We start from the raw sequence: 57,671 nt of genomic DNA, 5'->3' as shown, positions 1-57,671 counted from the left end.
TTTGACACCCTTCCCTGTGATTGATTGAAAGTGATCAACTGAAAGGGAGAGATCGGCCCCCATTTGTTCAGCTTTTCGTACAATCGCTGATGCTAGTGGATGTTGTGATCCTTTTTCAATTACAGCAGCAATGGAAAGCATCTCGCCCTCACTATGTTCTCCAAAAACAGTAATATCCGTTACCTCCGGGAATCCTTTAGTAAGGGTACCTGTTTTATCAAATGCAACAGCCGAAATGCGCCCAGCTTCTTCAAGATGGATGCCCCCTTTAATCAATACACCGTTTTTCGCTGCATTCCCAATAGCAGTAACAATAGAAATTGGTGTAGATATAACCAATGCACAAGGACACCCTACTACCAGCAAGGACAACCCACGATATATCCAATCTCCCCAGTCCCCACCCAACAAAGGCGGAATAATCGCAATGCCCAAAGCCAGCACCATAATTGCAGGCGTGTAGTATTTAGCAAACCGGTCCACAAAAGCTTGAGATGGTGCCCGTTCAGCTTGTGCCTCTTCCACGAGATGAATGATTTTGGAGATTGTTGTATCTTCAACATGCTTAGTAACTCTGACTTCAAGCAACCCTTCCTCGTTTAGTGTTCCGGCAAACACTTCATCGTCAACAGTTTTAGCAACAGGAACAGACTCTCCCGTGATTGCTGCCTGATTTAACGTCGACGTTCCTTTTATTACAACTCCATCCATAGCCAGTTTTTGTCCTGGCTTGACGATCATAACGTCTCCAACTTGGATATCATCAACACTTATGGTCATTTCAGCAGAATCACGTCGAATCAGAGCTTCTTTAGGGGCAATGTCCATAAGTGAACGGATCGACTGACGTGCCTTTTGCATTGAATACCGTTCTAAGGCTTCGCTAATGGCAAAGAGTAACACAACAACAGCACCTTCGCCCCACTCTCCGATGGCAGCGGCTCCAATGATGGCAACAGTCATCAGCGTGTTCATATCAAATTGCAGCTGAAATAAGTTCTTGATCCCTTTTTTAAACAGTTCATATCCGCCAATAATTATGGCCGCTCCAAATGCCAATACAGGAACCAAGGCTTCTTCTCCATAGTACGAGGCCAAGTAATAACCTGCCGCCATCAATAAAAGGGACAAAAGCACATTCCAATTCTCTTTCCAAAAAGGCTCTTTCTTTTCTATAACCCGTTGTTTCTCAGGCGTTATCTTTAGGTTTTCAAAAGCACCTGCCTTTTCTAACTCTTCGACAGTTGCATTTCCCATAACGGTTATTTTGGCTGCCCCAAAATTAACCTGTGCGTCTGTGACACCAGGAAGACTTTTTACGTTATTTTCAAATTTACCGGCACAGTTTGTACAGGTAAACCCTTGTACACGATAGACCTCTTTGTTACTTATTTCTTCCTCATGTTGTTGCATGCGTCATCAACTCCTTGCTATGTGTTGAAGCTAAATGAACTAATTGGCGTACGTAATCATCTTCCAGTGAATAAAACGCCAACTTTCCTTCTTTCCTGTATTTAGCTACTCCAAGCTGTTTTAGCGACCGCAAATGGTGAGATGCGGTAGCAAGTGATGATCCCGTAATATTGGCCACGTCACATACACAAAGTTCGTCTTCTTCACATAAAGCAAACGCGATCTTCATTCGAGTTTCATCAGCCAACAACTTAAACATCTTGGCCATGCCCTTTATATCTTGCTGTTCTAATGCCTTTTGAACTTTACGAACTTTAGGCTCGTCATAACAGTAAATTTCACAACTATCCTTCATAAATATATCCTCCAGTCAATCAAATATGTGTTTGATTATTGTTACACTACCATATTTTAATTATTCAATCAAACGTAAGTTTGATTGATACTAAACAGGCTAATCTATATTAACTCAATTGAAAGAGGATAACTATGTTCGATGTGTTAGTTATTGGTGCTGGACAAGCAGGATTGGCCGCTAAAACAAACTGGTTTAAACTTTATCATTCTGGACGCTGCATCATCAATAGGCGATTCTTGGCGACGCCGCTACGAATCACTCCATCTCTTTACGCCTCGTATGTACGACGGGTTATCTGGCATGCCGATAGAAGGTGATCAGAATGGACTGCCAAGTAAAGATGAGATTGCAAACTATCTTGACTCATATGCAAAGAAAATGGATCTACCCGTAAAACTGGAATGTCTTATTAAACGGCTTTGGAAGGATGGTAACTTTAAAGCAGAGACAACTGAAGGTATATTTGAGGCTCGTAACATCATCGTTGCAACAGGCCCTTACCATGTGAAAATACTCCGTCCTTTTCCAATTCATTGTCGGAGAATGTTACCCAGTTACACTCTTCAGAGTACTTAAACCCAGATCAATTGAGCCCAGGGAATACAGTAGTGGTTGGTGGCGGAAATTCGGGTGCTCAAACACAGGTAGCAAACTCTAAAATTGTAACTACGTTTATCTCAAACTGCTGTCGATAATTTTATTGCACCTGCCAGTATATTACCGAAGGAATCTTCTAGTACAGCTATTCCTAATTAAGGATGGTTAGCTGACGGACTTCAGATACCGTTATTAGGTGATGTTATTGATACGGCTTTCTTTTTCCTAACTGAGGAGTATCGGATTCATTCTCAAAATATGGATTCCGATGTAAGTGTTGTGAGCAAAGTGTTACATTAGTCTTGAGAAAGGATTCTCTCACTTTTTCCATCAAGGGGAACGTTATCCAAGCGCAAATATTTATAAGTCATACACCAAGAGAGTTAATGAGCAGGAACGACAAGAGATCCACCGAGTAGGTCGCATTATTCTTCGAACTTATTTAGAAGGGCAGTAAAAATTAAGATAGGTATATGATGTATTGAGCTGCATTAAAGATAGTCCCAGATTTCATACTTACGTATTTAGAAGCAGGATTTAAGCCAGTATAATTTATTGACTCTTCATGGATTGCCCAAGTTCCGGATTGATCATTGATCACACTTTACCTAGCTGAATTCCAGATGAAGGACCAAAGCTCTAAGGATCAACAATGGGAAGAGTTTATAAAAGAGTAGTACGAAGCATTTGACAAAGAGAATGTTAATAGATGTTAATCAATGTACCGTTCCCCTAGCTTTTACCCTAAAGAAAAGGAATGTCCTCCTAAATAAATAAAATGGATCAATATGTGGATCTTCACAATATCTTCAATGTTTTTGGGTAAAATGTTAAAGTGACTCGATTTACACCCACCCATAAGACAAAAATAAAAGTAAAGGTGTGTGATAACAGTGAAGAAAATACTGATTTTACTTAGCTTGGCAGTTTTATTGGTATTGAGTGCATGTGGGAACAAGGAGAACAACAACAACAATTCCAATACGACTACAGAAAGCGAGCACTCGAATATGGGTGAGATGGATCATTCAGGATCGGGTGAGGTTCCTGAGGGCATAAAAGAAGCCGAGAATCCGACTTATAAAGTTGGAGACGAAGTCGTCATCCATGCTGATCACATGGAAGGCATGAACGGAGCAAAGGCAAAAGTAGTAGGCGCATATGATACTGTAGCGTACACAGTAACTTTTACTCCAACTACTGGAGGAGACCCAATACCGGATCATAAGTGGGTTGTTCAAGAAGAAATCAAAGATGCAGGCAGTGAGCCTTTAAAACCAGGGGCCAAGGGTATGCTTGAAACTGATCATATGGCAGGGATGATGGGTGCTGAGGCCACTATTGACTCAGCTGAGAGAACAACGGTTTATATGGTCGATTATACACCAGCAACCGGTGGAAACCCAGTTAAAAATCACCAATGGTTAGTGGAGAGTGAGCTTTCTACAAAATAGATCTCTTATGATGAATGACGTCAAAAATGACGTCATTCATTCTTATACTGCAATATGTAGCAAAGTTAAACTACATACTAATTTTCTTCCCGCCGTTCTTCGAAGTCTGTTGGCAAGTCATCATCCGGATTCCGGTACCGGTTCGCTCCGGCAACCCATATTTCCTCTGCAACGATGCTTTTCTCGTAAAGCTTGCAGGACGCTTATCTCACGATTAATTCGCTCTTGGCCTTTCTCGTCCTTCTTTACAATGATTTCTTTATTAACACTCCGGATTACACCATATATCGGGATTTCTTCAGACATTGACAAATAATGATGGCCAGTATCTGGAAATTTCTTAAACAGCTCCAATGCACGAATCACTGGCCGATGCACTTCATTGTTTGATCGAAAATCCAGGATGCCTAATATATCGGGAACCATACGGCGGTAGTGACTCCCATAGGAAGCCCGAATAATGGTATGAATTTTCGGTAAGCCGGTCCGGTGTGTTTAAATTCTTTTATCAAATCCCGTAATGTTTGCTCATTCGACCGGGAAAATGACATCACGAATTACTCCGTCTGGATTACTGACGGCAGACTGTGCCATGTTGAATAAAATTCCATATTATTGCTTACCTTGCGTAAGTCATTTTTCAGAATTACCTTTTCGACTTAGCGTTCTACCCTTACTCCTATCTGATGGACGATTTGAATAAGCAGCTCGATCAAATTTTCCGTTATCTCCATACTCATAAGCCAGAAGAAGGCGGCCAACAGTGTGTAACGGATCGGATCAGGTGGCGGCGAAGTTCCCGGAGATCCTCTGTTGCAGTCCGTTGCCGGTACTTGGTCAATACTTTAAGAGGGATATCACGAAACAGATCATCCGGAAGTTCCAGATTTCGAATCGTTCGCAGCTTGCTTACTTCTCTTAACACACTTTCGACACCTGGTTTGCCCGGATCCGCCTTTAGCTCTTGAAAAGAAAGAAGACCCTCGACGCTGCTCGTCCTGTTCTTCATCCAGAAATGCGATGCTATCTAAAAGTGAATCCAATATAGACAAAGACGCCGTAGGCAGCATTTCCAGTGTGGCTTGAAAAAATTGTTCCTCATATGTACGGATTGCGGTTCTGATAAGTCGCTCAATACGATCAGTCGTAGGTGGTACAACTTTCATCTCCCGAAATCGCCGATATACGGTATCAACCAAATGTTCGAATTCGTGATCCTGGAATGCCACACTTTTGCATAGCCAATCGATTACCTCTTCGGCATCTTGGATGGTATTCCTCACGGAAGCCGAAAAACTCTCTTATTTGTGTTCGGTAATAGGTAATGGATCGGCCAGCCCAATCATATTGTGCTAACAGCTCTGCCGTGTTTCGATCTGCTCCGCAATTTATTGAATGACCGGTTTGAGCACTTCGAATTTTTGTATGGGAAACCGCGCCTCGTATTGGAAAAACTTAAACAGTACCACAAACCCTAAACGAGTCTCCCCAGATTTGGTTCCCGACTTGCTGCATTTCGTTTGGAAGAAATGTAAAATGCTCGATTAACTCATCCAGCTCCCAATTCCTACAATGGTCAGAATCGGAACTATGGTATTAAATTTAGTTTATATTCCCTATCAAAAATAGGCAATAATCTAGTAAAACACTTTAAAGTTTAAATGCCAAAATTTATTTCGGAACTTTGAGGAAATAAATAAAAATGACTTGACTATGTATCATAGTACAGGGTTTACAGTTATGAGGGAGGTGGAATCATGAGGTATCGTTCAGGAGACATATCCAAATTATGTAATGTGAATAAAGAAACGCTTAGATACTATGAACGAAAAGGTCTGATTGCCGAACCTGTAAGGTCAGATGCAGGCTACAGGCTTTATCCGGAAGATACGGTAAAACGAATCATGTTCATTAAACGTATACAAGAGCTTGGTTTTACGTTATCCGAAATTAATAAATTGCTTGGTGTCGTTGATAAAGACGATGTGAGATGTGCAGATATGCACGATTTTGTTGTTCAAAAACTCGAAGATGTTCGGTTAAAAATCAGAGACCTTGAGCGAATCGAATGTATGCTAAAAGATTTAAAAGACCGCTGTCCGGATGAAAAGGCCATACATGAATGCCCGATCATTGAATCGTTAATCGACCATGAGGACAAGGAGGAAATTCAGTGAAAGAAAATGCAAAAAAATTCGGATGGGGAGTTTTAGCTCTGCTTACCTGTCCTTGTCATATCGTTTTGATACTTCCTTTGCTTGCTGGCACAACGCTTGGTGCGTATTTTGTTGCTCATCAAACAACCGTTAGCATGATTTTGGGGATCGTATTTGTGATTTCCATTTTAATGATCTTAATAAAAGCGAATAAACAAGGAAAAAACGATGCAACACACGATTGCTGCTAGGTTCCAGGGAGAAAACGAGGTGAATGATTTGAGAGAAAAACTAACGAGTTGGGGAGCAGTATTATCCGCTTTTATGATGTCCAGCTGCTGCCTAGGACCCTTAATTCTCATTCCTCTTGGATTATCCGGTTTGGCAGGCACACTAGCGACAATTATTGCAAATCAATCCACAACATTTACGGTTACGGGACTCGAATGCTGCCCGCCTTCTGTTATTGTGGATTTGATTTCAAAGGTTACCGGTGTCAGCAAAGTAGACATTGAATCTTTGGGAAACAAAGGGAAAGTGACGGTTTCGTTTGATGATCAAAAAAACCGATGTAAAGCAAATCCAATCTTCGGTTACAAAATATGGGTTTGTGTGATTGGAGGATAAAAAATGAAAAAATACCGCATCCATGTTCAGGGTATGACGTGCAGCGTCTGCGAAGAGCATGTTGCAACTGCACTTGAAAACATTGGAGCAGTCAATATCGAAGCAAGCTTTCGCCGCAATGAAGCCACGTTCGAATTGCTGGATGATGCTAGAATCGAAACCGCCCAAAAAGCGATCAACGAGGCAAAATATCAGTCCGGAGATACACAAGTAATCGAATCTCACGATGCACCGGTTCTCTGTGATGAAGGCGACTACGACTATGATTTACTCATCATCGGTTCCGGCGGAGCAGCATTTGCCGCCGCGATACAAGCGGTGGAACATGGTGCAAAAGTTGCGATCATCGAACGGGGAACGGTGGGCGGCACCTGCGTAAACATTGGCTGCGTGCCATCGAAAACGCTGCTTCGTGCCGGTGAAATCAATCATGTAGCTAAAAGCAACCCTTTTTTGGGGCTTGCCACGTCTGCCGCTGCTGTGGATTTAGCGAAGTTGGTTGAACAAAAAAATGAATTGGTAGCTAACATGCGTGAACAAAAGTACGAACATTTAATTGGTGAGTACGGATTTGAACTCATTCGCGGAGAAGCGAAATTCATTAATGAGAAAACCCTCGCGGTGGGTGGTCGAAAGCTTACTGCAAAGCGGTTTTTAATCGCGACAGGTGCTTCTCCTTCGATTCCGGATATTCCAGGATTAAAAGATGTAAAATACTTAACAAGCACGTCCCTGCTTGAGCTTAAACAATTGCCTAAAAAACTTGCCGTCATTGGCTCCGGATATATTGCACTGGAATTGGGTCAGCTGTTTCACAATTTAGGCTCTGAAGTTATGCTGCTGCAAAGAAGTCCTCGCATCTTAAAAGAATATGATCCTGAAATTTCCGAAGTGGTGACGAAGGCAATAACGGAGCAAGGGATCAATCTTATTACCGGTGTCACGTACGATCGAATCAAAGCAAAGGGGGATTTGAAACAAATTCATATTACCGTAAACGGCGAAAAGAAAGTCATCGAAGCCGAGCAACTGCTTATTGCAACCGGCAGAAAACCAAATACCGGAGCTTTGAATCTCTCTGCAGCAAGCGTCAATACGGGTGTCAAAGGCGAAATCGTCGTCGATGATTTTTTAAAAACATCAAACCCGAGGATTTATGCCGCAGGCGATGTGACAATGGGTCCGCAATTCGTGTATGTAGCAGCTTATGAAGGACGGATCGCGGCGGATAATGCCATTGGCGGCTTAGAGAAAAAAGTGAACCTTGAAGCTGTTCCGGGCGTTACGTTCACTTCTCCTTCTGTTGCTACCGTAGGGCTTACGGAAGAACAAGCCAAAGCTAAGGGGTATGAAGTGAAAACATCCGTCTTACCTTTGGATTCAGTGCCTAGAGCACTTGTAAATCGCGAAACAACCGGCGTTTTTAAATTAGTCGCTGATTCCAAGTCGTTAAAGGTGCTCGGTGTTCATATTGTCGCTGAAAATGCTGGAGATGTGATTTATGCTGCGACACTTGCAGTCAAATTCGGTTTAACGGTTGAGGATCTACGCGATAGCCTAGCACCATATTTAACGATGTCTGAAGGATTAAAACTTGTAGCTCTTACGATCAATAAAGATGTATCCAAATTATCGTGTTGTGCTGGATAAAAATAAACGGGTGATTAAGCCCATACCGGCCCCTTACTCGTGAGCAAAACCGAGTCAACCGCGTTCGGCTTTTTTATAGGCTAAATAGCCTTTCCATTAGGCGCATATCCCAGTCCTAATTCATACATTGGAATGGTGGAATTAAATTAGCCAATGGCGGTTGCTAAATCAGTTTGTAAGTACACATGAATTATAGGGAAAGATAAAGATGAATCACTATGGATATTATGTGGAGCGAATATTGGCACATTGGATTGGCGAACCAAAAGAAGGAGCCTACAAAACGATTAGAAAGTACGGACTACCTAATGTAGCAACTTTAAGCGAGCTTAAGTGGTACAATAACAGGGCATGGAAACGCATACTTGTGTTCCGAGAACCTGTGCAGCATAACTTTCCGACTCCTCATGTTGATTTCATGGAGCAGATCGTTGATAACCGGGTTCCTGTGGACATGTTCGATGAAATCGCCAAGTTCGATGGAAGTGCGTATTTAGATCGTACTCAAGGAAAAGCTACGGCTAAATGCCACACGGAAGAAATGAACTTTTTGACTTTGAATTTACTACACGATATCGTTACAGGGAAACGGGATGTAAAAAATGCCAGGATGTTCTATGCTGATATAGCAGCGTTACTGTACCCGACGCAAACGAATACGTCAGATCCTGATATGGCCTTTTTTAATACAATGGATTAATGATGATGCAAGACCGAGTAGCAAGAATTGCCGTATGGGGGCCCCGGTGGAAGCAATACGAAATATTAAGTCTATCAGACTAATACTTACATTTAATTACATCTACTTTGCTGGTGGTTTCATCTTCGCTGGTACTACCCGAATGTGTACGAAACGAAAGATGGTGGGGTACAGTGGCAAAAAGTCGAAAGTGTACCTAAAGGGGGTTATTCGATTTCTATATTTACTTCGGCTACAGAAACCATTTTGGCTGCAACGGAAACAAGGCTGGTTCGCTTCAAGGGCAGAGATATGGAACAAATTCAGATAATAAACGAGCGGCATATGGTCAAGACCCCATTTAGTAGACATTATAAAAAGACCCTAGGCGGCAAACTGGCGTCGGTACTCTACCGGCGTCGGTTTTTTCAGTTTCCGTTGTGGCCGTTTTCGGTTGTAAAAACGGATATATTTTTCGATTTTGTTTTGTGCTTCGGTAATTGTTCGGATATGATAAGGATAGAGTCCTTCCGTTTTGAGATGCGAGAAGAAACTCTCCATAGAGGCATTGTCATAACAATTTCCTCGGCGAGACATGCTGATTCGGGCGCCAACCTTTGGCAGCATGCTTTGTAAGCATGAGACGTGTACTGGAACCCCTGGTCGCTGTGAACGACCAGTCCGGTCATGTCTTTTTGCTTTGCAAACGCTTTGCTGAATGTGCGGAGCACGAGTTCATTGTCGTTGCGTTCGCCCATTTCGTAAGCCACAATTTCGTTATTAAACAGATCCTTTATGGCTGAAAGATATACCCAGCGCTCTCCACTCGATAATGCGTAATATCGGTTACCCATTTCTGATTCGGTTTTTCCGCACTGAAGTGTCGCTTCAAGCGGTTCTCTGCTACACGCTCAGCAGGTGCATACGAGCTGCTAGAGCGTCGTTTACGACGAATTCGAGATTGAATACCGAGCATTTGCATCAGGCGGAGCACCTTTTTGTGATTCATCCAAATCCCTTGATCTTGCCAAAGGAACAACTGGAGCTGTCGATAACCATATTTGCCTTCATATCGTTGATACGTTTGAAGCACCTGTTTCTTCGCCTTTGCATCGCGATCGATTCGTTTAAGTTTTACATAGGCATAAAACACACTCCGGTACACGCCAAACACATGGCAGAGTTTCTGGATATCACCGTATGCTGCTACCTTTTCCATGATCTGAAATTTCTCTTGTTTGCTTCCATCTTCCAGGCTACCAAGCACTTTTTTAGCAACACATTCTCCCGTTTCAGGTTTTGCACATAGCGGTCTTGATCCATGTATTCTTTTCGGCGACCTCGCCGATCCATCAGTCCGAACTCGCCTTGTTCCCGGTATTATCGCATCCATCTCTTCATTCGCCCTGAGTCATGAATCCCCAAATGTTCATTAATCTTTCGGTAAGTCCATCCCTCAACAGTATGTAGACGAATGGCCTCTTTTTTAATCTTCTCCGAATAGGTTTTAAACTTTTGTCCCTTTATCGCCATAAAAAATGCACCCCCTAGAATTTCATCGGTTAAACTCAGGGGTTTTTCCAATGTCTATTCTAAGGGGTGCACTTCAATACGGAGTACTGTCTTTGTCATATGGAGGAACGATTACCATGACAGAAAGTGGATTTATAAAATCTACTGATATGCAAATATAGTCTGACCTCGACCTAGACCTAGACTTAAATGGTGAGATGCCTTTGGGGATCAAAAGTTCAAAACAAGATCAAATTGGATCATCATTTTGACAGATCAGTATTCAGTCTATGAAAACAATGATAGTGGAGAGAAATGGTCTTTAAAGGAATCGCGAAAGAATAACTCCCTTATTATGGACAAAAAAAGTTAAGTAGGTACTGTTACGCAACATGAAAGGGTAGAGTAACTTAAATCATATTTTATAAAGAAAAGCTTGAAAATTATACAATAGGGGGGTATTCTAAAGATACCAACTGCGAAATCTTCTATCAGTGCAATGAGATACCATTACGGTGAACCTAAATAAAGAGTTGCATTGATACAGTCATATGATATACATGAAGAGGACTTTAAATTTTATAACAGTTAAAGGAGAAAAAGAAGTGAACAATGAAAGGTTGATGATTGCGGTTTCCCCACCAGTTCAAGTAGGAGGAAGCTTGTTTACTGCAGTGCAACTTTCAGCTATCAGTAAACTTTTGGGTCCAGAGCAAAAGACCGAGATGACTCCGTTTAAACAATTTTATATTGAGGTATCTGCTGAAATGGAAGGAATCGTAACTGACAATCTTCGAAGTATTGGACTTGAGGTAAACCCTGCAGGTTATTCAACTAAGGCCCTGATCGCTTGCAATTTCTGCAGAGGAGCAGAGGATGCTGGACTAGACATTGCTCAAAAATTAAATCAAGCTATAGCGGGTATACTGACACCGACACCTCTTAAGGTCGGATATGCTGGCTGCGCACTTGGGACTAGTGAACCCCTCTTGAGAGATATAGGCATCGTTAAAATGAAAGAGAAATTCGATATTTATGTTGGTGGAGATCCAAAGGGAATCAAAGCTTCTTTAGCGGAACTTTTTTTAACTGGTTTATCGGAAGTGGAAGTGATACAAACTGTAATGAACATAATTGATTACTACAAAGTACACGCAAAATGTAAAGAAAAATTCAGTAAGTTTTTGAAGAGAATCTCTGTTGAAGAATTAAAGGGTGTCGTTTCGAATTCATAGAAAGGGCAAAATCAAAATAGACACTGACTGGGGAAGATACGTTTTAATATCTAAACTTTAACGCATTGTTCTTAAAGTGAAAAAATAATCTCGTCCTTTCCGAGAAGAAAATTTATGAAGTCGCCATTTTGGCGACTGTTTTGTTTTCTTAATAACGATAAAAAAGGTGATGCATTTGACATGGAATAAAATTCATTTGAAACTGAGCTTTACCATTTTTAGTTTGTTTATTGGAATTTTAATATTGCTAAATATTGTACTTAACCTCATATTTACGAATTTTTTATCATCTAAAGTGCACGATGAAGCCAATGAGTTAGCAGCACATTTGTCCTCTATGCTTGAGAAGCAAGGTAACAGTGTAGAACAAATGGCCGATTTTACAGGGGTTCAGATGTATATTTTGAACTCAAAAGGTACCTTCATTGAATCAAAGGCTTCAGGCATCCCTACTCTCCCTGAATATATCTGGGAGAATGATAAATTGTTAGAGGGAAAGAAGGTGGAAAGGGAATTCACTTTTAATAACGAACTGTACCTGCTTCATGGTATACCCGTGACCACTAATCCAACTGTCAAAGGGATTTATGTGATTAGTTCTCTAGAAAATATGAAAGAATCGATACAAACGATCAGAAATTTACTGTTTATCACTGGATTTGGATCACTATTGTTGGCAATGGGATGCATCTTTTTTCTATCTAAAAGATTATCTAATCCATTGTTGAAAATTGAAAAGGCAACTCGTCTGATTGCCAAAGGAGAACTAAATTTAAAAATTCCTGTGGAAACTAAAGATGAGATTGGTTCATTGTCACAAGCCATAAACGACCTTTCTAGAGAGTTAAAACAATATCGAGATAATCGTTCCGAGTTCTTTGCAAACGTCTCCCATGAATTGAGAACACCCATTACTTACTTGGAAGGGTATGCGGATATACTGGCTAAAGATCTTGTGGAAAATGAAGAAGAAAAGAAAAAATATCTACAAATTATATCAGAGGAAGCACAACGTTTAAATGTTATCATAAATGATCTCTTCGAACTGTCTAAAATGGAGGAAGGTAAAATTGACTTGAAGCTAATGTCAGTCGAACCCACTTCGATCATCCAGAGGTCTATAGATAAGGTTCAATTAAAAGCCCAAGAGAAAGGTCTTACTATTCAAAGTAAGTTGAGTTCCGTACCCCATATTTTTGTGGACCCCAATCGGTTGGAACAGATCATTTTAAACCTATTGGATAATGCAATTCGTTACACAGCTGAGGGGAATATCCAAGTTTCACTAACTTCCGAAGGAGGTGGAGTAGCGATTAGCATTAACGATTCCGGACCAGGGATTTCAGCTGAAGAACTTCCATTTATATTTGAACGATTTTATAGAGTTGAAAAATCCAGGTCTCGGGAATATGGAGGAACAGGACTTGGGCTGTCTATTGTTCAAAGTCTTGTGTTACAACAAGGAGGAACAATACATGTAAAGAGTAAGATTGGAGAGGGCACATCATTTAAAGTATTATTCCCGCTCATCGCATCTTCATTGAAACCACATAGCTCTAAATTATAATATGAATCAAATGAGCTAATAATATTGAAAGCCACGGTAGGGAGAAAAATTTCATGATATTTTGATATAAGCCATGTGGCTACAGATTTTTATTGGGTGGTGTTGACTGTATGAATAATAAATTGAAAGCGTTAGTTATTGATGACGAATGGAATATGAGAAATCTCTTGCGTATATATTTAACTAAACAAGGTTTTGATATTACCGAAGCTCATAATGGAACAGAAGGACTGGCCTATCTTCAGAAAAATTCGTATCATGTCATTTTATTAGACGTTATGATGCCTGATATGGATGGTTGGCATCTTTGTAAAAAAATCAGAGCATTTAGTGAAACACCTATATTGATGCTTACAGCCCGAGGGGATGTGAAGGATAAGGTACATGGATTAGGTGTGGGGGCTGATGATTATATGGTGAAACCTGTAAATTCAGATGAACTCATCGCTCGCCTGTTTGCACTTATTCGACGTTCTTCACAGTCTTCGAGCCTAAAAGAAGTCGGTAGAAAAATCGTGTATTCAGACATGATTATTTATCCAGATCGAAGACAAGTTTTGGTATTAGACACAAATCTGGATTTAACCCAAAAGGAACTTGATATCTTGCTTATGTTGGCTGAGCATCCACAAAGAGTTTTCTCTAGAGATGAAATCATTGAACGTCTGTGGGGAAGTGACTTTTTTGGGGATAACCGAGTCGTGGACACCCACGTCAAAAATATCCGCGAGAAGTTACAGTTGGCTGGATTAGAACAGAATCCCATTCAAACAGTTTGGGGCATAGGGTATAAGTGGTTGTATAGTGTAGAAGAGCCTTGAGCTTATAAGTAGAAGCTGGTAAAAAAAAATTTGTACTAAAAAGCGATCGTTCCCTGAATTTAACTGGGGACGGTCTTTTCATTTTTTGTAGAGTAAGATATATGAGAATTCTACATAAAATCCACACATTTTAACAATATAATACTCTATAGGTTACAAACATTTAACTATTTTTGCCGAATTTCGTATTGAAAACGGGGGAACCATTTGTTGGGTGAATTATTCTTGCAAGAAAAGAATATAGGGAGCCTTTAACCGAATCCTTAAGCTAACTCCGTAGGCATCTAAGGGAGGAACAAAAGTTTGAAAAAGGTCATTTTGTCGGTGCTTGGAGCAGCAGTTTTATTTACCTCCACAGCAACGGGAGCATTTGCTAGTCAGGCAAAACTAACTGAAGAAATAAAAGAAGTGGTTGGAACGCCCTACCTTTATGGTGGGACCACAACATCAGGTTTTGATTGTTCCGGTTTTATCCTTTATGTTTTTAATGCATTTAAACTAGATTTGCCGCGCACCTCTAGTATGCAAGCAACAAAGGGAGCGTTTGTAGAAAAAGAAGAACTACGCCCAGGAGATCTCGTTTTCTTCAATACAAATGGTCGCAGCATTTCCCATGCGGGAATTTATGTAGGTAACAATCAATTTGCACATTCATCAAGCAGTAAAGGTGTTCGAATTAGTAGCTTATCTGAAAGTTATTATAAATCCAGATATGTTACAGCTCGCCGAGTGGTTAGCGAGCAGAACTATCTTAAAATGATTGACGACAGTCATTAAAAATATGGACAAGCCCGTGAGGAGACGGGTTTGTCCATTTTGTTTAACAACTTGCCTCGAACATATAGAATCACTCCATTGAACAAATCCAGTAAATATATAGATAACTTAAAAGAACGTGATTTATGATATAGACAGTATTCTTACACAGATTCCACATACATGAAGGCTAAACTAATCTTATATCGATTAGAGGAGATTAGCCCAATGTGTGGATTTGTAAGTTTATATAACAAATATCGTATGCCAGTAGATGCAAACATTCTGCAACAGATGACAGACTCCATAGCTCATCGTGGCCCAGATGATGAAGGGATGTATATCCATGATCATATCGGTCTGGGTTTCAGGAGACTAAGTATACTAGATATCGAGCACGGGGCACAACCCATGACCAATAAGACCAGAGATATTTGGCTGGTATTCAATGGGGAGATTTATAATTATAAAGAGTTGAAGGATTGGTTGAGTCAAAAAGGGTATACATTTTATACAGATTCGGATACCGAAGTATTACTGAGGCTTTATGAGGACGTTGGAATTAAATGTGTCAACTATTTAAGGGGCATGTTTGGTTTCACCATATGGGATAGAAGAAGTGATCTTTTATATGCGGCACGGGACCATTTCGGGATAAAGCCTGTATATTACAGTGAAACCGCCTCCGGATACATGATTGGCTCTGAAATTAAAACGTTACTGGCTTCAGGTAGGATTGATCGGGAAGTCGATGAAAATGCTCTTTATCAGTATCTCACATTTCAATATGTACCTGAACCCTCAACCCTGTTCAAAGGAATCCATAAACTGAAAGCTGGCCACTATTTGCTTGTACAGAATAATGGAATGACCATCAAACCGTATTACGAAGTGAAGTTTGAGCCCCATGAAAACAGGTCCTATTCCGATTTAGTAGAGGAGACGCGATCAGTAATAACTGAATCTGTTCGTATTCACAAGAACTCAGATGTCCCTAGGGGAGCATTCTTATCGGGTGGTATTGATTCAAGCAGTTTAGTTGGTTTACTTCATCGATTGGAACCAACCCAAACATTCAGCGTTGGATTTGATATGCCGGGGTATAGTGAATTGGATGATGCCAGAAAGACAGCAGCCTATTTAGGGACTGAGCACCATGAAATTCGGATTAATGCCCGCGACTATATAGATATACTGCCTTCTTTAATATGGCATATGGATGAGCCAGTAGCAGACCCCTCAGCCGTGGGTCTCTACTTTGTATCGAAGTTGGCTAGTCAGCATGTTAAGATGGCATTCTCAGGTGAGGGTGCAGATGAATTTTTTGGTGGCTACAACATTTATCAGGAACCCTATGCTCTCCGCATGTTTCAGGGTCTCCCAGGGCCATGGAGATGTCTTGCAGGACATCTGGGACGATTAATGCCTACCGGCATGAAAGGAAAAGGATTCTTGGAAAGAGGGAGTCTCATTCTGCAAGAACGATACTTTGGAAATGCGAAGATTTTTATGGATCATGAAAAAAGTAAGGTATTAGCACCATGGTTATTGGAGCAGGGAGTATGTAAACCGACCCTTCAGGTGACTAAGCCTCTTTATGAGCAAGCGAAGTTATATGATGAAGTCACACAGATGCAGTATATTGATATTCATACGTGGCTACGTGGGAACATCCTAATGAAAGCAGACAAAATGTCGATGGCAAATTCCTTGGAACTTCGCGTTCCCTTTGTAGACACTAAAGTATTTGAATTAGCTGCTACCATCCCTACAAAGTATAAAGTTACGCCCACAGCAACTAAACTATTGCTCCGTGATGCTATGAAAGATGTGGTTCCGCCTGATGTACAGCAGCGAAAAAAATTAGGTTTTCCTGTCCCAACCAGAGTATGGTTAAAAAATGAATGGTATGCATGGGCTAGGAATCTGATTATGACAGCAGACGTAGATCAATGGATCAATAAAACGTATGTCTTGCAGCTACTTCAGATCCATAAAGAAGGAAAATTGGATGCAAGCCGTAAATTGTGGACCATCCTTGTATTTATCTTATGGCATCAAATATATATTGAAGATCGTGCGTATTCCTTTTCCGTTCCATCTTCAAAAAGAATGATATTGTAATAGTAAAATCAATAACGCCCCCAATATAGCTCTGATGTATCGTCCCCTCGGAATAGAGATCATGTTATAATGAGCTCATTATACCGGGGGGGATTTTGGTATGTCAGCTAATAGAAGCATGGATATGCATAAAAGCGGTGGTTCATCATCGTCAGTACCGCTTGTTTTACGATCAAGGTGTTCCCAAACAAATGCGGCAATCAATCCTCGGATACATTCCGGGAAAAGATCGCCGCATCATGAATTCTTCGGTTTTTAATATCTTATTAACAAGTATTTTTAGCAGATCTTAATAGAGTGAAAATCAATGCTTCTCATTCATAATCCTTATTCAGCAACATTCTCTACACTTGGATCAGGTGTATAGTTACTTTCATAATCTGTATACATGACTTCCGTTACCATTCCAGCGGAAGCATGATGCAAATCATGGCAATGGAACATCCAATTTCCTGGGTTATCGGCTTCAAAAGCAACAACATAGGTTTCCCCTGGTTTAACATTTAGTGTATCTTTTATGATCGTTGACCCCTGATAGGGCTGACCATTTTTACTTAGTACTTGAAAAAACTGACCATGGAGATGCATAGGATGGTCATCCGTTTTGGATTGATTCACAAAAGTAACTTTCACCTTGTCACCCTTCTTGACTTTTATGACATCTGTATCCGGAAATACCTTTCCGTTAATGGTGTAAACCATTTCTCCGTCTTTCATTTCCGTATTTAAATTCATTGTCACGTTCTGATTAAATATCTGATTCAACGAAAATAAAGGATCTGCCATGTTACCGTACTTTTCGATGTCAAACACAGGAAGCGTGGTAGAGGCATTGGAATTGTCATTTTGAACTTTTGAACCTTCATATTGGATAACGGCTTTCATATTTTGTATCGGCGACTCAATTCCATGTTCTTCAAGGAGCCAGGAGCCTGGATTGTCCGCTGTAAATTCAATATCATAACGTTCCCCAGGAGCAATAGAAAGTAATTGATCTTCAATCATGTCGGGTTCATTCAGGGGCTGTCCATCCGAAGCAATAACTTTAAAATTGTGGCCATGTAAGTGCATTTGATGACTGATGTATCCTGCATTAATTAAGCGAATTCTAACTTTATCGCCTTCTTTAACCGTGAGCTTCTCAATGGCAGTGCCTGATTTCCCGTTTATCGTGTATAGGTCATACATGCTCATATCATGTCCGCCCATACTCGTAGTGTCCTCGCCCATGTTCATATCCGATCCGGACATATTCATTTCATTATGATTCATGCCTCTCATACCCATGCTGTCGGAATCACCCGTATTTATGTCACCGGAACTCATCCATTCATCTAACATGAGAGTATAGTCCCGGTCATAGTCATTTTTTAGTTCCTCAACAACAAGGGAACCGTACAAGCCTTTATCCACCTGGGTTACACTGTCTTGATGAGAATGATACCAATAGGTACCTGGTACATTGGCTTTGAACATATACGTAAATGTTTTACCTGGTTCAACGGCATCTTGTGTAACACCAGGAATGCCATCCATATTATTTGGAACTGGATAGCCGTGCCAATGAATGGAGACAGGCTGATTCAATTCATTTTTTAGAATAATTTTTACGTTGTCTCCAACTTTTACACGGATTTGGGGTCCGGGTACAGAATTGTTGAATGTCCAAACAGGTAAAATCTTGCCTTTGGAAACTTCAAGATTGCTCTCTTTCGCGGTGATCGTGAATTCTTTGCCGTTTACCACTGGAGTAGCAGATGTGAATTTCACTGTTTTAGGATTAGAATTAGCTGTTGTAGGATTATTCATGTTGGAATGATCCATACTTTCCATTGCATTATTTTTAATCGCATTAGCACATCCCGTAGCGAGAATAGCAAAGGAACTAATTACGATAATCCTCTTTAAGAGCATCAATTTCATATTTCTTTCCTCCATTGTTTTGTATTTGATTGGTAATAACAACAATAGTATAGAAAAAATATGTAGAAATAGTGTAGTTGATTTTCATTTTGTATAGTATAGGGGGGCTATAGTATAATATAAGATATAAGAAAAAGGAGTGACGAAAAATGGGGGACCTAATTCAAGAGCAGGAGTCTTGCAGTACGGAAGAACGTAAAAGCCATCATTCTGAGAAAACAAAGAATAATTTGATTAACCGACTTAACAAAATTGAAGGACAAGTTAGAGGGCTAAAAGGATTAATTGAAAAAGACACCTATTGTGATAATGTGCTGAATCAAATCTCTTCAGTCCAGGCGGCTTTAAACGGTGTTGGTAAACTTTTGTTAGAGCATCACATGAAAAGCTGTGTAATGGAACGCATTCAGGATGGTGAAAACGAAGTTATTGATGAATTATTAGTGACCATAAATAAATTAATCAAATAGTGCTAAACAAAAGAGGGTTCGAAAGAACTCTTTTTTTGTTTTACAGCAAAATACTTTGACAAATATAGTATGGGGGGGTATGGTTTAGAGCAGGAGGTGATATACATTAAAAGCCACTCATTTGGACAATATAGGATTAAGTTATTGATGACAATCGGAAAAGTTAATTATTGAACAACTGACTTACTACTGCTATTCGCTGCTGTCCACTTAGTGTCAGCAAGGTTTTAAGAGGCATAATCCGTATCAACAAATGAATTAGAAACAGTTAATGCCTCAATGAAATAACATATATTAAAATCTCAATTTAAGGGAGAGTATTGAAAATGGAAAATGTTACGCTAAAAGTAAAAGGTATGTCATGTGGACATTGTGTAAATTCAATTGAAAGTGCTTTAAGTCAAATAGGCGTAGAAGGAAAAGTAATTCTTGCCGAGGGTAAGGTTGAAGTGAAATTTGACGAAACCAAACTTAAGTTCTCGGATATTAAAGAAACAATTGAAAATCAAGGCTACGACGTAGTTGAATAACAGTTAAAGCTTCAATTGTATACATCACGTAGAAGAAGGTGAAGCGTATGGTCGAAGTATATACAACGCCAACTTGTGAAGATTGCAAAAATTTCAAAAAATTCTTAAATGATCATCAAATACCCTATACAGAGTTTAGTATAGCGGATCATCCGGAAAATGCAGTTCTTCTGCGCGAACGAACAGGTAAAAATCTGGTACCTACAATTTTCATTGCAGGTGAAGTTTATTTCGGATTTGTCTTCAATCGTCAAGAAATTGAACAAAAACTTCTTGGTTAAGACCCTAAATAAAGTCCATTGATTGAAATTTGGACATTAAAGGAGTACGGAAGCATCCTCTTTCACACTCTAAAGTAGTAGGTTATCTTCTGAAATATACCGCCATGAATAGAATATTTCTATATGGGGTATATATAGAATAGGGGACTACCCTAAACTTACTACTATAGCTATGAGAGGAGAATTATTATGTCACATCAAAAGTACAAAGAGTGTATTGAAGAGTGTTTAAAATGTATGGTTGCATGTAATCACTGTTATGTTTCTTGTTTAGATGAGGAGCATATTGGAATGCTGAAGGAATGTATTCGCTTGGATCGTGAATGTGCGGATATCTGTGAATTTGCCGCTCATGCCATGTCGATCAATAGCAAATATGTTAAAGCGATATGTCTTGCTTGCGCAGACGCTTGTGAAGCTTGCGGGAACGAATGTAAAAAACATGATCATGCACATTGTCAGCAATGTGCCGAAGCGTGCTTTGCTTGTGCAAAAATGTGTCGTGAAATGGCCGCTTAATAAAAGAAATGTAACACGGAAGGAGTTTTCTCAGAATAAGTTCTCAAATTCTGAGAAAACTCCTTTTAATGAATTCCAACAGAAATTTGGTAAGTTTAATATGAGATGATGAAATATCCGCAAAATATCGCTTGACGAAATATAGGGTAGGGGGGTATTGTATAAAGTATAAATGAAAAATACTATTAAAAGGAGAATGCATGATGTGAAAGGCATGTCTTGTTGACATTGTGTCAATTCGATCGAAGGGGGTTCTAAATTCGCTCGGAATTCAAGGGGATGTTAATGTTAATCTTGATCATGGCACTGTTACCGTAGTATATGATGATAGTAAGGTAAGTCAAAAGAGTATTAAAGAGGATATTGAAGAACAAGGATATGAAGTCTAAAAGGTGAGGTGAATATGTAGTGTCAACAATTGAAGAGAAAAAATCACAAACATCACTTCAACTCTCAGGTATGACTTGTGCAGCTTGTGCTCTAAAAATTGAGAAAGTTCTGAACAAGCTGGAAGGTGTATCAGAAGCTAACGTAAACTTTGCGATGGAAAAGGCGACAGTAACGTATGACCCGAGTAAAGCCGACATCGGTAAGATGGAAGCAAGCATTGAGAAGCTTGGCTACAGTACAGTTAAGGAAGCTGTTGATTTGGAACTTGTCGGTATGACTTGTGCGGCTTGTGCCTTGAAAATCGAGAAGACTCTGAAAAAGTTACCCGGCGTAAGCACGGCCACCGTTAATTTCGCCATGGAAGTTGCTCATGTCGAATATAATCCGGCAGATGTTTCTGTGACTGATATGCAAAAGAGAGTTGAGAAACTCGGATATCAAGCTGTACCCAAACAGGAACAAAGCGACCCGGTGGAACGTCGACAAAAAGAATTATCAAAACAAAAACGAAAACTTCTAATTTCTACTATTTTATCATTTCCCCTGCTCTGGGCGATGGTAAGTCACTTTTCATTCACATCGTGGGTATGGCTGCCAGATCTCTTTATGAATCCATGGTTCCAATTGATTTTAGCAACTCCTGTTCAATTTTATATCGGAAGACCCTTCTATATTGGTGCATATAAAGCATTACGTAATGGTAGTGCGAACATGGACGTTCTCGTTTCATTAGGGACCTCAGCAGCCTATTTTTACAGTCTATATCTAACCGTTGTGTGGGCGTTTGAAGGCGGTAGCGTACATCATGGCCCAGCGATGTACTATGAAACAAGTGCCGTGTTGATTACATTAGTGGTAATGGGGAAACTGTTTGAATCCCTGGCAAAAGGACGTACGTCTGAAGCCATTAAATCACTAATGGGACTTCAAGCCAAGACAGCAATAGTTGTCCGAGAAGGTCAAGAATTGACCATTCCCGTGGAAGAAGTGATTGCAGGTGATGTTGTAATTGTTCGCCCAGGTAGTAAAGTGCCTGTGGATGGGGAAGTTCTGGAAGGCCTCTCGTCTGTGGATGAATCGATGCTTACAGGCGAAAGCCTCCCTGTTGAAAAAAAAGCTGGGGATGCTGTTATTGGAGCCACCATTAACAAAAACGGTGTGCTTCGAATTAAAGCAACAAAAGTAGGTAAAGAAACTGCTCTTGCACAAATTATTAAAGTGGTCGAGGAAGCGCAAGGTTCAAAAGCTCCTATTCAACGGGTAGCCGACGTCATCTCCGGGATCTTTGTACCTATTGTTGTAGGTATCGCTGTAGTGGCATTCTTGGTATGGTACTTTATAGTTACACCTGGTGACTTTGCAGGTTCTTTAGAAAAAGCAATTGCAATTCTGGTTATTGCTTGTCCTTGTGCTCTAGGGCTTGCTACACCAACCTCCATTATGGCTGGTTCTGGGCGCGCAGCTGAACTTGGAATCTTATTTAAAGGTGGAGAACATCTGGAACAGACCCATAAAATTGATGCGATCATTCTCGATAAAACAGGTACAGTAACAAAAGGTAAACCTGAACTTACCGATGTTTTGGTCGATGGAGATGAAACAGAATTCCTTAAACTTGTGGGGGCAGCTGAGAAAAATTCAGAACATCCATTAGCCGAGGCTATAGTTGCGGGTATTATGGAAAGAAATATTGAACTGCCCGGGACAGAATCCTTTGAAGCCATTCCAGGTTTTGGAATCAAGGCTACTGTTAATGGGAAAGAATTATTAATTGGTACCCGTCGCCTCATGGATAAATTCGGTGTAGAAGCAAAACAAGCTTACACTACGATGTCTATTTTAGAGGAATCTGGGAAAACGGCTATGCTTGTCGCCATCGATAAAGAGTATGCGGGTATGGTTGCTGTGGCAGATACTATCAAAGAAACCTCACAAGCTGCTGTCAGCCGTTTAAAAGAAATGGGTATCCAGGTCATTATGATTACAGGGGACAATGAAAGGACGGCAAAAGCGATAGCGGCTCAAGTGGGAATTGATCACGTCCTCGCTGAAGTCCTTCCTGAAGGAAAAGCGGATGAAGTTAAAAAGTTGCAAGCTCAAGGTAAAAAGGTAGCGATGGTAGGAGATGGTATCAACGATGCTCCGGCCCTTGCTATGGCAGACATCGGGATGGCTATTGGCACGGGGACGGACGTGGCTATGGAAGCTGCTGATGTAACTTTGATGCGTGGCGATCTATCAAGTATCCCAGATGCCATCTATATGAGTCGTAAAACGATGGCTAACATTAAACAAAATCTATTCTGGGCACTCGGTTACAATACGGTGGGTATTCCGATAGCCGCAATCGGCCTCTTGGCCCCATGGGTAGCAGGTGCTGCGATGGCATTGAGTTCAGTATCCGTTGTTCTTAATGCACTTCGGCTACAACGTGTGAAAATACGTAATTCATAGAGGCGATGTGATTAAAGCCAATAAATGTATAAAATATATTTTGTTATAGATTCTATTGTTGTTATATTATATAAAAGCACCCACGCAGGGATACGGGGTATCCCCTGCGTGGGTGCTTTAGTGAAGAAAAGGCACACATAAATTAGAAATCCGTTCAGGAGAATGTTAGGTTGAAAAAATGGATTATATTCGGTGCTAACCTGATTATGTTTATTCTCATTTTTAGTAAGCGAGATTCATTGTATGCATGGATTGCTGGGGAGAATACGCCTAGTTTTCCTCTGATGTTTCTCGTTGTGACTATGCTTGCTATATTTCCTGTGGTCCCATTCGGCATTGTAGGTGGAGTGATAGGCGCTAAATATGGTGTAGTATGGGGCAGTGTTTTGAACGTGGCCACCTCCACTTTAGCGGCAATCATTGTCTATGTATTGGCAAAGTCCTCTCTTCATTCTTGGGGAAGCAGGATCATTCGGAGATTTACCTTCCTAAACGAACTGCATACGACGAGCAGCCAGCGCCTGTTTTGGACGATTCTTTTTGCTCGCATCATACCCTTTTTCCCAGCTGCTGCAATCAATATTTACGCGGGGGTATTCCATTTAAATTTTTGGATTTTCATACTTGCAACCTGTATAGGTAAAATTCCTGCTATGATTGCCTTTGCGTATATAGGGCATGAATTTTGGAATAATGGAACACGCTTGGTACAAGTCAGTCTGGTCTATGCTTCATTTTTATTATTGGTTTTTATTGGGAATAGAATATTTCTTCGTAACAAAGAATAATTACAATTCCATAAGGGGAATTAAAAAAGCACTACGTTCTTCGTAGTGCTTTTTTGCTTTTGAATTCGTTCGTTCATTTGAAATTTTATTGTATTGATATAACAAAATCCACACTTACTTCAAATTTAAACTTTACACTATTTCTTAAGAACAAACCAAGAGGAGTAGTATCAGATGAACAATCATCACGATGTAGAAGAAGCCAACCAAAAGAGTTCCAATTTACGGATTAACTTTTTCTTTTTTTTATCCTTTGTCATTTTTTCAATTATTATCATTCGTCTTGCTGTTATACAATTTGTAGAAGGCCCCGAACTTGCCCGTTTACAAAATGAAAGTGTCACCAGATCGAGTCCTATGCTACCCGTCCGAGGTACCATCTATGATTCATCAGGTAAAGTGAAACTGGCATATTCTGAACCTATTCAGTCGCTATATATCACTTTATATAAAAATTATAGTCAACAGGAAGGTGGTCCTGAAAACCCAAATCGTGAGGAATCTAAACAATTTGCAGAGAAACTATATGGAGTGTTTCAGGAATTTAAAGATCCTGGAAGCAAAGAATTGTCGGTAGAAGATATATTAAATGCGATGGACCTGCAATATCGACAGACTCAAGGTTATTCTCCGAGATTGATCAAGAGTGAATTATCCGATAGAGAAGTCGCTTATTTTCTTCAAAACAAAAATATCATTCCTGGATTGAGTGTAGTGGAGGAAAGTAAACGTAAATATGATGAAGATAGTGTGGCTGTTCAAGCTATTGGTTACATGAAAACATTTAAAACATCAAAGACTTTAGAGAAATACAAAGAAATTGATAATCTAAATCAAACTCAAACTAATCCCGGACTTGTATATTCTGAGCTGGAAAGTGTTGGTGTTGATGGTCTTGAACTTCATTATCAGGATGTGCTACGAGGACAAAGTAGTTATAAAGAGATCCCAATTAATGCATTGAATTTGCCTGAAGAAGGCGGGAACATGCTCCCTCCAAAAAAAGGGTTCGATATCATCTCGACCATCAACAAAAACGTACAAGTTCAAACAGAACAAGCTATTAAAGAACAGTTGGATTGGCTACAGCGAACTCCTGTTTCAGGAAAGCTTCACTCCAATGCAACAACAGCATTTGCTGTCGCTATGGAAGTGGATACCGGTAATGTCGTGGCTATGGCAAGTATGCCAGATTATGATCCGAATGCGGAATGGGATTATGAAAAGATAAAATACATCTATAGAAATGGAACAGTTGAATCTTTCCCCCCAAACGATACCGGAAAGCACCCAGAGTCAACCGTATTATTGGGGTCAACAATTAAACCGTTGAGTGTTTTAATTGGCCTAAATGAAGGTTTTTTTGCTCCAAATTCAACATATCAGGATCGAGGATACGCAGAATTTGGGAAAGACCGTACCAGAGTCAGGAACTCCTCAAGTAGCGTTTATGGGCTATTAAATCCGGAAACAGCAATTACGAAATCATCCAATGCTTTTATGGTGGACATGATCGGTGAGAAGCTTTGGACAAAGTATAATGTTGAAGGAATTAAAGTATGGGACAAATATATGAAAGAATTTGGCTTAGGTGTTGACACCGGAGTGGACTTACCCAAAGAATTTAGAGGCAGAATTGAATATAACCAGGAGAACCAATCTGCACTCACAGGCTTGGCTTTTGCTTCATTTGGACAACAGGGGAAGTATACCACGATGCAGCTTGCACAATATACCGTGATGTTAGCCAATAAAGGAAAACGTCTAGAACCACACCTGGTAAAAGAAATACGTGACTCGGAAGGAAATATAGTTAAAAAAGTTAAACCTAAAATACTGAATACAGCAAATTATGATGACAGATACTGGCGCACTATTCAACGTGGAATGTCTACCAATGTAGATGTCGCGTTCAGTGGGTTTCCATATGATTTCGCGAGAAAGACAGGCACCTCCCAACAAACCATTTATATAAATGGTCAGTCAATTAATGTTGAGAACGGGGTATTCATCGCCTTTGCACCTCGTGAGAATCCAAAACTGGCAGTAGCCGTGGTTGTACCTGAAGGGGGGTATGGATCAAGTAGCGCAGCACCCATTGCTCGTAAAATATTTGATGCTTATGATATGGAATATGGTCTCGAACCCAATTCAGCAAAGTGATCCTAAGATTAAATGTCGAGAGACAAGAACATTGTCCCAAGATGGAAAAGTTGAGTGTAGAAGCACCCTTGTCAAGTAAACTAAAAAGACTCTTTCAACCAGTAGCCGTTCTCAGTGTTCAACTGAGAATGGCTATTTGATTTTCTTTGATAGCTTAAAAGTTTGTGACATAAGAAAGGAAAGAGAGGGATATGAAGACCGAAGTAAGAGTATTCTAATTCTCATTAAACTTAAAGCGTTAGTTGAAAAGACTACCCATAAGTTGTTGCCGATCGGCAACGGCTCCATTAATTTTAAAAATAACGGGAGGATAGTGACAAACGTGAGGGACTAGGCTTCAATTACGAAAGAAACCTACCATTGAATATTTAGAAAATAAAAGTTTCCTAAGGGAATACATTATAATATTTTCATTGACATACCCATGGGGGGTATAGTAAATTTATTGTGTAAGGTGTCGTTATGGATCAGCCAAAAGACATACTGAGTGATAATATTAACCATGATAGTTGTTCGCTAAATAGTACTCGCAAAAGCTATCACTCAGATAAGGTCAAAATAATTTAGTTTCCCGTTTAATTCGGATTGAAGGCCAGATTCGCGGTGTTAAAGGTATGATTGAAATGGATACTTATTGCGATGATGTGCTAAATCAAATAGCATCAATTCAGTCGGCGTTATATGGTGTAGGTAAACTACTACTAGAAGGTCATATGAAAAGCTGCGTAGTGGATCGAATTCAAGCGGGAGAACGTGAGGTGATTGATGAATTATTAATCACAGTGAATACATTAATGAAGGAGCGCATCTTCAATTCAACTGCTTCCTGTCCGAAAAATAAAAATTTGTTTTTAAATAAAAGGCCAAACACTCCAAGTTGACCTTCAGGAGTTTCTGCTAGCGGTGTTCCCTCTTCAACCGTAGGAGTAGTAATTTGCACTTCAGCTACTGAAGACGATTCATAATTTGTGGTTGGTTGCTCGTCCAAGTTTGAAGCGAATGCTTGGTTATAAGCAAAACCAGCACCACCCAGTAGAGTAACCGCAGCAAGCGCTGCAACAATCGTATTCTTCTTTTTCATTATTAATGCTCCTCTCATTTTTCAATATAATAGTTTGATTCTATTCAGAAAAACGGGCATATAATCAGCCCGAGTTTTTTATAAAAATACTTCATTCATTTTGGTCCTAAAAGGTATACAGAAAAGGATCGTCAGCATTTTTGCAACGATCCCTATTGTCAGTCCCGCAAGTCGAAATCAGTGGATAGAACAGGTTATGTTTCAGTATTCAGTTGCAAAGCTAATTATTCGTATACTTCCTTTGGTGAATCGGCGTACCTTTAGTGACTTCACCTGTCGCTGTATTGATTTCTAGGGGTTCTACTAAAACCTTCCACCTATTGTCGCTTTTAAAAACTTTATAAGGGAGTGGTGGTGACTGTTCGTAGCCTTGTCCTGCATATTTTTCAATCACTGAAATCTCAACTTCATTTCTATTGATCTGTTTGCTTCCCACAATTTCATACCCAGTAGTAGGATTGGTTTTAAAATCCTTTACATACCCTTCTTCACGACTTTTCTCATCCAAATAGTTTATATCTTTTGAATAGAACATCATTCCCTCGGCATCCCTAGCAATGTAAGCATCATAGTACTCAGTTGCTGCCTCCATCGGAGTTTGGGCAATAACTCTTTCCGCAGTTGTATTCGTCGCTACTAAAATAGAACCAGCAACAATTCCAGCAAGTAAAAGCGGTAATAATTTTTTTCCCTTCATGGATTGAAGACTCCTTTTTCTGTTATATTCCTAAATAACGGAAAATCTCCTTTAGGTTTACTAAGTATAACGTGTTCAATTATCGGAAGGTTGTAAGATTTCTGAGAAATATTATTTTCAAAAGGGGAAACAACTACGGTGGATAAATTTTGAGTTGTTGTTACAGTACTGCTCGTATTAATTACTGTCTTGCTGAATCTTATCTATTTCGAGTTGAGACATAGCAACAAGGTACAAGAAGGTATTCATAGAGTTTTGTATAATGCAAATTAAAGCACATAACAAGGCTAGCGGTAAAAACTTTGATCGACCGGAATATCAGTTATTGAAGCGAGTCATGCGTGAGGGAGATACGCTCTTTGTAAAATCAATTAATCGTTTTGGCCGCAACAAACAAGAGATATTGAGAGAGTGGCAATGGATGATCGATGCAACAATTCATGTTGTGGTGATCGACATTCCAATTCTCGATACTCGGAAGTACCAGGAGTTGGAGGGGATCGGGCAGCTTATTTATGGATCTTGTGCTTCAGATACTTAGCTGGCTTGCTGAAGAGGAACGTAATGGCATTAGGTCAGCACAGGCTGAAGGTATTGCTGAAGCCAAGAAAAAAGGGAAGCACCTAGGGCGGCCACAAATAAATTTGAATACTCTTACACCGGCGCAAAGGAACACCCTGGATACTGACTATCCTCTATGGAAGAATAATGAGCTTTCGGCTGTAGAATTTATGAAAAGATTGGATCTGAAGAAGAACACCTTTTACAAGGTTATGAAGGAGTTTGAAACTCATTAGAAAGACTATGCAAGATAATGTTCGTCTTTTAAAGCAATTTGGATCCCAGGAAAGCTCCTAAACCAAGGAAAAGGCTATGCTTCATTAGCAATGAAGTTTTTACCTTTGTTCGTTCTAAATCTTTTTCCACAAATAGATGAGATAATACTAACTGTAAACAAGGATAATTTACCAGCAAAACGTTTGTATGAAAAATCCGGGTTCGTATATAAAGGGAAGACTAAACTTGGGAGGAGCGGAGTTGAATTTGTTCTGCACTATTTAACCAGAAATGCGGAACGATTAAACTAGGGAAACTTTAGATGAAAAAAATAAAATTGGACCATACATCTTAGACATATCTAATATGTGTGATCCTTTTAATTTCAACAGTTTAACTTACTTAACCTAAATATAACATTGGTTATATCCATATATGCACGATGCTGATATGGACGGTATGGTAGGTGAGTAAGATTAAGTAAGAGCAGTTTGCCGTCGCGGCTACTGCTTCTTCTCATTCAGCTATCGGGCAGGCTGGTTCCAAAAAAAATAGTAAAATAATGATATATTTGAGGTTAGGTGTGAGGTACCCGTGAAAGATCATAGGGGAATGAACTTGAGCATAATTCGGATCTCATATATTCTGGGGACAATTTCATTCTTGTCGATGTTTTTATTTACTGTAATTAGCATTACATTTTCAATATTATCATAATTTCAAGTTTTATAGCAGTTGCTTATTACAAGAATTGAAGATCAGTTAATGTGCTAATCTTTAATGTAGTAGTGTTTTCTGTAATCATTTTAGTGCTGTATTTTTTTAGTTCGAATTTTGTCATTTTGGAATAGAAATTTTTAAATGGACTAAGCTAACGGGAAACGTTAGTTTTCAATAATACAAAGAAAGCAGTTGATCAAAGTGATCATCTGCTTTTGTTGAACAAACGGGCACATAAGTTCCAATTTGTGGTATATCTCATTTAATGACATTTACTAAGCGGATGTGCTTATGAATCCTGCAGACCTATATCCAATCAATGGCCGGTCGGGACGTGACTGTCATCGGCGCTGGTGTCAATAACGCACCATTGATCCGAATGCTGAGCTCGACCTGGCGTGCGTCACAGTGCGCGATCGTAACCAGGTCCTTTTCCGAAAGGAGTGAGATGACTTTGGGGAGGATTGCCTGGATCACGTTGGGGAGACACAGTTAATTTCCAAAGTATTTTGCTTTATTAGTTGCATGAATTACTACTAAAAATACGTTTTTTAGCAAAGGTTAACTTCGTTAATACAGAAATTAAAGCAATTGTTGCAAATAAAATTCCACTAAATAAAAGACTTCCAATCCCAAATTGAGAAATGAACCATCCGCCTATTGCAGATCCAAGTGTTATTCCTAAATTAGCGAACGATAAATATAAACTATTCCCGAATTCAGGAGCATCCTGTGTTTCAGTGCCTAACCAGGTCTGGCTTAAGAGAAATCCTGCAGAGTGAACTGTTCCCCAAATAAAAACTATGATTATCGTCATGGTAGTATGATTTCCGCTTAATCCAAGTAAGCCGTAAGTAATAAGGAAGATAATTGGATATATAATAACAGTTCGATTTGTATTTTTTTGTAGGAAATAACTAAACAGGAAGTTCCCTATCAGTCCAAATAATCCAAACGCCATAAGCATGACACTTATCCACGTGCTTTGTATATTAGCAACTTTAGTTATATAATCTGCAAAGTACGTATAGACTGAAAACATTGTTGTAAATATTAAAGTTACAGTTATAATGTTTAACCAAACTGGTAATCTTTTTAATATAGAAACCTGCTTACCATAAGATACTTTATGCTGAACTGGCATAGAGGGCATGTAAAATGCTATGCCTAAGAATGCAATTAAACTAATACCTGCACAAAATAAGAAAGCGACTTCAAGAGAAAGTCTCTCCGCAAGAAAGGAAGTAATAGGAACCCCTGTAACTGTACCAAGTGTAAGACCTGCAAAAACTTTTGCGCTAGCACTTTTTTTCTTTTCAGGACTTGAAACCTTCTCTGCAACTGAAATGGCTAATGGATAAAGTACTGCAAGAAACAATGCAGGAATAATCCTAAATATAATTGCAATTATGAAACTTGAACTATAGGCCAGAACTACACTAGCAATGATTACAATAAACATGATAAATAGTAACATGTGTTTTCGATTAAAAGCACCAGTACTTAAAGTCATAATTGGACCAAAAATAGTTAAAACTAGAGCAAATACACTTACTAAAATCCCTGCTTGAGAAGTGGATATTTGGTATTTATCGGTAATTTGTGGTAAAATCCCTATAATTCCCATTTCATTTGTTATGGCAGCAAATATGCTTAGGAACAACATTATGATTACTATACTGTTTTTACTCATTACAAATACTCACCTCTAAACTGTTAATGTAAATTATTTTGTATAGATAATAATTGTAAGAAATTAGCTCTAGCATAGTACTAACACTATTTAACTTTCACTTTAACAAAAGCATAATTTTTTGCTATCCATGAAACAATTAAAGCAACCATAATAAGAATGAATATTGCCCACGGTATTGTTTTTGCTCCTAAACCATCAAGAATTATTCCTCCTATAGCACCTCCACCTGCAATTGCTATATTCCAAAACGTTGCACTCATTGGAATCGCGATATCTATTGCTTTCTCGCCTGTGGCTTGAGCTAGTGCCGTTTGAAGGAGAGTCGCTGATCCACCAAATGAGAGTCCCCATAACCCAGCAGATAAGAAAACTACTATTATATTACTACTGTAGAATGCTAATAAAAGGGATGATACAGCAAATATAACCAGACTAACTATTACCAAAAGTCTAAGCCATCGATCAATTAATGCTCCTATTAACCAAACACTAATAAGCGCAGCAAACCCAAAAATAAGTAAGGTTAATCCTGTATAACGTTGTAAACCAAAATTACCTAGGAACGGTGCGATATAGGAATAAATAATATTATGAGCTAGCATCCAAACTAAAATAACAAATAAGATAGTTGGAACTCCAGGCGTCCTAAATAATTTGGCTACCGAGGTTCGTTTTCCAGGTTCTTGACCAGGAAAATCTGGAACTTTCCAAAGAACCAATCCAATTACGATAAGTGATAGTACAGACATAATACAAAAGACTATACGCCAGCTCACTAACTCGCCTAAAAATGTACCTGCTGGCACACCAAGTGATAAGGCTATAGGCGTTCCTGCTAAAACTATGGCTGTCGCCCGTCCTTTAAGTTGTTCTGATACCATTCGCATGCCGTATCCAGCTATCATTCCCCAAACTACCCCTGCCGCTACTCCAGCAATAAAGCGAGAGACTAGGATGAAAACATAATTTGTAGATATTGCAGTAAATGTATTGAATATTAAGAATGTAGTAAGTGTTAAAAGTAAAAGTGGACGTCTCCGCCAACTTTGTGTAGCTAATGCCACTGGAACTGCTGCGATTAACGATCCTAGACCATATAATGTGACAAGTTGTCCAGCTAATGATTCTGAAATATTTAATTCTTGCGCGATTTTGGGAAGCAAACCTGCAGGGAGTGTTTCTGTCATGGTTGCGATAAATCCTGCCATAGTTAGAGAGACTAATCCTAACAATGGAAACGAAAATTTTGACACTTTGAAACGCTCCTTTTAATTGATTTAAATTAGTTGAATGAAGATAATTAGTATGGAATTCTTCTCTACATCAATCAACTTAGTTGCTTTAAGCTACGCTCTATTGTAGTGTTAGTATGTAATTTAGTAAAATAGATATATCAGAACGTTTGGTTCATTAAAACTGATAGGTAAAAAGAGGTGCTATAGATGGAACTTCGCCATTTAATTACTTTTAAGACCATTGTAGAGAAAGAAGGATTTAAAAAGGCGGCTGAGCATCTAGGTTATGCTCAATCTTCCATTACTGCTCATATAAAAGAACTAGAGAAAGAGGTAGGGAATCCATTATTTGATCGTTTAGGGAAAAGAATTGTATTAACTCAGTACGGTCAGCATTTTCTATCTTATGCAGTGAAGATTATAGATCTTTATTCCGAAGCACTGCTAACAAATGAAGAGCCAACTGGGGAGCTAACAATAGGAATAGCTGAATCACTTACAATTGATCGGATTCCAGCCATTCTTCTAGAATTTAAAAACTTATATCCGAATGTTAATCTTTCAGTAAAATCAATAGAAAATTATCAGGTAGCATCACGTCTTCAAAGTGGCGAAATTGATTTAGTTGTTGTATTTGAAAAAGATGACTGGTCTCTTCCAGAACTTAATTGTGAAGTTATTAATAAAGAGAGAATGGTTTTAATAAGCCCACCAAAGAAAGAAAACTCGAAAACGGTTAGAACGGTTCTGTATACGGAAAAATCGTGCAGTTATAAGGCTGTTTTTGATCACTACATTAATAAGAAACAAATTGATGTAAAGGAAAGTTTAGATTTCCAAAGTATAGAAGCCATTAAACAATGTGTTAAAAGTGGACTTGGGATTTCCTTAGTACCCTATTTTTCCGTTAAAGAGGAAGTGGAAAGTGGTAAACTTTGGGCAGAAGATATAGAAGCAGATTCTCCAGCTATTTCAACATTTATTGCATATCACAAGTACAAGTGGTTATCTCCAGCACTTGTAAAGATGATTTCTTTAATAAAGAATCATTCTAAAAGTTGGGAGTAGATTAGAAATGAGGCTCTCAGAATTTTTTGATAATCAATGAAATAACATACGCAACAATCAAGCGCGAATGTGTAATAGCATTTGCGTTTTTGTATGTAAAAGGCCAGATTGTTGAGGAACGTTTTCAATTTAGATATGTAGAGCAAAAATTGAGAGTGAGAAGAATTATACTTAAATTAACTGGTCAGTTTTATTAAGGGAGATTTTTTCCTTATGTACCACTAAAAGTGAAGGGATACTGCAAATCATTAACCCTCCGAGACACCAAGTGTTAAATTACCAGTAAGCTCGTCACTCGTTGTTAGCGCTTGAGTGTACAATTAAATGATTCTAAGGGCATAAGGGAGAAACTGATGACCATACTGAGTGAGTACGACTTTTTTGCCAATCGATCAAAAATATAGGTTTTCCGATTTCAGCTTCCAGTTCTTTAAATTTACGTTGTGACAGAAGACCGAGTGTAACCCGAGATGATAAGCTTTTCCACGGTAGTCTTTAAGGTAATCAAAGGCGGAGTACCATATCTTCATCCAATCATTATATTCAGTTCATTTTTTTTGAATGTTTAGTTCAGTAAAATCAATTTTACTGATCAACTATGCTGTTTTATAATTTACTTTGTTTGAAGAAAATAAATCAATATTAGCAAGATTAACAATACAAATTACCTGAAAGGTAGATGTTAAGAATGAATCAACATCATAAATTGTTTGAACGAGTTCAGATCGGGACCACTTTTGTAAAAAATCGTGTGGGTGTTGCTCCAATGACACGTACTAGTGCTTCACCAGAAGGTTTGGTTACAGATCAAATGGCTGCGTATTATGCTTCTTTTGCTCGTGGAGGATTTGGTTTTGTTATTACAGAGGGAACCTATACGGATGAACTATATAGTCAGTGTTACTTTAACCAACCAGGTTTGGTGAATGATGAACAAGCAAGCGCATGGAAAAAAGTTGTAGATACTGTTCACGAAGCTTTTTATCTTGGCCAAACAAGATTCTGTAGTTGGATATGTAGACGCGTGGCACATCTTAGCGAAGTTTTCAAGAGCTGCATTTTATGTTTTAGAAAATGGTGGGCATAGCGTGCAAATTGAACAAGTGGTTCTTTTCAACGCTTTGATGAATGAATGGCTCGATCGAGTCTAATGACTGGTCCTTCTTTATGAATCGGAAATTTTTTAAACTAATCTGAAAAATTACCTTTACTAAAGCTTCCATATTCCAATATTATAAGGCTGGCAAGAACTCATAAGCATTGCTAATAATAGTGAATACGTAACGTACAAGAATTGATGCTACTATACAATATGACAATTACGCTAACGGGAAACTTTAGTTGTAGTAAAATAAAATTGGACCATACATCTTAGACATATCTAATATGTGTGATCCTTTTAATTTCAACAGTTTAACTTACTTAACCTAAATATAACATTGGTTGTATAAATATATGGATGATCGTGATGGTGACGGTATGGTAGGTGAGTAAATCCTGAGTTTATTTCTGCTGTAAAAGGCATCATCGCGGCAAGGTCGATTAAAGACGTACAAGAAGCAGTGCAGCGACTTCAAACGAATATGGGGGCAACCTTGTTTATAGGAACAATACCAACTACCTCCTTTCAAGTACCGTGCATACTGGTGCTTCCACTTACCTATATGTGAGGTATTAGTATGAATAGGCGGTTCTCTAAAGGTCAATAAATATTTCCCCAACACCCAACCACTCATGCTCGAAGAGTGGTTTTTCTATCTTACAATTTCAGGTAAAATACTTTTAGACTACCTAAACCTGAAATGAGGATTTGTAATGAACCCATACATTCTCGATAGCACCTTGCTTGAGAATTTCAAGCAAGCCGTAAGCGATCATGACGATTTCCTGATTAATACATACAGAAATTACAACGGTAAAAACTTCTGGAGCATAATATGCTCAGCGAAGGACTGGCTCTCCGTCAGCGTGAACGGTTTGCCGCACATCAATCTGTCCCATCCTCATGACGATGTTCGTTCATTGAATTTTTTGCAGCTGATCACGACATACGATCTTGTTCTTCAATCGATGGAGCAGCTCCATCGTGTCTTCGAGATAGAATACCCGCTAAAGAAGGACGATTCGGTATTTAACGCGGCAGTTCCAGACGATGCGTACTTCGCGCAGATCCGGGCATGTTTTGGGGCACATCCGGTAGATTTAAGGAGTGCTGACGGAACCCCGCCAGACAAGAAGAGTACGGACAAGTACTTTGCTTCTTGGTCTAGTGATGTCGGGGGTATGGGCGATTACGCGGTTTATCTCTACAGCAACAAGCCTGATGAGGTTCAACCGATTCGCTTCTCAATGAGCTTCGCCAAAATTTATGAGTATACGGTTATGCGATACGATCTCTTATCGAACGTGGTAAGCGAAATTAAGAAAAAGAATGGTATCTTTGTCGAGAAGCAGCGGCAGCGGGAGATTGGGCGTAGTTCAAACATTGTCGAACAGCTTCAAATATTATTAGAAGAAAACAATGCTCGGATCGGTGATAAATCGGGGTATCAGTTTGAGATCGAGACGATGATCGAGCTGTTTACTGCTTCGCAGGACTTTCCTGAGCAAGAACGGCAAGAAGTAGCTAAGTACTTGAAGTCCCTTCACCTATTGGTTGATGAGCTACGCAATGCACTTCAGGGCATGACATTTACAAATGAAGATGACGATACGGATTCCGAAGAACTGTCCCATTGGCATCTTCTGCATGCGAGACCGAGAAGGTTTAAAGAGGTATCCTACGACTTATCCAAATTATTCGAGTACCTGCACAATCCGTATTATGAACCATCATTACTGGAGTATCATATCAAGCGTCTCGTCGGAGCAGGGGTGTTGCCGCCTTTCGTGGACTTGGAAACAGACAAGCTTGACCTGCAGCTCCTGCTCTATGCGAAGCTTGCTGAGAATACTTGATCGCTTGTCCGCATTTCCACTTAATGGTATCGTAAGGGATATGTATTTGATGAGTGGAGAGGTGAGTTTCTTGGGTAAAATAACTCCTGAGGTTAGAGTAATAATTGAGAAGCACCAGTACAATAAACAACTGCGTAAATACTCGGACATGCACTTCTTTAACGATAATTCCTACTTTCCGCAGGGTCAACTCCAACAAAGACGTTGAGCATGCAAGAGCAAGTATCTACAATCGGTTTGATCAATACAAGAAGGTATACCCTCTTGTTCGAGACGATATTGAGGATATGGAAATAGCGGCAGCTCAGTTTGAAATTGCCGTAAGGAAGGTCATTCAAAATTTCGATAACCCTAATAAGGACTTTAACTATTCCGTTGAAGAGCTTCAGGGATTGATTGATTCGGTCTTTGAATGCCAGGACAAAGTGAATGAAGCAGCTATCAGAAAAGCAATGCAGGACTAATCCCTATATGCTCAACCCAACCACCCAGTCTCCAAGGGTGGTTTTCTTTTTGCCTTTTTTGCTCTCCCGAGCGCAGAAATTTGTCGACAATCTTTCAAAGCGGAACGAGGTCAAAGCCTTAAATCGATCCGACAATACGATTATTAATGATCGGTATCTAATATTATCGACTTGTCAGGGCGCAGCTGGCACATCAAAGCGATTCACCCACCATGGCCTTTGTTTATCGTTGAACTTCAAAGAATGGGAATGATCTTACAAGTGAAATGATTGAGAGAGCTTTGAGACGCATTGGCTGGAAGGGCTAGGGGTTGGGAATTAGAACCTCCGTCCGAATGAGATGTTTGCTTGTTACAAATGCTGATGCGATAATTCCATTTTATTAACGGGTAACATTGTACAGAGAGTAAGGAGCATCCTACAGAGGACTGCTCCTGTTTCTTTGTAGACGAACAATAGAAAAAAATAATTTGGTTTATTTATAAAATTAGACCTATTTTATACGATAATGTATAGTTGTTATCTGAAGAAAATAATTAGATTTCTATTGTAGCAAATAAAGGGAGGGAGTTATTTGAACAGAGTATTACATAACATTCATTTATCACAGGCACTGACGAAGACATATCGGAAATACGGGCTAACCAATGATGAATTTATTGTTTTAAATTCGTATTTTCTTCATGAGGGCTTTTATCATTCTAAAATCGACTGGTTTGAACTCTCAGACACGACAGGAATGAGTGCTCAGGATTTAAAGGGAGTGTTCTGGTCCCTAGCTGATCGAAAAAAAATCATATTTGACGGTGATAGTATTGATAATCAAGCACTATATCAATCTTTAAATAGAATTCAAGAGGCTGAGAAAAGTATTAGCCAGCGGATCTCAGAAAGCATCAATTTGTTCAAGGATATGGGGTATAACAACAATAAACACATGGGCTACGTTGTCTTAATCCCTTATCAGGAAGGTATAGCTGTGACAAGCCAAATGGATGAGGGGTGGACTTCAAGAAGTGCTGAAATGTGGACGAAGGAAGATATGTTGCGCCTATCCGATGAAATACGCACATTTGCAGAAAAAGTTGATCAAAACTATATAAATAAATACAACAAAGAAGTCGAAGAAAGACAGGAGTTACAACTCCAGATAGAACAAGAAAAAAGAGAACAAAGGGAGGAAAAGAAAAGACAACAATCGCTTCCCAAACCTGGATTTGTTGTACTTTATCGCGATACGAATAATCGCTATTATTTCACGTATACAACCTCTCTACCATTAAAAGAAAAAATTGAAAGAATCAAGTTCGAAAAAGGCGATGCAATTGCAATAATCCATACATTTGAAACAAGTCATACTCTAAAGTTCTATCATTACTTTGTAAAAGATCAATTCTCGAATAGGAGAATAAAAGATAACCCCGATTATTACGCCCTAACTGATGAGGATGTATTATTCATAAAGGAAGAAAAGTTTCCTTCTAATGCAATGGAATGGATGGTTGGATAAATATTATTCTGTAGACGAGTATCAGCTGGTGCTACATTCAAGAGTGAGCATATATCGAATCAAGAGCAAAAAAAAGGGAAGAGTCTAAAAGATGACTCTTCCCTTTTTTTGTGTTCTAGTTTTCAGTAAGGAGTTTATCTACAGAGGCACAGAAGGCTTCATAGTCAAATGAGTTAGTTATTTCGTATCTTTGATAACCATTGCTATTACCAATCGAAATTTGTTTACTGTTATCAACACTAAAGCTCGCTACTTCAGAATTATCACTCTTGTTGCGAATGTAGATGGTATAGGTATAGGCCGCATTACTATCATTAATTGGTTTATCTACTTTCTTTATGTCCAGGCCTGATAGTTGATTTGAAACGTCCTGGAAACCATTCATATCCATGGTATGTGTTAAAACATCTTCGTTTGTATCAGTTGATTTAGGGATACGAACGATCTGCAGATAAGCATTGTCAACATTGTCAACCTCGTCAAGAACAGCATTTTGAAAGGTCGTATTTAAGTTTACAAAATAATAAATAGCAAATGCAGCGACAGCAATTACGATCCCTATAACTCCACCAATTAAAGCACGTTTCTGTTCTCTCATAAGTCACTTCCTTAATTAGTAATTCTAAACAAACAGTTTAGTAGTTCTTTAGGTCCTTTTCCGAAAATTCACCCCCGCAAGAAGGATCTAATGATGTAATGTATCTTTTAATTATACATAAAAATAGGAAAATATAACAGCGATCATAGAAAACTTATCCGAATCTTAAATGTCTTGTTTCAATTCTTTAGTTTCCTTAACGTAACAAATCCAGTTGTATATAGAGTCACATTCTACAGATTTATTTCCTCTTGTAATTTCTGGTTTAATCTTGACGTTGAACGGATTGAATAGCTTCAGATAGTTCCTTTAAGGAGTCGTCGTGTCGAGCTAATCGCTCTCCTATGGTGTCTAACACGTAACGTACCAAAATGAAACATAGAGTAACTGGGAATCCAACATTTGTGATTAATGTAACGATGTCCACTACTTCCATATTCATACCTCCTTTCTTATCTACTGTTTAGGGAAATTTAATAACATAAATTACAACTAAGAGGAAAAATGATATAATAAAATTAGGAACATTTGTTCTTATTTTGGTTGTAATATGCCCCCTAATTTTTCCCTATTTACATAGATAACTTTTTTGAAAGGGGACAAGAAAATGGAGGAGACACATGAAGTTTATGAGCGATATAAGCGTGAGGTTTACCGAATTGGATGGCGTATCCAGTACAGAGCGAAAAAGATTCGCAATCAGGAGGATCCAATCTACGACAGTATCCCATCCCAGAATAATTTCACAAATTCCTCTGAGAATAAAATTTGGGTTCATCAGTTATTGGATCAGCTTCCTCCTAAAGGAAAAATGATTATTGATCAAATCTATATGCAAGGGCGAACAGAAGAAGAGGTTGCACATAACTTACAAATTAGTCAACAGGCGGTGAACAAATGGAAAAGGAAAATGATCCAAGAATTATCACAGATAGCGAACTACTAGGACTCATTGAAGCCGCAAAAAAAAAGGATCCTGCCGCAATGTTAAAACTGATTGAACTTTACAAAGAAGATATTGTCCGAATCAGTAACTTCATCTATATGCCTACTGAAGACGCCATATCAGCAATAACGTTAGAGTTTTTAGAAAGTATACTTAATCCTAAGGACAAGTCCAGTACTGAGTAACGATAAAAGAAAACTTAAAAATTATTTATCCCGCTGGTTGTTAATGAACCGATAAAAACTCCCTAATATATGAGAAGGAAATAAAGCGCGCTTAACTCTCTCAAAATAACAACTAAATGGAGGATGATAATTATGGCAACATCTCGTGAGTATGCAACTAGTATTACAGTAACCCCTGCGGAACTGGGTAAGATGATTATTGCACAACAGACTGTGCTAGACTCAGGAAAGTTCAGTACGGGCGCAGCAGATAAAGCAGCTATCATTGCTGGCTTAGGCGGTATCAGCGCGACAGTTCTGGGCTTGATCTTCATAGCAAGTGCACCTGTGAGCATCGCAGCAGGGGTTGCTGGATTGGCATTCTCTCTCTACTCCTATGGAACTGGTGGAAAGATGGAAGACGTGCTGGAATACGGTATTTCAGGGATGAATAAAATTTTGTCTGAAATCAACGCATATGGCAGTCGCTATAGTCAGTTCCAAATTAAATTCCCTTTCTTGGAGTATACAATGCAAGATGGTACAGTACTTCGCTTCATTCAGGGACAAGGCGTAGTGGAGCGTGCTCGCTCCGGTGGCGGCTGGGAGATCATTAACTAATTTTCCCAAATATAGCATTGAGATAGGCAGCGACCACTTTCCAGTATGGGAAGTGGTCGCTTTATTTTGTCTTGTTAACCCTAAATCGGTGACAAGTTGCACTTCATCGATAAATTCAATAAATTTACAATCGTCTTGCTCTACGGTATACTCAACATATTACGAAGAACTATTCATTTTCTTTGTCACTTCATGAGACAAAGACGGAGCTGCTAATTGAAATTAGCTAAAGCAGACCATTTCAGGAGACTTAACACATACGGGATACGTATGTTTAGTCTCCTTTTTTGCGTTCAAAAAGAGGAGGATGAGATCATGTAATCTCTATAAACCATGTTGCCCGGTCACCGGCGGAGAAAAAAACTCCCGCCAGGTGCGGGAGAATATGGAGGTATTTAAATGAGTCAATTATCACTTTTCGAGTATTTTGGTGTTACAGCGCAAACTGTAGAGAAAGAAAAAATGAAAAGTCAAAAGTATGTTCACGATGTAGGGGAGGAACTCCTTGGAGCACGAAAACACACAATCAACAACGTATATTACAGTGGTCCTGAATTGGAAACAGACCCAACCACCGCCTACGAACTTTGCTGTAAGAATGAAATCCTAAAGGACTTTGATTACCGGGAGCTTAGAATTAAAGGATTCTCATCCGAGACGGCATATGCTGTAAAACTGATTCTTGATCGCGTTAGCCAGCGGCCAGAGGATAGTCCAGTAGCAAGGAGGGGCTTTGTTAAGGGCATGGCTGAACTTCGTCGAATTTTACTTGAGGCGAAGGATAAATCAGACTTAGAAATCGTCATTCAAGCTATTCGTGAGAATCTTCGAATGGCCAGAATGACGGCTTCAACTTGTGAACCTATAGACCGGTACTGGCTTACGCTTGGGACCAGATTCCGTTCTTTATTTCTTGGTACCCGGAGTACACGGCCACGCTATAACGAATTAATAAAAAAGGCTTTCTCAGAAGAAGGACAGGATTGGAAATGGTTAGAGAAAAAACAAACCACTGGTGAGCGGAAAAATCGAAGTGAGGTTTGGATCAGAAAAGTACCGGATGAAGTGATTCGTCTATCCCAAGAGGAATCAGGTGTGAGTAAGCCTGAAGACCTTCAGCGAGTTTTTGGTTTTAGAGGAGTTCAGTTTGGAAACTGGGTCAATGATGATTCAGGAAAGTACCACGTACTTTGTTGTGGCTCTGCCTTAACTGATCTTGTATCGTTTCTTCAGATCCCACCCAAGGCTGTCACATTTTTTGGACGGTTAGGTATTGCATTTGGGGCTCGTGGTTCCGGCGCTGCCCTAGCCCACTATGAGCCGAGATCCAACATCATGAATATTACCAAGATTCGAGGTGGAGGATCATTGTGCCACGAGTTGGCTCATGCCCTCGATTGGAATTTGTATTCTTACTCCCATCAATTTACCAATGGAAGAAAGTTATCTATTACAGGGAATAAACCTGGAATGTACCTTCCACCTGAAGTGGGGAGGGCTGTAAAAGCGTTGATGAAGGAGATCAAAGAAGGGGAGGGGCTAAAGCGGGAAATCATACCGAACCCACTTCCTATAGAGTCAAAAGCATACGTATCAGGTGTTGTAAATCGATTAAAGCAGCATAATTACGATATTAATGCCACATTGGTATCTTTGAAGCATAGTTCTTATCGAATTAGCTCTCGTGCGTGGAAGGATATTGCCTTGCTATACTGTAATATGCTTGAACGTGAAGGTAAGAAAGTCCCCAGTGAAGTTCTTATACCTTCAGACGAGAGTAACTATTTGTTAGCTTCAAAACAATTAGGTGCATATTGGAAAAGAGATCACGAGCTGTTTGCCAGAGCATTTGAGTCTTGGATCGAAGACGAACTGCAGGCAGCAGGCAAAACGAATTCGTATTTGGTTGCGGGGACGCAATGTAGTGGACCTTACCCATCAGGATATGAGCGCGAAACGATTAATGAAGCCTTCCGCGAGTTTTGGAAAGCCATTCAAAACTCTGGAATCCTCAGCACTTCTAATGCTTGGATCAGTAAGTGATGTCGTGGGCGAAGAAAATCATATCGGGAGGGTCTTCTAATGGAAAAACAAGATAAAGAAACATTGAGTCATAAAATAGAAACAAAACGGAGTGAACTGATTAAAGTAGGAGAACAGTATGGTCTATGCTCTCCGGAAGCAATCAAACTCTCAGAAGAGTTAGATAACATTCTGAATCTGTATAACCGACTGAATCTTTCTAAAAAGATTAGCATATAACTCATTTTAACGCGGCGATATTAGCCGCGTTTTTTTGTGGAGATTATCTTCTTCCTTGTAATGATTCGTTGTAATTCTTAATTCCTATTAAAGATTGTTATTATTTGTTCTCAAATTTTGAGAGAAGATGCATCAAGATTTGAGAGGGGTTTTCTCGAATTCTGAGAGACTTCCTCTCAAATTTTGAAAGAAGATCAATCAAAATTTGAGAAGCGTACACAATTCTCAAAAAATGATATACTGCTAGTCAAATTTTGAGAGACGACAAATCATTTATATTTCCGTCTCTCAGAATTTGATAATCGTCGCCTCTCAAATTTCGAGAGTCTATGTTTTAAGATTTGAGAGGCTGCTAATCAAATACTAACAGTCTGACTCTCAAATTTTGAGAAGCCTTTATATACTTTGTACGTTCTATCTTCAACAAAAAAAGACACCTGAATATAAATTCAGGTGTCCTAGTTTTACTGATGTATGAAATCAAAACGTATCTCGTCAAATTCCTTATTAAATTCTAATAATGCAGCTTTAATGGTATCACTCAACCGATTGCTCATCCACTCTGCTGTAAATGAAGTGGGGGAGTATACCGTAATAATCCGTTTTCGTTTAATACAGAAAGAGTTTTTCAACCATGTGTCGAACGAAGGTTTACTCATCTTGGATTTGAGGAATGCTAATACATTGCTCCAAAGAAGTTGATCCGACTCCGTCTTTTCTGTATTTAGCACTTTAACCTTAGACTGGGTTTCCTTTTCAATGGTCTGAGCATCTTTAGCTTTACGGACAACTTTACCGCGTTGAATCACTTTATCATATATTTCCGAATAATCCAGGGACGGATCCAGATGAATAACCTGGTCCAAATTTTCCACGATGTTCTGCATATATTTATCATGGTCCACACGCAGCTCGGTGGGTAGCTGTTTGTAAAGATCCTCCGGCAAGAAAGGTACCTTTTTTCTAACTTTGAACAGTGGGCTTTCTTCCAGGTTGTTTTTGTCTGCATTCTGGCAGTTAAATACCACCACAAAACCATATCGTTCTAAATCACCCAGTATCCTCTTCACCGTGTTTCTACTTTTATTCATCTTTTGGGAAATTAGTTTGAGATCCGGGAAGCAGTAATCCTTATCTCCATAGCAATATCGTTTGAGATGCCCGTATAAAGCTACGCCCTCCGCGCTAAAGAAATGTCCCCAATAATCCCATATGTAATTGCTTATGATGGTCATATGACCATCTACATGAGGAATAGGTTGTCCATGTTTATCTAGGGAGAAGCGTCTAATCTCCTCTTCAGGAATGTAGATTTTCTCCAATTCTTTTTTCTTATAGTGCTGCTGCTCATTATTTACGACTCTCGTCTTCGTTTCTTCTTCACCGGTGGGACGATAACGGTAATACAGTAATTTGTGGTGTGATCCCTTTAGGTTTTTGTCAAACATCGATACTCTCCTTGTATTCTCCCGTTGGCACGATTGAAATAAGTAGAGACTTCACTTTTTAAAAACCCTGTGCTAGAATAAACACAATATGTTTGCAGAAAGAGAAGTCCCTTACTTCCAGCAACTGATGTAGTACGCTTGGCGGCCGAATACATCAATTGTTCACGTAGGGGCTTTTTTTGTAGTTAAAGTAGTTAAATATGTAATATACCAATATATTAGCTAACAATAATACTAACAGCAAAATGGGTGCATTAAAAGACATACGCATCCAAAATCAGTTAGATACTCATGCGCATCTCGACTATAACATATTAATATATAAGGGTAAAGGTATTTAGGTTGCACCTCAATTTCCTCTGGTCTTATGGAGCAAACCGCGACTTTAGTGGGAATCTTCTTACAATCCAGAGAAAGCAACGAATATCCATTCAGTAAGAGTCGGCCTACTCATTTAAAACCACTATTCAAAAAAAACTAAATTTGCCGTTATATATATGTATACTCCTAAGATTTCTATTTCTCTAAATAATTTGAGCTTCGATAGTATACATAAGGAGATACACTAGATAAAGTTTTTGCAACCGACAAATTCAGTAAAGGATGAAGGATGAATATCATGAGATTCGAACGTTGGCTAGATGAGATGAATATCCGAGGTCAGGCAAGAAATTTCTTTGATGAGTCAATCATGTGTTTTAACGTAGGTGCCTATAGGGGAGCGCTAATGTTATCCATGTTAGGCTTTCAAACCATAATTAAAGACAGAGTCTTAAATGCATCAATAAAACCACCTGGTTTGGACACAGAACAGTGGGATGAAATTCGAGAAAATCTAATAAAGCCTGAAACTTGGGATACCCAAGTTATAAATCTTGCTGGAGATAAGAAACCAGATATTATCAAAAGATTAAATCGTTTAGCTTATGATAATATCAGCAAAGTATTGGCCTTGACGGTTCCCCAAAGGAAAAAATTTGCATACTGGCTGGATTTAAGGAACAACTCAGTACATGGAAAAGAGGAAATCGTTGCTGCTCATGTTGAACTTTTTTGGCACTTCATACAAGAGAATATTGGAAAGTTCTATGTAAATGGAGGTGTCAAAGGATTTATTCAAAATATACAGTTCCACTTTGATCCTTATAACGGAAAGGCAAAAGATAACTTTACTTCTCTACTATCCGAACTGCCTACAGTTGTTGAACACGGTGATATTAAGACAATATTTTCTGAAATATATAATGTATTAAAAGATGAAATGTATTATAGGGATTTTGTACTTAAGTTTTGGAAGGAAATATACACATCACCTGATGTACGAATTCGCGAGGGTTTCATCTCTTACTTGGAAGAATGTGATACTACGGAGTTTATAACGTTTATTGTAAATGACCCTAATATCCTTTCTATTTTAGACAAGACACATAAGAACCTTAGGGAAATGTGGTTAAAGAGAATAGAGACCCTAAGCAGATTTCCGAAAGCATTTGATGAGATTTTAGTTTATCTACTTGAGTCTAATAAAATTGAAGAGGTTAATCGGAATCACGTTTGGGAGCAATTAGCTAAAAGAAGGCTTCTAAACATTAACTTTATAGGGGTTATTTCTGAGGCTCTTGGCTCCGTATTAAAAAAATATGGTTATTTTGATTATTATTATGATTACATTTCTGACTGGCCTACTCACTCATATATACAAATGCAAAATTATTGGTATAAAGATGAGTATGTATTTCCAAATATTCTAAGGTATGCAGAAATGAATGTTAAAGTAGCTAGAACTTTAACTCCAGCTTTTAAAGAGGCCAGATCTACGGGTACATTTATGCAGGAGATCGAGCAGGTATTTGCGGAAAAACCTGAAGTATACCAGAGGTATAAAGAGTGTTGTATTGAAGAAGGAATAGAAGCTTATATATTCACAAGGCTGGAGAATTAATGTGCTTTTGAAACAAGAGGGTTTCTTCTTTACCCTGTTTCAACCCAATGCTATACTATAGTTAATATGAAAAACGTTTAATTTTCTTCGCACTTTTATAGTTCGCGAAGACGGAGTTATGCTTGAATGCATTTTTTCAAATATAGTATTCGGATGATAACAAGGTCCCACTACAGGACTGTACTTTTATCATCGAATATGCCAAGGAGACACATTCTACTTATAGAGTGTGTCTTTTTTGCTTTTTTCACTTCTTATTTAGGAGATACATAACAAATATTTGGAGGTATATTATGAGACTTCGTAGACTTAGAAACATGGATGGATGGTATGAAATTATGACTATGTGCCCGATTTGTGGACACAAAGGATGGTGTGCAATCAACCAGAAACAAACAATTGTGCACTGCATGAGGGTTCCATCGGACCAATACTATGACTCCAATATGGGAAGGCAATACCGTCACGAATTGGTACCAGGTGCCATTCCAAATCATGAAAAAATTGAAATTGAGCAAGTCGATGCAGTTGATAAAAAACCGAATGCGCATTTGGATCGTGTGTACCGAGCATTGACCAAAGAACTGTGCATTTCTGTAGCTCATGAAATTCATTTGAGAGAAGCACGGAACATGTCAGATGATACAATCCGTGTTCGAGAGTATCGAACCATGCCAGAAAGTGAGCGTTGGACGATTGCAAAAGAAGTGGGCAAACGGCTTAGTTCAGATTCAGATCTGCTTGGAGTTCCAGGATTCTTTGTTCAGGAGGGTAAATATGGTCCGTATTGGACAATGTCCGGATACAGTGGACTAATGGTGCCATTTCGTTCTATCCAAAATGAAATTACTGGTTGGCAAATCAGAGTAGATTCCCCTCCCCTGGAATTGGATTTGAAGGGAGCCGTAAAAGGTACGATTAGACAGGAAATTGAAAAAGACCATTTAGGTAACCGGCGCGCGCTTTGTGCGTTAACCGTGGGAGGCAAGGAGCTGGAAGTCCAGTTAACTGTAAAGGACAAAAAAGTCTGCATGAAGGATGAACAGTTCATATTCAGTGTTGAGTTGAAGCAATCACAACGTTACTGGTGGTGGAGTAGTGGATCAAAAACCAATGGTGCTTCTATAGGAGGGCCTATTCCGTATCACTTAGCTTTACCTTCGCCTTGTTTGCGTTATTGGAACTCTGACAATGATGCTGCATCGTTAATCGACTGCAGCGAAGTTTGGGTGACTGAAGGTGCTTTGAAGGCAGATAAAGCCGCAGATGGTCTTCTAAAGCCAGTATTTGGCCTTCCTGGCGTTGGTTCTTACCCGCTCATACTGGAACCACTGAAAGAGCTAGGATGTAAGCATGTAGTCATTGCATTTGATGCAGACAGCGTGAAAACACCAGAAGTTCAGCGTGCCTTGGAGCTTTGTGCAGAGTTCTTTGCTGCCAACACAGATATGAAACTGAGTCTGGCCATGTGGGATATCTCACTTGGTAAAGGAATTGACGACCTCCTCGATCAGGGTTACATTCCCCAAGTTTCCTTATTGGTGGAGTAATTTTTGGTGAGATTGGGAAATTAAAATAACTATAAAGGGGTTTTTACAATGTTGAATCGTGTTATTCTAATTGGCCGCCTAACTCGCGATCCGGAGCTACGTTATACTCCCGCGGGTGTAGCCGTAACAAATTTTGTTTTGGCTGTTGAAAGACCATTTACTTCTCAAGGAGGGGAACGAGAGGCTGACTTTATTCCCATTATTACCTGGAGACAGCTTGCTGAAACTTGTGCGAACTATTTACGCAAAGGTCGGTTGGCTGCAGTAGAAGGACGTATTCAAGTGAGAAACTATGAAAACAATGAAGGGAAACGTGTGTACGTCACGGAGGTAGTTGCCGACAATGTCCGTTTCCTCGAGTCCCAGAATCGGAATAACAGTTCCAATGGATCAACTCAAGGAGGTTATAGTCATTCTGGCCGGCAGGAAGGTAATCAAGCGAATTCTCAAGATCCGTTTTCGTACAATGGAAAACCTATTGATATCGCCGATGATGATCTGCCGTTCTGAAATTGACGATATAAATTAGGACTCCTCACCCACCGCGGGGCCACATTATTGGTGCTCCCGCGGAATTGGGGCACTACGAGAGGAATGAGGTTTATGACCAAATTCACAGGTCAAATATACGTATTACATATGATGAGTGGGCAGTTATCAACTTATGCTAACGCTGAGTGGGAAGTCATTAAACAAATGGCTCGAGAAGAAATCGAAAAGAAGTTGAAAGATACAACTTCTACAATCTCTGGTTTTATCGAAATTATAAAGATTAATGTTTTTAACGCGGAAGAGATCCTGACGATTTGGAATGGACAACTCAGTGATGAGAAGGTCATGGATTCGCTCGATAGCTTAGATGATGGCTTGGAAATGAATTGGGAAAATAAAAATGCTTCAGAGTGGATACAAAGAATTGTTGCTATAGGCTTAGGGAGATCTATCGAACACATCGGTGATGTATGTAAGGATGTCATGCTAAGTAGCACGACCCTGGGAGGCATAAAGAATGAATAATCACGTGCAGACTTTATAGCATAGGAATTGCCTTTACAAAACGTAGTATTGGCTATGTTTGTGTATATGTGCCTGCCTACTAACAAGGAATATTGCAAGTGGTGGAATGCTGATACTTGAATGATTGTTGACTCAAGAGGTGGCTGATTTTTGAAATACAGCAATGTTATTGCTGATTCCGGAGTACATCAGTCGTGAAGAAATAAAGTTAATATATAAACATTAGTTTTTGATTGAAATAGTTGGGGGTATATTTGAGATGAATATTATTGATGTATTAAACAATAAATTAGGGCGTATTCGCATCAACACAGGAACTGGGGGAGGATTAGGACACGCCATGTGTTGGGTAGAAAAGACAAAATGGGCGAATGAAGCTTTAACTGCCCTTTATTCTATGGATTGTGAACCAATTGCTCCTATACGTGAAAAACTAATGGAGCAGATTGTTCAAATTGCTGAAGTACCACACACGTTTCAGGTTCAATGTAATTTAGAGACACGGATGAACCATCATCTTATCTGGTTTACACAGATGAATATTGCAAAAAAAGCGCATTTACAACTTATTGATTACGTAAAAACGATAGCTTCGTAATTTTGTTCAAAAGGATCTCAAAATATTGAGGTCTTTTTTGTTGAAAAGTCATTGTGCGAACGTTATAATTACGTCATTACGAACCATTTTAATTTTTACTGTTACTTTTGTAAGCAGTAAAGGAGTGCAAATTTTAAATATCTGGCAAGCATTTAGCCATGGAGAATGAAGAAACATACCACCGGTATGTCTTTTTTGTTTTCCATGGCTTTTTTTGTTTGCTCCAATTCAGGAGGATGAGAAAAAGTGGAACAATTATTGGACATAAGACACCAGGAACAAGTAGATGGAGAAGTACAACCTACGATAGCATTTGAGATTGAACATGAGGATATTCTTAATATTCTTAGCATTTGTGAAAAAATCGTTCCTAAAGTGGCGACCATTCCGATATTAAAGAACATTAAATTTAACCTCGATGGAGATACACTGTTTATTACAGCAGTGGATACCGAGCAATCTTTACTGCAAATGGTAAAAATTCATAACATGGGAGAACAAAAAGGTAGCTTTCTTTTTCCAGCCAAAGAAGGAATCGAGCTCGTCAAACGGCTGCCTAATGGGAAGTTAACTTTTGTCAAAGAGAACTGGACTCTATTCGTAAATTACGGCAGACGCGGAAAAGCTACCTTAACTATCCTCTCGGCCGAAGAATATCCAACGCTACCTCAACCGGTAGTTGATGAGTTCATCCAAGTACCTACAGATGTTTTGAAGAAAGGTGCGCTTGGAAAAGAGATGGCTCTTATTGATGAAGCGACACCGGCATTGACTGGAATTTGCATATCAAATTTCGATGGAATGCTAGGTTTTGTTGCAACAGATCGACATAGAGTATACAAGTATGTCTCCAATGTTGAAGTGACCGAGGAACAAATTCAAACATCTTTGATCTCTGCAAGAAGTTTTAAGCAAATTGTGGATTCATTCAAATGTGAACGGGTGGATATTTGTCTTACGGAACATTACCTGGTCATACGAGAATCTTCGACGATTTACTTTGGACGACTTATGGATGCGAACTTCCCATTAGATGCGCTCGAGTCAATCATGTCAAATGCTGAAAAGGGAACCCTAATTACATTTTCCCGACATGAACTGGAAGATTCGTTAAATCGTGCATTGTCACTGGATGCAAAAAATAATCGTATATCATTAGAGATTGAAGAAGCAACTGGATCCTTAGTGTTACATTCCCAATCGGAGACCAGTGAAGTTTCGGAATATTTCGAGGATGCAATCATTGACGGAGAATGTCCGATCATGAAATTCAACGGAAAGTATTTAAAAGAGGCTTCCAAAATGGGAGATAAAAATATCAACAGGGTTTTGCTTCGAGTTAGAAGCAGTGGTTCTCCAGGATTCTTAAGTTTTGAGGCGGATCCTTCGGTTACAATCGTTATTAACCCCGTACGTTAAAAAAATCAAACACAGGAGCTGGCTTATTTTAAGTCAGCTCCTGTTCTATTTTAGGAGGATTCATCAATGAGTAACGAATTACGAGGGATGTTTAATCGAATAACTAACAACAAAATTAGAATGGGTAACTATGAAACCACGGATCAGGATATGGAATGTATACGCAGCTTAATCCAATTTCCGAAAGACCCATTCTCGGTGGCAGACTTCTGTGCTGGCAGCGGTAGAGCTTTAGAAGTCCTTTGCAACGAAAGTTCTGCCGTCTCCTTTGGTATTGAACCCAACGAAACGAAGTACATCGAACTTCGGGCACGTGCAGATTTTGCTTTGTTTGGGGGGTATGAGGAGTGTCGGATTTCCCGAGGGTTTTTCAGGTTCATGTACCTCAATCCCCCTTATGATGCCGATAGCGAGACGGAGAAAACAAAAATAGAGCGAAAAGAAAAGCGGTTTTTGCGGCACTTGTTACCCTATGTATGTGTGGACGGTATTCTAGTGTACAACATTCCAAGATATCGGATGACAAAAGACATTGTGACTATGATGGTGGCGAATTTAGAGGATATCCGGGTGTATCGTTCACATGACGAAACGTTTAAGCAGGTGTATGCCATTGGACGCAAGCGGGCAGAAAAAGTGATCGATCGTAATGAAGTTCAACGAATTCTATCTCTATTGGATGAGGAAAACGATTTGGAAGTCATACCGTTTTCGTCAGATCCTCTATACCGTGTGAAGCCAGGAAATGTGACGCCTAAACTGTTCCGATCGATCCGTATGGATGTTGAGCAGATTCGTTCAACTATTGCTTCCTCAACACTCATGAGAAAATCAGTCGAATGGACAACACCGCACAAGCCATCGGAAAAACTCCAACCTTTGCTACCGGATAAGGAAATGCATCGAGTCATGAGAATGGCTTCAGGGAAGCTAAATGGCCGAGTAGGAAGAGGAGAGTTACTGCACGTTCTCAAAGGAGTAGTGAAGAAGAAGATTGTACAGATTACCGAGGAGAGCCCCCAAGAAGATATCATTATTGATCGAGAAGTCTATCAGATCACGTTTAAGACCGTTGATCGATTCGGAAATGTACGGATAATTCAGAATTAATAGGGAGAGGACTATAGACATGAAATTTATGGAGTTTAAACATAAGGATATTTGGGTCAAAGTTCATTCTTCTTTGGTGGTCACACGGGAGGTATACGAGCAGCAACGTAAAATTCGTGAAGAATTAATATATGCGAATGTCATTGATATTGATTCCAGAGTTCAAGCCGTATTTGCTCAATTTCACTCTGCTCGAAAGGTGAGTGATGTGACCTTTGGATTCTCGCATGCTCCAAGTATTGGTGAACTAGACTATGATAAGTCCACATTCTATCTGCGACCAGAAGGGAAGTATAAGCATCTCTCATCTAGGGAAAATGAAACGTTGGTTTCCGGAGTCGTGGTCAATGAAAAAGTTTTACAGCGTCAGCATGATGGCTACATTATTTTTGCTTGGGATGGGAATTTTGAAGAAAAATTGTTCTGGGCTATTGACCGACATTATGAGACTCCATTTTTACCTGAATGGACCGGCTACTTGATGCGGAGATTGCTTGAAGAGAGTCAGCTTAATGTATTGAAAGTTCATGACTTTGATGGTTTGTATCCTGAATTAGTTGTGTATGAGCTTTTAGTAGATGATGAAGTGTTGGATGAGCACGTTTCTCTCGGTTTACGTAACGGCGAGATCCAAATAGAAGAAGATATTCAGGAGGCTCTATAAATATATGGATACTGCAATGCAGAACATGGAACATTCGGCTGAAGTTAGATTGGATGACATACAAAATATCACAGATTATCTTCAAACGTTCGGTGAAGATTTAATTCGAAGGCTAAATGAGGAGTATGTTCCTGTACATCATCCAGGTACAGATGGGCCACTAGAAATTTTAAAACAAATTAAACGTCCTCTATTTAATGCTCAGGCACATGTTACCACAGCTTTACTTAAAGGATTTTCGAAACACAAACGTCTGTTCTTAATCGGGGAAATGGGAACAGGTAAAACATCTGTCTCCATTGCTACATTTTTTGCAGCGTTGTTTTCACTTTTGAATGGCAAAGGTCGAGTGATATATATGGTTCCGAATCATTTGCTAAAAAAAACAGAGCGAGAAATTGGTTTGCTGCTAGAACGGAATGCATATCGTACTCGTATTCTTTCCGGATACCAGGATGTGATTAAGCTTAAGAATAGTGGAGAAATGCTTGCCCCTCCAGAAAAAATGGAAATTTTCATTATCGCTCGTGATACGTGCAAGTTAAGCTACATGTATGAACCAGTTGCACGCTGGATTAAGCGAACGATTAAAAAGAAAATGATCCGAGAAGGTGAACCATATAAAACGGAAAAAACCATTTTCGAAGGTTGGATTTGTCCGGATTGTGGGCAACAACTCATGAAGGAAGAAGAACAAAGTATCGTACCCTTGGAATATCAAGATTTTTATAATAAACATGGGAAGCCTGCTCGAAGAAAGAATAACTTAACTTGTACCAATCAGGTTCGGTTATACAAAAGTGCGGATCCGGAACAAGATGAGTACCGTGTTTGTGGGGCTCGATTGTGGGCTGCGAAAAATAAAAATAAGTCCAACATATCCGGTGAAAAGCTACCCTCAAGTGGTGTAGCCCCTCGTAAAGTTTCACCAGCAGAACTATTTCACCGTTATTTTAAAAATAAATTTGATATTGCCATTGGAGATGAATGCCATGAGCTTACTGGAGGCAGTGCACAAGCACACGCTTTTCATGTTTTAATGGGCTGTGCTAAATACTCATTAGCCATGACAGGGACCCTAATGAACGGATATGCAAGCAACCTATTCGAACTGATCTTCCGGATGTTTCCGCAAAGATTGAAAGCGATGGGGTTCTCATGGGGAGATGTAGGAAAATGGATTGATTTGTATGGCGTGCGTGAAAAAACGACGAAGATTCCAAAGAATGAAGCCTTAAATAGCTCCAGTAATGGGTCTTCCGTCAAAGTCAGCACGAAAGAATTACCGGCTGCAGCTCCACAGTTGTTTACGGATATCTTAAGTGATGTTGCTTGCTTTATCCAGATGGCAGATATGTTTGAAATACTGCCAAAGCTGAATGAAGGTCCGATGTTTATCAGTATGGATGGTCAGCGTAAATTTACAAGTACCGTAACAACGATCAGTAGACGGCCGAGAACAGAGGGTTCTAAAAAATGGACTAAGCCAGTACGAATGTTGGCTCCCTATGGATACTTAGAGCGTAATTTAACTGCAGTTTCTAAGCAGTTGAAAAGAGCTGTTGAAAAAGAGCTCCAAAGTGGGGGACAATCTGTTCTTTTAGGCAGCCTGGTCAATACCCTCTTGTCTTATCCGGATGTCCCTTTTAACTTTGCAGGTGTCTACCATCCTGATACCGGTCAAGAGATTGTTTCCCCCATGTATAGGTTGAGTGATCGATTTATTTATCCGAAAGAGCAGGAGTTATTAAAATTTGTCAAAGCTCGCCTAAAGGTTGGTCGAAAGGTTGGGGTCTATGCGACATATACGGGCAAGATGGGGACTCTAGAGCGATTACTGATGCTACTTGAGGAGCAGGGCATTCGTGCTGCTATTCTTGATTCTAGCGTACCTGGTGTGTTGCGTGAGGAGTGGATCGCTAAAAAGGAACGGGAAGGGATAGAGGTTTTACTGACAAATCCTATGCTTGTAAGTACAGGGCTCGATATGTTAGGATTCCCCTCTTTATTTTTTTATCAGACTGGGCACCGTTTAACAATTGTCCGCCAATCCAGCCGTCGTCATTGGAGAATCGGGCAAAAGGATGTATGTGAAACTGTATACTGTGGTTATAAACATTCGATGCAGGAACTTGCCATCAATTTGATGGCTACCAAAATGAGTGCTGCACTTGCTTTGGAAGGTCAATTTAGTGAAGATGGGTTGTCGGCACTGACTGAAAGTTCTGGTGGTGGCAGCTTGGCTAATGAATTGGCTAAACGGTTTATTGGAAATAAGATTGACGGTGTAGAAAGTGCAGAATCCATTTGGGGAACAATGTCCATCGATGCGAGTCAGTTTCTTGATTCTGCTGAAGAACAGGTTGATGTAGCTGCACGAGATGTATTGAATGCTGATCATAAATACGTTTATGTTGGAGAGTCTCTTGATGAAGCTATTCTTAGCTGGATACACGAACGAGTGCCTCTAGATCTTCGACAACGAATGGAGAGCAGTATTGAGCATATTGTTGAACAAGTAGAATTTGGCGTGAACTGTTTACCTTTTACACAGTCTTCTGTTGGTGTTGAAATGGAATGGAAGCCTGAAGCTATTTTTATGGAGGAGCGGAAATTTAGAAAATGGCTCTTTAGTCTTTCTAAAAAACCTGTAATTGTGACTCCGGATCATGAGCTAAAGTTGACGTTAATCAGTGAAGGGCAGCTCCAATCCAAACGTAAGAAATCGTATAACGTAACGGATGAACAAGTTGCCTTTAATTTTTAAGACTGAGCCTCTTGCGAAAGCAAGGGGTTTTTTCTGTATGAAGGATAGCATAGAACTTCACATTTTTTTTAAAGTTGAGAAGCTGGAGAACCACGGGAGACAAGTGTTTACATCATTATGATTAATTTATTTTTTGATATATGAGTGTTTCGTTATATGATAATTATAAGAGGAATAGGGAGGTTAACTTGTATGATGAAAAAGAAAAAGATTATTCCGACATGCCGGCTTTGTGAGAAATTAAGTGAAGATATGACCCATTGTGCTATTTATGGGCCACTTGGTGTAAATAATGCTGATAATACTGCGCTAGCTGCATCATGTGTGGCATCTGGCGACTACGTTAGACTTCTTCATGCTGTCCCCAATGAATATAATCTTGGTGTTGAAGTCACTCCGATTGAAGAAGAAGCGCGGAGACCGGACGAGTTAAATGATCTTCAGATATTTAATAGTGATGACTTTGAAAATCGTCATGGCATTTCACTTTTAGAGTGGGCAGCAAAAACGTTTCATGTTAAAGAAGATGAGGATCGTGATTCATAATTTTCTTTTACTCCTTTTTTTGTGGCCTTTTATTCGATTAAGCTCAGTATAGTTCAAAATGACCTTTTAATATAAAAGGAATATGTATTCAGTGGCGGGACTGGTATTCATCTATTTTGTTGTAATAGAAGCTGTTCTTTTAGATTTATAGGGAGCGATACTGTGTTTAACCTCTGTTATTTTTTTTATATGACCAGATAAAACACATATCGTATAGAGTATAGACATATGATTAACAAAGGCCACATAAAAGAGGTTAATCAAAATAAGAATAATATATATTATGTGAGAACAGTCTGTTTTACATATATATTTAATGTATTTTATAGTTATTTTTAATTGTTTAATCTGTTTACTAGTTCCGAGAAGCTAGTAAGGAAAAGGGCTGATAGAGTTTAAGGCCACAATAAAGGGAGTACTTAGCCACATAAACGGGAGTAAGATGCCACAGAGAGATGAGGGGGATGGCCACATGGATAGGAGTGTAGTGCCACATGAACAGGAGAGTATATGCCACAATAAAGGGACTTAGGTCTTTGCGAATTAAGTATGAAGTGTGGATAAATGGGATTTAGACTCCTTTTGATGTGGCCCAAATCCTTGTGATAAGTCTAATTAGGAACGAATTACTCCCTTGAATGTGGCCTGTTTGGTTATTAGTTTTCTAATAAACCCTTTAAGTACCGTAGTTTTCTGTAGAATTGAACTATGCAAACAACAGACAGAATTAAATATGTGGACATCCAGCAAACATAGTCCCTTTCTTGTGGCCTTTTAGTATGAGAGACCACATTAAAGGGACTATTTTAATAAATGACGGAGTTTTTAGGGTTTAACTCCTTTTGATGTGGCCTTTTATAATGAAAAGCTACATCAAGAGACATTTTCTCATCAAAATTTACGGTAGCATAAGACTCCCGTTGATGTGGCCGTGATATCAACCTATAGGCCATAATACTCAGCGATAATATCTATACCATAGATAAGTTTTACTTGCATTTACGTAGAAGCAGGGATATATCAATTACAAATACTCCTTTAGTTGTGGCCTTTCACATGAAGGCCACAACTAAAGGAGTATTCAAGTGTCGTTTGCTATGAAACGATGTTATTCGTGTTAGAGGAGGGGCGTAATTAACAGCCTAATGCCTTGAATAATGATCTACCAATCCTGTTAGAGAAGTTTTGGATAGTATAATCACTCCCTTGTGTGTGGCCTTTAAGGAAAAGGGCCACACACAAGGGAGTATTATTAGCGAGCTACATCATTTTTAGCTTAAAGACTCCTTTTCGTGTGGCCTTTCAATTTTTAGAAAAAAAATCTGATCTGAACTCCCTGAGAGGAA

56 protein-coding genes, 2 pseudogenes and 1 riboswitch (1 of these 59 only partly in view) are annotated in these 57,671 nt (G+C 39.3%); of the genes and pseudogenes, 44 read left to right on the top strand and 14 right to left on the bottom strand.

What is annotated here, in order from left to right:
* On the bottom strand, window positions 1-1,413 hold the 5' portion of the coding sequence (locus QP794_RS24175; RefSeq protein ID WP_285079289.1) for a heavy metal translocating P-type ATPase. It extends 717 nt beyond the left edge of the window; the window shows 1,413 of its 2,130 coding nt (coding positions 1-1,413); the start codon lies at window positions 1,411-1,413; the stop codon falls past the left edge of the window.
* Window positions 1,400-1,768 (bottom strand): ArsR/SmtB family transcription factor, encoded by a 369-nt coding sequence (locus QP794_RS24170; RefSeq protein ID WP_483311948.1) that lies wholly within the window; start codon window positions 1,766-1,768, stop codon window positions 1,400-1,402. The genes QP794_RS24175 and QP794_RS24170 overlap by 14 nt, the downstream gene beginning before the upstream one ends.
* 156 nt (window positions 1,769-1,924) lie before the next feature.
* Here QP794_RS24170 and QP794_RS24165 point away from each other — a divergent pair, with 156 nt between their 5' ends.
* On the top strand, window positions 1,925-2,347 hold the full coding sequence (locus tag QP794_RS24165) for an NAD(P)-binding domain-containing protein (RefSeq protein WP_285079373.1): 423 nt from the start codon (window positions 1,925-1,927) through the stop codon (window positions 2,345-2,347).
* Window positions 2,348-3,261: 914 nt separating this feature from the next.
* A complete protein-coding gene (locus QP794_RS24160; protein ID WP_285079288.1) occupies window positions 3,262-3,822 on the top strand; it encodes a YdhK family protein in 561 nt (186 codons plus the stop codon).
* Between the two features lie 120 nt (window positions 3,823-3,942).
* Here QP794_RS24160 and QP794_RS24155 read toward each other — a convergent pair whose 3' ends face one another.
* Both QP794_RS24155 and QP794_RS24150 read right to left on the bottom strand, forming a co-directional pair.
* Window positions 3,943-4,176: a hypothetical protein gene (locus tag QP794_RS24155; protein ID WP_285079287.1), complete on the bottom strand. Its 234-nt coding sequence runs from the start codon at window positions 4,174-4,176 to the stop codon at window positions 3,943-3,945.
* A 382-nt stretch (window positions 4,177-4,558) separates the two neighbouring features.
* Window positions 4,559-4,831: a hypothetical protein gene (locus QP794_RS24150; protein ID WP_285079286.1), complete on the bottom strand. Its 273-nt coding sequence runs from the start codon at window positions 4,829-4,831 to the stop codon at window positions 4,559-4,561.
* A 748-nt stretch (window positions 4,832-5,579) separates the two neighbouring features.
* Here QP794_RS24150 and merR point away from each other — a divergent pair.
* From merR to QP794_RS24125, 5 genes are all read left to right on the top strand, one after another.
* Window positions 5,580-5,999: a mercury resistance transcriptional regulator MerR gene (gene merR / locus QP794_RS24145; RefSeq protein ID WP_285079285.1), complete on the top strand. Its 420-nt coding sequence runs from the start codon at window positions 5,580-5,582 to the stop codon at window positions 5,997-5,999.
* Entirely contained in the window at window positions 5,996-6,229 is a 234-nt protein-coding gene (locus tag QP794_RS24140) for a transporter (protein WP_285079284.1), read from the top strand. Before merR ends, QP794_RS24140 begins: the two co-directional genes overlap by 4 nt.
* Before the next feature lie 19 nt (window positions 6,230-6,248).
* Window positions 6,249-6,605 (top strand): hypothetical protein, encoded by a 357-nt coding sequence (locus QP794_RS24135; RefSeq protein ID WP_285079283.1) that lies wholly within the window; start codon window positions 6,249-6,251, stop codon window positions 6,603-6,605.
* 3 nt (window positions 6,606-6,608) lie between these two features.
* Window positions 6,609-8,255 carry a mercury(II) reductase gene (gene merA / locus QP794_RS24130; protein ID WP_285079282.1) on the top strand — a complete coding sequence of 549 codons (1,647 nt, stop codon included), beginning with the start codon at window positions 6,609-6,611 and terminating at the stop codon, window positions 8,253-8,255.
* A gap of 208 nt (window positions 8,256-8,463) precedes the next feature.
* Window positions 8,464-8,955 carry a hypothetical protein gene (locus tag QP794_RS24125; protein WP_285079281.1) on the top strand — a complete coding sequence of 164 codons (492 nt, stop codon included), beginning with the start codon at window positions 8,464-8,466 and terminating at the stop codon, window positions 8,953-8,955.
* 363 nt (window positions 8,956-9,318) lie between these two features.
* On the opposite strand, the gene QP794_RS33235 is transcribed toward QP794_RS24125, so the two are convergent.
* The 3 genes and pseudogenes from QP794_RS33235 to QP794_RS24115 form a co-directional block, all read right to left on the bottom strand.
* Window positions 9,319-9,495: an IS3 family transposase gene (locus tag QP794_RS33235; RefSeq protein WP_350338893.1), complete on the bottom strand. Its 177-nt coding sequence runs from the start codon at window positions 9,493-9,495 to the stop codon at window positions 9,319-9,321.
* A 110-nt stretch (window positions 9,496-9,605) separates the two neighbouring features.
* Window positions 9,606-9,788, bottom strand: a pseudogene (locus tag QP794_RS33230) (hypothetical protein); the annotation flags it as partial.
* Entirely contained in the window at window positions 9,728-10,153 is a 426-nt protein-coding gene (locus tag QP794_RS24115) for an IS3 family transposase (protein WP_285079278.1), read from the bottom strand. The pseudogene QP794_RS33230 and the gene QP794_RS24115, both read right to left, overlap by 61 nt.
* A gap of 853 nt (window positions 10,154-11,006) precedes the next feature.
* Between QP794_RS24115 and QP794_RS24110 the strand changes: the two genes are divergently transcribed.
* From QP794_RS24110 to asnB, 5 genes are all read left to right on the top strand, one after another.
* On the top strand, window positions 11,007-11,681 hold the full coding sequence (locus tag QP794_RS24110; protein ID WP_285079276.1) for an NAD(P)/FAD-dependent oxidoreductase: 675 nt from the start codon (window positions 11,007-11,009) through the stop codon (window positions 11,679-11,681).
* Between the two features lie 175 nt (window positions 11,682-11,856).
* Window positions 11,857-13,248 (top strand): sensor histidine kinase, encoded by a 1,392-nt coding sequence (locus tag QP794_RS24105; protein WP_285079274.1) that lies wholly within the window; start codon window positions 11,857-11,859, stop codon window positions 13,246-13,248.
* A gap of 110 nt (window positions 13,249-13,358) precedes the next feature.
* Window positions 13,359-14,069 carry a response regulator transcription factor gene (locus QP794_RS24100; RefSeq protein WP_285079273.1) on the top strand — a complete coding sequence of 237 codons (711 nt, stop codon included), beginning with the start codon at window positions 13,359-13,361 and terminating at the stop codon, window positions 14,067-14,069.
* A gap of 164 nt (window positions 14,070-14,233) precedes the next feature.
* Window positions 14,234-14,367, top strand: a riboswitch (cyclic di-AMP (ydaO/yuaA leader).
* Window positions 14,368-14,372: 5 nt separating this feature from the next.
* On the top strand, window positions 14,373-14,846 hold the full coding sequence (locus tag QP794_RS24095) for a C40 family peptidase (RefSeq protein ID WP_285079272.1): 474 nt from the start codon (window positions 14,373-14,375) through the stop codon (window positions 14,844-14,846).
* Between the two features lie 207 nt (window positions 14,847-15,053).
* Entirely contained in the window at window positions 15,054-16,949 is a 1,896-nt protein-coding gene (gene asnB, locus QP794_RS24090; protein ID WP_285079271.1) for an asparagine synthase (glutamine-hydrolyzing), read from the top strand.
* Window positions 16,950-17,276: 327 nt separating this feature from the next.
* Here the strand turns inward: asnB and QP794_RS24085 are convergent, their stop codons facing one another.
* Window positions 17,277-18,872, bottom strand: coding sequence for a multicopper oxidase family protein (locus tag QP794_RS24085; RefSeq protein ID WP_285079270.1), 1,596 nt, complete (start codon window positions 18,870-18,872; stop codon window positions 17,277-17,279).
* Window positions 18,873-19,021: 149 nt separating this feature from the next.
* Here QP794_RS24085 and QP794_RS24080 point away from each other — a divergent pair, with 149 nt between their 5' ends.
* The 9 genes and pseudogenes from QP794_RS24080 to QP794_RS24040 all read left to right on the top strand — a co-directional run.
* Window positions 19,022-19,342 (top strand): metal-sensitive transcriptional regulator, encoded by a 321-nt coding sequence (locus QP794_RS24080; RefSeq protein WP_285079269.1) that lies wholly within the window; start codon window positions 19,022-19,024, stop codon window positions 19,340-19,342.
* 326 nt (window positions 19,343-19,668) lie between these two features.
* Window positions 19,669-19,872: a cation transporter gene (locus QP794_RS24075; RefSeq protein WP_285079268.1), complete on the top strand. Its 204-nt coding sequence runs from the start codon at window positions 19,669-19,671 to the stop codon at window positions 19,870-19,872.
* A gap of 47 nt (window positions 19,873-19,919) precedes the next feature.
* A complete protein-coding gene (locus QP794_RS24070) occupies window positions 19,920-20,153 on the top strand; it encodes a glutaredoxin family protein (RefSeq protein ID WP_285079267.1) in 234 nt (77 codons plus the stop codon).
* Between the two features lie 189 nt (window positions 20,154-20,342).
* Window positions 20,343-20,672 (top strand): four-helix bundle copper-binding protein, encoded by a 330-nt coding sequence (locus QP794_RS24065; RefSeq protein ID WP_285079266.1) that lies wholly within the window; start codon window positions 20,343-20,345, stop codon window positions 20,670-20,672.
* Between the two features lie 230 nt (window positions 20,673-20,902).
* Window positions 20,903-21,061, top strand: coding sequence for a cation transporter (locus QP794_RS24060; protein ID WP_285079265.1), 159 nt, complete (start codon window positions 20,903-20,905; stop codon window positions 21,059-21,061).
* A 19-nt stretch (window positions 21,062-21,080) separates the two neighbouring features.
* Entirely contained in the window at window positions 21,081-23,516 is a 2,436-nt protein-coding gene (locus tag QP794_RS24055) for a heavy metal translocating P-type ATPase (RefSeq protein ID WP_285079264.1), read from the top strand.
* A 170-nt stretch (window positions 23,517-23,686) separates the two neighbouring features.
* On the top strand, window positions 23,687-24,304 hold the full coding sequence (locus QP794_RS24050; RefSeq protein WP_285079263.1) for a TVP38/TMEM64 family protein: 618 nt from the start codon (window positions 23,687-23,689) through the stop codon (window positions 24,302-24,304).
* Between the two features lie 174 nt (window positions 24,305-24,478).
* Window positions 24,479-26,467 (top strand): peptidoglycan D,D-transpeptidase FtsI family protein, encoded by a 1,989-nt coding sequence (locus QP794_RS24045; protein WP_285079262.1) that lies wholly within the window; start codon window positions 24,479-24,481, stop codon window positions 26,465-26,467.
* 462 nt (window positions 26,468-26,929) lie between these two features.
* Window positions 26,930-27,267 (top strand): annotated as a pseudogene (locus QP794_RS24040) (metal-sensitive transcriptional regulator); the annotation flags it as partial.
* Here QP794_RS24040 and QP794_RS24035 read toward each other — a convergent pair.
* Window positions 27,207-27,548 carry a hypothetical protein gene (locus QP794_RS24035; RefSeq protein WP_285079379.1) on the bottom strand — a complete coding sequence of 114 codons (342 nt, stop codon included), beginning with the start codon at window positions 27,546-27,548 and terminating at the stop codon, window positions 27,207-27,209. The pseudogene QP794_RS24040 and the gene QP794_RS24035 overlap by 61 nt on opposite strands.
* 220 nt (window positions 27,549-27,768) lie before the next feature.
* Window positions 27,769-28,245: a hypothetical protein gene (locus QP794_RS24030; protein WP_285079261.1), complete on the bottom strand. Its 477-nt coding sequence runs from the start codon at window positions 28,243-28,245 to the stop codon at window positions 27,769-27,771.
* A gap of 262 nt (window positions 28,246-28,507) precedes the next feature.
* On the opposite strand from QP794_RS24030, the gene QP794_RS24025 reads away from it, so the two are divergent.
* Genes QP794_RS24025 through QP794_RS33225 form a run of 3 tightly spaced genes read left to right on the top strand, consistent with a single transcriptional unit; the run spans window position 28,508 to window position 29,333 of the window.
* Complete coding sequence (locus tag QP794_RS24025) at window positions 28,508-28,786, top strand: recombinase family protein (RefSeq protein ID WP_285079260.1); 279 nt, start codon at window positions 28,508-28,510, stop codon at window positions 28,784-28,786.
* Window positions 28,761-29,042, top strand: coding sequence for a recombinase family protein (locus tag QP794_RS24020; RefSeq protein ID WP_285079259.1), 282 nt, complete (start codon window positions 28,761-28,763; stop codon window positions 29,040-29,042). The genes QP794_RS24025 and QP794_RS24020 overlap by 26 nt, the downstream gene beginning before the upstream one ends.
* A 36-nt stretch (window positions 29,043-29,078) precedes the next feature.
* Window positions 29,079-29,333, top strand: coding sequence for a GNAT family N-acetyltransferase (locus tag QP794_RS33225; RefSeq protein WP_350338897.1), 255 nt, complete (start codon window positions 29,079-29,081; stop codon window positions 29,331-29,333).
* A 926-nt stretch (window positions 29,334-30,259) separates the two neighbouring features.
* Here QP794_RS33225 and QP794_RS24015 read toward each other — a convergent pair.
* Complete coding sequence (locus QP794_RS24015; protein WP_285079258.1) at window positions 30,260-31,435, bottom strand: MFS transporter; 1,176 nt, start codon at window positions 31,433-31,435, stop codon at window positions 30,260-30,262.
* Between the two features lie 86 nt (window positions 31,436-31,521).
* A complete protein-coding gene (locus QP794_RS24010; protein WP_285079257.1) occupies window positions 31,522-32,691 on the bottom strand; it encodes an MFS transporter in 1,170 nt (389 codons plus the stop codon).
* 189 nt (window positions 32,692-32,880) lie between these two features.
* Between QP794_RS24010 and QP794_RS24005 the strand changes: the two genes are divergently transcribed.
* From QP794_RS24005 to QP794_RS23985, 5 genes are all read left to right on the top strand, one after another.
* Window positions 32,881-33,741 (top strand): LysR family transcriptional regulator, encoded by an 861-nt coding sequence (locus tag QP794_RS24005; protein ID WP_285079256.1) that lies wholly within the window; start codon window positions 32,881-32,883, stop codon window positions 33,739-33,741.
* Window positions 33,742-34,429: 688 nt separating this feature from the next.
* Window positions 34,430-34,828, top strand: coding sequence for an oxidoreductase (locus QP794_RS24000; protein ID WP_350338892.1), 399 nt, complete (start codon window positions 34,430-34,432; stop codon window positions 34,826-34,828).
* A 728-nt stretch (window positions 34,829-35,556) separates the two neighbouring features.
* Window positions 35,557-36,699, top strand: a complete 1,143-nt coding sequence (locus tag QP794_RS23995; protein ID WP_285079255.1) for a hypothetical protein — start codon at window positions 35,557-35,559, stop codon at window positions 36,697-36,699.
* A 287-nt stretch (window positions 36,700-36,986) separates the two neighbouring features.
* Entirely contained in the window at window positions 36,987-37,163 is a 177-nt protein-coding gene (locus QP794_RS23990) for a hypothetical protein (protein ID WP_285079254.1), read from the top strand.
* Window positions 37,164-37,737: 574 nt separating this feature from the next.
* Window positions 37,738-38,673, top strand: a complete 936-nt coding sequence (locus QP794_RS23985; RefSeq protein ID WP_285079253.1) for a hypothetical protein — start codon at window positions 37,738-37,740, stop codon at window positions 38,671-38,673.
* Between the two features lie 115 nt (window positions 38,674-38,788).
* Here the strand turns inward: QP794_RS23985 and QP794_RS23980 are convergent, their stop codons facing one another.
* Complete coding sequence (locus QP794_RS23980; protein WP_285079252.1) at window positions 38,789-39,271, bottom strand: hypothetical protein; 483 nt, start codon at window positions 39,269-39,271, stop codon at window positions 38,789-38,791.
* A 607-nt stretch (window positions 39,272-39,878) separates the two neighbouring features.
* Here QP794_RS23980 and QP794_RS23975 point away from each other — a divergent pair.
* From QP794_RS23975 to QP794_RS23955, 5 genes are all read left to right on the top strand, one after another.
* On the top strand, window positions 39,879-40,217 hold the full coding sequence (locus QP794_RS23975; RefSeq protein WP_285079251.1) for a sigma-70 family RNA polymerase sigma factor: 339 nt from the start codon (window positions 39,879-39,881) through the stop codon (window positions 40,215-40,217).
* Window positions 40,169-40,402, top strand: coding sequence for a hypothetical protein (locus QP794_RS23970; protein ID WP_285079250.1), 234 nt, complete (start codon window positions 40,169-40,171; stop codon window positions 40,400-40,402). Before QP794_RS23975 ends, QP794_RS23970 begins: the two co-directional genes overlap by 49 nt.
* 132 nt (window positions 40,403-40,534) lie before the next feature.
* A complete protein-coding gene (locus QP794_RS23965) occupies window positions 40,535-41,002 on the top strand; it encodes a hypothetical protein (RefSeq protein ID WP_285079249.1) in 468 nt (155 codons plus the stop codon).
* A gap of 399 nt (window positions 41,003-41,401) precedes the next feature.
* On the top strand, window positions 41,402-43,045 hold the full coding sequence (locus tag QP794_RS23960; RefSeq protein WP_285079248.1) for an LPD1 domain-containing protein: 1,644 nt from the start codon (window positions 41,402-41,404) through the stop codon (window positions 43,043-43,045).
* Window positions 43,046-43,084: 39 nt separating this feature from the next.
* Window positions 43,085-43,264 (top strand): aspartyl-phosphate phosphatase Spo0E family protein, encoded by a 180-nt coding sequence (locus QP794_RS23955; RefSeq protein WP_285079247.1) that lies wholly within the window; start codon window positions 43,085-43,087, stop codon window positions 43,262-43,264.
* A 464-nt stretch (window positions 43,265-43,728) separates the two neighbouring features.
* Here QP794_RS23955 and QP794_RS23950 read toward each other — a convergent pair whose 3' ends face one another.
* Window positions 43,729-44,712 carry a helix-turn-helix domain-containing protein gene (locus QP794_RS23950; protein WP_285079246.1) on the bottom strand — a complete coding sequence of 328 codons (984 nt, stop codon included), beginning with the start codon at window positions 44,710-44,712 and terminating at the stop codon, window positions 43,729-43,731.
* Between the two features lie 646 nt (window positions 44,713-45,358).
* Between QP794_RS23950 and QP794_RS23945 the strand changes: the two genes are divergently transcribed.
* The 10 genes from QP794_RS23945 (at window position 45,359) to QP794_RS23900 (ending at window position 56,325) form a co-directional block, all read left to right on the top strand.
* Window positions 45,359-46,654, top strand: coding sequence for a hypothetical protein (locus QP794_RS23945; RefSeq protein ID WP_285079245.1), 1,296 nt, complete (start codon window positions 45,359-45,361; stop codon window positions 46,652-46,654).
* A 446-nt stretch (window positions 46,655-47,100) separates the two neighbouring features.
* Window positions 47,101-48,204 carry a toprim domain-containing protein gene (locus QP794_RS23940; protein WP_285079244.1) on the top strand — a complete coding sequence of 368 codons (1,104 nt, stop codon included), beginning with the start codon at window positions 47,101-47,103 and terminating at the stop codon, window positions 48,202-48,204.
* Window positions 48,205-48,252: 48 nt separating this feature from the next.
* Window positions 48,253-48,714, top strand: coding sequence for a single-stranded DNA-binding protein (gene ssb, locus QP794_RS23935; protein ID WP_285079243.1), 462 nt, complete (start codon window positions 48,253-48,255; stop codon window positions 48,712-48,714).
* Between the two features lie 93 nt (window positions 48,715-48,807).
* On the top strand, window positions 48,808-49,221 hold the full coding sequence (locus tag QP794_RS23930) for a hypothetical protein (RefSeq protein WP_285079242.1): 414 nt from the start codon (window positions 48,808-48,810) through the stop codon (window positions 49,219-49,221).
* 259 nt (window positions 49,222-49,480) lie between these two features.
* Complete coding sequence (locus QP794_RS23925) at window positions 49,481-49,819, top strand: hypothetical protein (RefSeq protein WP_285079241.1); 339 nt, start codon at window positions 49,481-49,483, stop codon at window positions 49,817-49,819.
* Window positions 49,820-50,065: 246 nt separating this feature from the next.
* Window positions 50,066-51,238 carry a DNA polymerase III subunit beta gene (gene dnaN / locus QP794_RS23920; protein WP_285079240.1) on the top strand — a complete coding sequence of 391 codons (1,173 nt, stop codon included), beginning with the start codon at window positions 50,066-50,068 and terminating at the stop codon, window positions 51,236-51,238.
* Window positions 51,239-51,304: 66 nt separating this feature from the next.
* The gene (locus QP794_RS23915) at window positions 51,305-52,348 is read left to right on the top strand and encodes a DUF6094 domain-containing protein (RefSeq protein WP_285079239.1); all 1,044 of its coding nucleotides are present in this window, start codon (window positions 51,305-51,307) and stop codon (window positions 52,346-52,348) included.
* A 19-nt stretch (window positions 52,349-52,367) separates the two neighbouring features.
* The gene (locus QP794_RS23910; protein ID WP_285079238.1) at window positions 52,368-53,012 is read left to right on the top strand and encodes a hypothetical protein; all 645 of its coding nucleotides are present in this window, start codon (window positions 52,368-52,370) and stop codon (window positions 53,010-53,012) included.
* Between the two features lie 4 nt (window positions 53,013-53,016).
* Complete coding sequence (locus QP794_RS23905) at window positions 53,017-55,779, top strand: DEAD/DEAH box helicase family protein (protein ID WP_285079237.1); 2,763 nt, start codon at window positions 53,017-53,019, stop codon at window positions 55,777-55,779.
* Between the two features lie 192 nt (window positions 55,780-55,971).
* A complete protein-coding gene (locus tag QP794_RS23900) occupies window positions 55,972-56,325 on the top strand; it encodes a hypothetical protein (protein WP_285079236.1) in 354 nt (117 codons plus the stop codon).
* Window positions 56,326-57,671: the final 1,346 nt, after the last annotated feature.

The organism is Paenibacillus sp. UMB7766-LJ446 (assembly GCF_030226665.1).
Classification (GTDB): domain Bacteria; phylum Bacillota; class Bacilli; order Paenibacillales; family Paenibacillaceae; genus Paenibacillus; species Paenibacillus vandeheii.
The sequence above is the reverse complement of the archived record's forward strand: the minus strand, read 5'-3'. Positions and strand labels throughout refer to the sequence as shown.

Bases quoted from the DNA above. Each gene is read 5' to 3' on its own strand.
- QP794_RS23945 (WP_285079245.1), top strand. From the start codon at position 45,359: ATGAATATCCGAGGTCAGGCAAGAAATTTCTTTGATGAGTCAATCATG.
- QP794_RS24080 (WP_285079269.1), top strand. From the start codon at position 19,022: ATGGGGGACCTAATTCAAGAGCAGGAGTCTTGCAGTACGGAAGAACGT.
- QP794_RS23955 (WP_285079247.1), top strand. From the start codon at position 43,085: ATGGAAAAACAAGATAAAGAAACATTGAGTCATAAAATAGAAACAAAA.
- QP794_RS33235 (WP_350338893.1), bottom strand. From the start codon at position 9,495: ATGGAGAGTTTCTTCTCGCATCTCAAAACGGAAGGACTCTATCCTTAT.
- QP794_RS23940 (WP_285079244.1), top strand. From the start codon at position 47,101: ATGGGAAGGCAATACCGTCACGAATTGGTACCAGGTGCCATTCCAAAT.
- QP794_RS24045 (WP_285079262.1), top strand. From the start codon at position 24,479: ATGAACAATCATCACGATGTAGAAGAAGCCAACCAAAAGAGTTCCAAT.
- QP794_RS23980 (WP_285079252.1), bottom strand. From the start codon at position 39,271: ATGAGAGAACAGAAACGTGCTTTAATTGGTGGAGTTATAGGGATCGTA.
- QP794_RS24110 (WP_285079276.1), top strand. From the start codon at position 11,007: ATGAAGAGGACTTTAAATTTTATAACAGTTAAAGGAGAAAAAGAAGTG.
- QP794_RS24100 (WP_285079273.1), top strand. From the start codon at position 13,359: ATGAATAATAAATTGAAAGCGTTAGTTATTGATGACGAATGGAATATG.
- QP794_RS23965 (WP_285079249.1), top strand. From the start codon at position 40,535: ATGGCAACATCTCGTGAGTATGCAACTAGTATTACAGTAACCCCTGCG.
- QP794_RS23975 (WP_285079251.1), top strand. From the start codon at position 39,879: ATGGAGGAGACACATGAAGTTTATGAGCGATATAAGCGTGAGGTTTAC.
- merA (WP_285079282.1), top strand. From the start codon at position 6,609: ATGAAAAAATACCGCATCCATGTTCAGGGTATGACGTGCAGCGTCTGC.
- ssb (WP_285079243.1), top strand. From the start codon at position 48,253: ATGTTGAATCGTGTTATTCTAATTGGCCGCCTAACTCGCGATCCGGAG.
- asnB (WP_285079271.1), top strand. From the start codon at position 15,054: ATGTGTGGATTTGTAAGTTTATATAACAAATATCGTATGCCAGTAGAT.
- QP794_RS24025 (WP_285079260.1), top strand. From the start codon at position 28,508: ATGCAAATTAAAGCACATAACAAGGCTAGCGGTAAAAACTTTGATCGA.
- QP794_RS23910 (WP_285079238.1), top strand. From the start codon at position 52,368: ATGAAATTTATGGAGTTTAAACATAAGGATATTTGGGTCAAAGTTCAT.
- QP794_RS24075 (WP_285079268.1), top strand. From the start codon at position 19,669: ATGGAAAATGTTACGCTAAAAGTAAAAGGTATGTCATGTGGACATTGT.
- QP794_RS23990 (WP_285079254.1), top strand. From the start codon at position 36,987: ATGGAAATAGCGGCAGCTCAGTTTGAAATTGCCGTAAGGAAGGTCATT.
- QP794_RS23900 (WP_285079236.1), top strand. From the start codon at position 55,972: ATGATGAAAAAGAAAAAGATTATTCCGACATGCCGGCTTTGTGAGAAA.
- QP794_RS23950 (WP_285079246.1), bottom strand. From the start codon at position 44,712: ATGTTTGACAAAAACCTAAAGGGATCACACCACAAATTACTGTATTAC.
- QP794_RS24015 (WP_285079258.1), bottom strand. From the start codon at position 31,435: ATGAGTAAAAACAGTATAGTAATCATAATGTTGTTCCTAAGCATATTT.
- QP794_RS24065 (WP_285079266.1), top strand. From the start codon at position 20,343: ATGTCACATCAAAAGTACAAAGAGTGTATTGAAGAGTGTTTAAAATGT.
- QP794_RS24005 (WP_285079256.1), top strand. From the start codon at position 32,881: ATGGAACTTCGCCATTTAATTACTTTTAAGACCATTGTAGAGAAAGAA.
- QP794_RS24070 (WP_285079267.1), top strand. From the start codon at position 19,920: ATGGTCGAAGTATATACAACGCCAACTTGTGAAGATTGCAAAAATTTC.
- QP794_RS24085 (WP_285079270.1), bottom strand. From the start codon at position 18,872: ATGAAATTGATGCTCTTAAAGAGGATTATCGTAATTAGTTCCTTTGCT.
- QP794_RS24030 (WP_285079261.1), bottom strand. From the start codon at position 28,245: ATGAAGGGAAAAAAATTATTACCGCTTTTACTTGCTGGAATTGTTGCT.
- QP794_RS23970 (WP_285079250.1), top strand. From the start codon at position 40,169: ATGGAAAAGGAAAATGATCCAAGAATTATCACAGATAGCGAACTACTA.
- QP794_RS23930 (WP_285079242.1), top strand. From the start codon at position 48,808: ATGACCAAATTCACAGGTCAAATATACGTATTACATATGATGAGTGGG.
- QP794_RS24035 (WP_285079379.1), bottom strand. From the start codon at position 27,548: ATGAAAAAGAAGAATACGATTGTTGCAGCGCTTGCTGCGGTTACTCTA.
- QP794_RS23995 (WP_285079255.1), top strand. From the start codon at position 35,557: ATGAACCCATACATTCTCGATAGCACCTTGCTTGAGAATTTCAAGCAA.
- QP794_RS24150 (WP_285079286.1), bottom strand. From the start codon at position 4,831: ATGAAGAACAGGACGAGCAGCGTCGAGGGTCTTCTTTCTTTTCAAGAG.
- QP794_RS24020 (WP_285079259.1), top strand. From the start codon at position 28,761: ATGGATCTTGTGCTTCAGATACTTAGCTGGCTTGCTGAAGAGGAACGT.
- merR (WP_285079285.1), top strand. From the start codon at position 5,580: ATGAGGTATCGTTCAGGAGACATATCCAAATTATGTAATGTGAATAAA.
- QP794_RS23925 (WP_285079241.1), top strand. From the start codon at position 49,481: ATGAATATTATTGATGTATTAAACAATAAATTAGGGCGTATTCGCATC.
- QP794_RS24000 (WP_350338892.1), top strand. From the start codon at position 34,430: ATGAATCAACATCATAAATTGTTTGAACGAGTTCAGATCGGGACCACT.
- QP794_RS23905 (WP_285079237.1), top strand. From the start codon at position 53,017: ATGGATACTGCAATGCAGAACATGGAACATTCGGCTGAAGTTAGATTG.
- QP794_RS24125 (WP_285079281.1), top strand. From the start codon at position 8,464: ATGAATCACTATGGATATTATGTGGAGCGAATATTGGCACATTGGATT.
- QP794_RS24115 (WP_285079278.1), bottom strand. From the start codon at position 10,153: ATGGAAAAGGTAGCAGCATACGGTGATATCCAGAAACTCTGCCATGTG.
- QP794_RS23915 (WP_285079239.1), top strand. From the start codon at position 51,305: ATGAGTAACGAATTACGAGGGATGTTTAATCGAATAACTAACAACAAA.
- QP794_RS24170 (WP_483311948.1), bottom strand. From the start codon at position 1,768: ATGAAGGATAGTTGTGAAATTTACTGTTATGACGAGCCTAAAGTTCGT.
- QP794_RS23960 (WP_285079248.1), top strand. From the start codon at position 41,402: ATGAGTCAATTATCACTTTTCGAGTATTTTGGTGTTACAGCGCAAACT.